Genomic DNA, 57,671 nt, shown 5'->3' on the forward strand with positions numbered 1-57,671 from the left:
GATTTCAAAATCAGACTTATTCGATTTCGAAAAAAAACTGAGTCATCAACAATTAAGACCCGAACTGGCATAGCGCCCTCCAGGGTAGTATTAACAACGCAATGTGATTATCAGGCTGCATAAGTTTTTAGTAGACTAGGAATATCCAGAATAAGGGCAATACGTCCGTCCCCGGTAATAGTTGCACCTGAGAGCCCCGGAGTACCATGCAATGCTGAGCCCAGAGGCTTAATCACGACTTCCTCCTGCCCGACCAGCTGATCCACAACAAAGGCGATCTGCATTGTCCCGATATTAGCGATCACTACATGCCCACTTTCCGGTAAAGGCTCATTTTCAAAACCGTTCATCAGCCAGCGTTTAAGATGAAACAGTGGCATCGCTTTGTCCCGAACAATAATCACTTGCTGATTATCAACAACGTTTATCTGAGTCAGATCGAGATTAAATATCTCATTAACATTAACCAGTGGCAGAGCAAATGCCTGCCCCTCAAGCAGCACCATCAGCGTCGGCATAATAGCCAGCGTCAAGGGGACCTGAATCTCAATCTTAGAGCCTTGGCCCAGGACCGAATCAATTTCAAGTTTGCCATTCAGCTGAGTAATTTTGGTTTTCACCACATCCATACCCACACCGCGGCCTGAAACATCAGATATCTGCTTTTTAGTCGAGAAGCCTGCAGCAAAGATCAGATTAAAACACTCCTGATCAGTCAATCGGGCGGCCGCATCAGGCTCCATCATTTCACGATCTATCGCCAACTGACGTAGCTTTTCCGGATCCATACCGGCGCCATCATCTTCTATTACCAGCAGAATATGGTCACCTTCCTGTTCTGCTGAGAGCAGCACATTACCCTGCCGGGGCTTGCCGTTCCGCTGCCTGACATCTGGCGTTTCGATACCATGATCTATCGCATTTCTAACCAGGTGAATCAAAGGATCAGCCAGGGCTTCAACCAGATTTTTATCCAGATCGGTTTCTTCTCCCTTTAACTCTAAGCGCACCTCTTTATCGAGCTGCCGGGAAAGATCCCGCACCAGACGGGGAAAACGACCAAACACCTTCTTAACCGGTTGCATCCGGGTTTTCATCACTGACATTTGCAGGTCAGCGGTCACCATATCCAGCGCGCCCAGCGCCTTATTCATTTCGCCATCTTCATTATCGGCGCCAAGACGCAGCAGACGATTACGCGCCAACACTAGCTCACCGACCATATTCATAATTTGGTCTAATAAACGTGTATCCACTCGGACATTCGTTTCGGCAACCGCTTTTCGGGATTCTCCTGCAACCTCAGCAGATTTCTTCTGCTTTTTCTCAGGCTTAGCCGTAACCGGAGCCGATTTTACCGCAGTCTCTTTAACCGACTCTGACGGTTTTTTGACTGGCGCTGCAATAACTTCAGCTGAAAAGGCACCTTTCCCCTGAGCCTGAAGATCATCCATTAAATTTTCAAATTCATCGTCGGTGATCAACTCTGAACCCACCAGCATTTCAACTTTCTTCTCATTCAGGGGCGTATTGCCCAACAGACTATCAAACTCCGCATCCGCAACACTGGCTGAAGGCTCTCCCCCGCCTAGCCCTGGAGCACCAGAAGGCCCATGTAACTCATCTAGTAAATCATCAAATTCATCTTCGGTGATAAGATCAGACGTAGTTGAAAGTATCGCTGCAGGCGCAGGTGTAACGACCGTTTCAACCGCAGACTCTGCTAATGACACCGAACTGATTCCTGGCGCACTACTACCATGGAGTTCATCCAGCAGGTCTTCAAATTCATCCTCGGTTATCAAATCACTAACAGGCGTCATCTCGATAGGAGAGTCATTAAGATCAGCGACAAGCAGATCAAACTCAGCACTGACCGAAGCATCGTCAACAGTACTGCAATTGGTAGAAGCAAGTATTGGTTCAGGAACTATAACCGCAGGCTGGGGAGCCGGAGCCTGTCCTGAAGCCATTACATTAAGCGATTGTATAAGCTGAGGATCAGCCACTTCTGGAAAAGCGCCATTTCGTACCGTTTCAAACATTGAATTAACGCTATCAAGTGCCTGAAGCACCAGATCCATCAAACCAGAAGAAACCTGCAGCGCATTATTTCGTAGCTGGTCGAACAAGTTTTCAGCACTATGGCAACAATCGACCATAGGATCGAGCTGCAGAAAACCAGCACCACCTTTTACAGTGTGAAACCCTCTGAAAATAGCGTTCAGCAATTCACGGTCTGAAGGATTCTGTTCAAGGTCAACCAACTGTTCTGATAGCTGTTCCAGAATCTCGCCAGCCTCTACCAGAAAGTCTTCCAGTATCTCCTGATCAACGTTTAAGGACATGCATTTCACCCATTAAAAACCGAGAGTGGATAGAAGGTCATCAACCTCATCCTGATTAGAAGCAACTTGAGTTTGATTTTTGCCTGCTATCTGGGGCCCTTCAGCCTTTACTTCAGAAACAGCAGAGTGCTGTTTTTTCTGTATAGAAGGCTGCCCTATCGCTCCAAGGCTGTTCACCCGGGCCGCCACTTCCATCAAGCCAACCAGTTCAGACTCAATATCCGACACAAGTTGAATAACTCGCTTAATCAACTGACCGGTTATATCCTGATATTCCTGAGCGACCATGATTTTCTTCAGCCGCTCTTTTATTTCACTCAGAGCATCTGAATGATCTTCTGAAAAAGCCACTGCTTTATCATACAGTTGTTCAAGCTCAGGTGAGCCTCGTTTTAACTTGGCGAACTCATCCATCAACAACTGTCTTCTTGCAAAACCCAGTTCAAGTTGTTCAACCAAACGAAGCGACTCATCAACCTCATCAATCGTCGTGTGAGCATTGCTTTCGGTCAATTCAATAACATAAGAAAGACGGTCGCTGGCATCAGAGATGGAGGCGATATGATGTTTTGAATCGAGCAATAACTCCGTAGAACTAACATCATCGGTAAAAGAGATAATAGCGTTGTGAACTGCCCGGGTCAGACACCCCACTTCATGATACAAGGTCTGGTGACGTAACTCATTTAGCTGTTGAATACGCAACATCGCTGTTGACATATCACCTTGCTTTATCAGCTCTACAAGTTGTTCAGCCTGCTCCTGAAGCTGTTTTTCAAAATAACCACTACCCTGAGAAACATCGTAATCAGCCATCTAAGCCTCCTAGCCCTGCAGGCGCTCAAAGATCTTATCGATTTTCTCTTTTAACACGCCAGCGGTGAAAGGCTTAATGATATAGCCATTCACACCAGCCTGCGCGGCCGCAATGATTTGCTCACGCTTGGCTTCGGCAGTAACCATAAGGATAGGAATATGGCGCAATTCAGGATCTGCGCGGACAGTTTTAAGAAGATCAAAGCCGGTCATTTTTGGCATATTCCAATCAGTAACCAAAAAATCAATACTGCCTGACTTCAAAATAGGCAAAGCAGTTACGCCATCATCGGCTTCAACGATATTTGTAAAACCTAAATCACGTAACAGGTTTTTAATAATCCGGCGCATCGTTGAGAAATCATCTACAACCAGAATCTTCATGTCTTTATTCAAGACAACCCCTCCTAACAACATCTATGACGTAGGCGGGATATAAAAACTACATTCCGCTACCTAACGCCAATCTTTTAAACGACTACGCAAACGTAACGCAGCCTGACTATGGATCTGACTTACCCGTGATTCACTAACGCCTAAAATCTGACCTATCTCTTTCAGATTTAACTCTTCATCGTAATAAAGCGACAGCACTAGTTTTTCACGTTCTGGCAATCCCTGAATCTGATTCGCGATCGCCTTAATAAAATCTTTTTGCTCAAACTCTTCTGAGGGATCAGGCTCACTTCCTGCGATAGCCTCACCCGGCCCTTCATCTTGCGGCCCTGTCAGTTTATCGAAACTAAACAACCGACTTTCAGCAGAGTCTTTTAATAATGCATGATATTCAGTGACACTGATATTAAGTTCAGCTGCAATCTCCCCATCTTGGGCATCTCGACCGATGCGTGCCTCAACAGCCTGAACAGCCTCGGAGACCCTACGGGCATTACGATGCACTGAACGTGGTGTCCAGTCACCCCGGCGAACTTCATCAATAATTGAGCCCCGGATACGAATACCCGCATAAGTTTCAAAACTTGCGCCTTTACTTGCATCATATTTTTTGGCAGCTTCGAGCAGGCCAACCATACCGGCCTGAATAAGGTCGTCCAGTACAACGGTATTCGGCAGTCGGGCCAGCAAATGGTGAGCGATACGCTTTACCAACGCACCATGCTGCTCAACTATTTCCTGACTGGATCTGAATTCAAGCTGATTATACATACGGTTTTATTGCTCTCCGGTAATTCAGGCGCCACCGACCAAACGTTCTACGAAAAATTCCAGATGACCACGAGGACTCACCGGCACAGGCCAGGCATCAACTTTTGTCGCCAACTGCTTATATGCTAACGAAGCCTTACTCATAGGAAAGGCTTTTAATACTGCGCGTTGCTTCTGCACCCCTTTTCGCACGGACTCATCATAAGGGATAGCCCCAAGGTATTGAAGGGTGACATCGAGAAACCTGTCAGTCACTGTCAGCAGCTTATTGTACATATTTCGCCCCTCCTGCTCGGAGCGAACCATATTAGCCAACACCCTGAACCGGGTCATCTTATAATCACGATTTAGCAGTTTCATCAGTGCGTAGGCGTCCGTAATCGAAGTTGGCTCATCACAAACCACAACAACGACCTCTTGCGCCGCTTTAACAAAACTGACAACCGCATCGGATATACCCGCTGCGGTATCGATAACCAACACATCCAGATCATCTGCAATTTCACTAAACGCATGTATCAGCTCAGAATGCTCATGCACACTAAGCGAAGTCATCTCCTGCGTTCCTGATGCAGCCGGAACAATCTGAACGTTTTCATCGACATTAATTAGCAGATCTTTCAGACCACAATCACCCGACAACACATCCGAAATATTCCTTTGCGCTTTAACACCCAGCAACACATCAACATTCGCCAACCCCAGATCAGCATCCATCAGTACAACTCTATGCCCCATCTGGCCCAACGCCAGACTCATATTGACCGAGACATTAGTTTTACCAACACCACCTTTACCACCGGTGACCGCAATTACTTTAACTGGCCGGGGGCTATTCATGAACGATTCCTGCCTGTAGACGCCACTCAACTCTCCCAATGCTCATCTTTAGCCAAGCGCTCCTGCTGATGCTCATTAAACACCCGCTTACTGCGGGTCGCTTTTTGTGCAGTAACCACCGCCCGACTGACCAGATCTTTTTTATGCGCTACATCAATATCATCCGGCACTTGCTGCCCATCAGTGACGTAACTAACAGCTAAGCCATTCTCAACTATCAGATCTAACGCCTCACCAATACTGCCGGATTCATCGAGCTTACTTAACACGCAACCACTCAACCCCAGCGGGGCATAAGTTTCATATGCACTTTCAATTACATGACGCTGACTTGAACACGACAGTACTAATAATTTTTTCATTCGCACTGTTACATCATCCAGCATACTCAGCTGCGCCTGAGTATGAGGTTCATGTGCATTCATACCGGCAGTATCAATTAATACCAGTCGTTTGCTTTTCAGTGAGAGTAATACATCTTCAAGGGGATTGTTTTCATCAACTACCCGTACTGGCACATCAAGAATCCGGCCAAAAGTAAGTAGCTGTTCATGAGCAGCAATCCGATAGGAATCGGTCGTCACTAACGCCACGCTTGAACTACCATGTTTAAGCACATACCGGGCAGCCAGTTTACCAATAGTTGTTGTCTTACCAACGCCAGTAGGCCCCACAAAAGCGATCATGCCACCGCGCTCGATAAAATCTTCACCGATAACAGGTATATTGTCGCTAAACCGGGTAAGAGCTGTGCGCCAGGCATCATCCAGCTCATCATTATCATCAACCGTCGCGGAAAGATGCCGGCTAAGCTGTGGACCCAGTCCAATACGCTCCAGCCTGCGCTCCACTTTAATCACCGCCGAATCCGCCTGTTCATGGCGCGGCTTTGGTTTTCTCCGGCGCAGATTGTCCGGCACTACCGGCTCTTCACTCTGGACAGGCCGGGAGCGCCCCTCATCAGAAGTTGAAACGCTTGCCTCAGGCCGGCTTAACACAGATTTTAATGACTCTATCTCAGACTGAAGTGACTGAATAACCTGTTGTTCATCGTCAATCCCTGACTTCACATCTAAACTCGCATCAGCGTTAACAGGGGCTCGGACCGCTTCCTGACGAGAAGGATCGAGCTTAGGCTGAGCCATTCGCTGCGGCTGTTCAAAGCCGCGCATTGCCGAAGAAGGCCGGCTTCTTTGCCGTTGCTTCAGGGTGTCGAGAATATCACTAAGCTCAGCATCATCTTCGCCCATCTGGCGGTTTTTTTGCTTTGGCTCCACCCCGCCTTCCTGAGCTGTAGCAATACGCGCCTGGGCCTTACGCAACTCTTCAGCAAGGTTACTTTTGAGCTTTCCCTGTTTCGGCGTTCTGGATTTTTCAGCCGCCCGCTTACGCTTAAATTCCTGCTGTGCAGCTTCATATTCATGTTCATGGGCGGCAACGACTTCAACACCACCTGCGACACGGTGATTAGACACAATTACAGCGTCGGGACCGATCTCTTCCCTGACCCGCTGCATCGCTTGCCTCATATCCGGAGCAAAAAAGCGTTTAACCTTCATAACCGTTTCTACTTATCCCCAGTTCAGGCATTTGCCTGATTCTGTCCACCCACTGTTGCAATAATCGTCACCCGTTTGTTTTCCGGGATCTCCTGATAGGAAAGCACACTGATTTGATGCTCTCCATAGCGTACAAATTTGGCCAATAACGGTCTGATAGGCGCAGCAACCAATACGATTGATGCTCGACCCGCTATTTCCTGCTGCTGTGCAACACCCGCCAAAGAGGATTGCAGCCGCTCAGCCATTGTCGGTTCTATAACCAACCCTTCACTACCACCGTCGCCCTGCTGAACCGAGCCCAACAGTAACTGTTCCAATTGAGGATCCAGTGTTATAACCGGCAGTTCATCATCAGCCCCGATTATGTTCTGCACAATCATTCTTGATAATGACACCCTTACCGCTGCAGTTAAAGCCAACGGGTCCTGAGTTCGCGCCACCGCCTCAGCCAGGGACTCGGTAATAGTCCTGAAATCCCGGACTGGCACTTGCTCCATCAACAAATTCTGCAGTACTTTCAACAGTGTACTCACAGAAAGCCTATTTGGAATCAGCTCTTCTACCAGTTTGGGGGATGTTTTTGTCAAAAGATCCAATAATTTCTGGACTTCATCATGTCCCAGCAATTCATGGGAGTGGGCCTGCAATATCTGATTCAGATGAGTAGCTACGACTGTACCCGCATCTACAACGGTATAACCCAGGGTTTGCGCCTGTTCTTTCTGGCTCTGCTCAACCCAAACTGCATCCAACCCAAAAGCAGGATCTTTTACCTCAATACCTTTTAGTACACCAAACACCTGACCGGGGTTTATTGCCAATTCCCGATCCGGATAAACCTCAGACTCACCGACCGAAACCCCCATCAGCGTTATACGATAAGCTCCCGGCATAAGATCCAGATTGTCCCGTATATGCACAGAAGGAACCAAAAAGCCCAAATCCTGAGACAACTTCTTACGCACCCCCTTGATTCGACTTAACAGCTGCCCGCCCTGAAGCTTATCCACCATAGGTATAAGGCGATAACCTACTTCAAGGCCGATCATATCAACCGGCATTACATCATCCCAATCCAACTCTTTAACATCCTGATCAGGCTCAGGCTGTTTTGGCTGTTCAGCTTCAACCGCCGCTTTCTGTGCAGCCTCGGCAAGGTTTTTCTGATAAATAAAATATGCACCGACACCCGCAACCGTTGCTAACGAGAGGAATGCCACATGGGGCATACCTGGAATCGATCCCATAATGAACAAAATACCAGCCGCTACCGCAAGCGCTTTCGGTGCGCCAAATAACTGACCAATAATTTGCTGCCCCATATCCTGAGCGGCATTAACCCGGGTCACCATAATTGCAGCGGCAGTGGAAAGCAGCAATGAAGGAATCTGCGCCACCAGACCATCACCGATGGTTAGCAATGAATAATAACGGGCAGCGAGATCAAATGAGAGATCATGCTGCAACATACCAATACCCAGACCACCCAGGATATTAATCACCAATATCAGAATACCCGCAACAGCATCACCGCGTACAAACTTACTGGCACCATCCATAGAGCCGTAAAAATCAGCTTCCTGGGTAACCTCTTTACGACGATCCTTAGCATCCTCCTGGGTAATCAATCCCGCATTAAGGTCAGCATCAATCGCCATCTGCTTACCCGGCATTGCATCCAGTGTAAAGCGAGCACTTACTTCAGATATACGTCCCGCACCTTTGGTAACCACGACAAAGTTAATAATTACCAAAATCAGAAAGACCACCAGACCTACGACATAATTACCACCGATAACTACTTCACCAAAGGCTTCAATAACCTTACCGGCGGCATCCCCTCCCTCATGACCGTAGAGTAGAACGACCCGCGTCGAGGCAACGTTTAATGCCAACCGCATCAGGGTCGCTATAAGCAAAATTGTCGGGAAAACAGCAAAATCCAGCGGCCGCATAGAATAGACACACACCAGCAGGACTACGATAGAAAGCGCGATATTGAAGGTAAAGAGCACGTCCAGAAGAAAGGGTGGCATAGGCAATGTAACCATTGCCAGCACCACCAACAGCAGAAAAGGTATACCTAAATTCCCTTTTCCTACACTGCGAACGTTGTTGTATATTGCCGCTCTGTCCACTCAGATACCACTGTTTGTATACCGGACACTGACACTAAAGCGTCAAAAAAACATCAGGAAATACGGTTAATTAAGTCAATCACAAAATTAGCATTAAATCGGCACCAAAACATCAAAATTTTGACGCTTTATCAACCATAATGAGCTATTAGGGTAAAAATGCAAGAATCCCGCCAAAAGACTATCAGGCAGGATGAAATCAAAGAGCTGTTATCCGAAAGACTGCATTACCTAGTCATCTCGCCTGAACTCAGTAGGGATATCAGGGTTTTCATCAAGCTCTTTGGGGCGTGGCCCCTGACGCTGCTTATGCCGCTGCAACTGGAAGACATAAGCCAGTACTTCAGCGACAGCCTTAAACAACCCGGCAGGAATCTCATCGTCTAACTCAGTGGAATAGTAAATTGCCCGGGCTAAGGCGGGTGACGATAACACGGCTATATCATGCTCAACGGCTATCTCACGAATTTTAAGGGCAACGAAGTCCGCTCCTTTGGCCACCATAATTGGCGCCCCACCACCAGACTGATCATATTTCAACGCGACTGCGTAATGGGTAGGGTTAGTAATAACAACATCAGCATCAGGCACCGCCGACATCATCTGACGCTGTGAAATTTCGCGCTGTAACTGTCTTATACGACCTTTTACTTCAGGCTTACCTTCTGTATTTTTGAATTCATCTTTAACTTCCTGAAGGGTCATTTTCAGTTTTTTTGTATAGTCGTATATCTGAAAAGGTACATCTACCAACACAATCAAAATAAGAGTAGAGCTCATTATCAGAAAAGCCCAGATAACAATCTCTGTCGCATGGGACATAGCAGGTGCTACCGCTTGCGAGCCTAACGAAAACAATGCCTCCTTTGAGGCCATCAGCACAAAAAATGAGAGCGAGCCCACGACAAGAAACTTTGCCAGCGCCTTAAACAGCTCAATCAGCGCTTTAAGCGACACCATCCGCTTAATACCTGCCAAAGGATCGATACGACTAAACTTTGGTGCCATCGACTTAGCACTCAGATTCCAACCACCCAGAGCTATAGGCCCAACAATAGCAGCGACAAGAACAATCATAAAAAAGCCAAGGAAAGCCTGAAGCGCCTCAGATAACGAATACCCCAGATGAGCCAGCATCAACGAAGGATCAACCACTGATTGCCGATCCAGAGCAAAGTTATAGCGCATCATGCCGGCCATTTTATCGGTCACCAGACCACCAAATATCAACGCGGCGCCGCCTGCTGCTAACAACAGTATTGTGGTTGCCAACTCCTTTGAGCGGGCGACATCACCTTTCTCTTTGGCGTCACGCAGACGCTTGGCCGTGGGCTCTTCTGTTTTTTCCTGACCGCTATCCTCAGCCATATTTAGAGCCCTATACCAAGGATCTGATCAATATAGTCTAAAGCGATCGACGTAAAACGCTGATATTGCCCTAAAAAACCTTCGAGGCTGACCCAGGTAATCAACAATCCCATCATCATTGTGAAAGGAAAACCGATAGCAAAGATATTTAACTGTGGCGCAGCCTTAGTCATCACGCCAAAAGCAAAGTTGATAACCAAGAGCGCAGTAACGGCCGGCAGCGCCATGAGTAATGAACTAGAAATCATCCAACTACCCGATTTTGCCATTGCCAGATAACTTGAAACGGGCAACCCACCGTCGGCAACAGGCAATACATAAAAACTACGGGCAAGCACTTCAAAAAGAACCAGGTGACCATTAAAAGCCAAAAACAGCAGCATCACCATGGTCAGATAGAACTGTGAAAGAACTACCACAGAAACACCGTTAGCAGGGTCACTGACCGAGGCGAATCCTAAACCCATCTGAGATGAGATAATCTGCCCCCCCATCACAAAGACCTGAAACAACACCTGCACCACAAAGGCCATCGCAGTACCGATCAAAATCTGCTCAGCGGTCAGAATATAAGTCTGTAACGACATTCCACCTAACACCGGCATCTCAGGCAAAACCGGCAACAAAACAACCGTCATAGCTAATGCTAAGCCCATTCGAATCCGGGCCGGCACTAGCCGGGTACCTATCATAGGTACAACCATAAAAAACGAAGCGATACGAAAGAACGGCAGAAGAAACTGGGCGACCCATTGCTCAATCTGCAGTGTAGAAAGGGCCAGCACAACCTACCCCAGAAAGAGAGGAATATTAGCGAAGATACTATTAAAGTGATCCATTAAGCGCCCCAGTAACCAGGGGCCGGCCCACATAATAGTCAACAGAGTCACCAGTAAGCGTGGCAAAAAGCTTAAAGTCTGTTCATTGATCTGAGTTGCCGCCTGAAAAGTTGACACTATTAAGCCAACCGTCAGCGAAGGCAATACAATCACTGCAACCAGAACAACAATCAGAAACAGCGCTTCACCAAACAGATCCAGAACCATTTCCGGAGTCATTTCGTTCTCCTAAGATACCAAGCTACCAATTTACTTAGCTACTAAGTTACAAAACTACCCGCAAGCGTTCCTATCACCATAGCCCAGCCATCAACTAACACAAACAGCATAATCTTAAATGGTAAAGAGATAATAACCGGCGACAACATCATCATACCCATTGCCATCAGAACGCTGGCAACCACCAGATCTATAACCAGAAACGGAATAAACAACATAAAACCAATTTGAAAAGCGGTCTTAAGCTCACTGGTTACAAAAGCAGGCACTAACACAGTAAAAGGAATATCATCCGGCGTTGCAACCGCTTCAGTCCTGGAGATATTCATGAACAGATTAAGGTCATTCTCCCGGGTTTGAGCCAGCATAAAGCCACGCATAGGCACTGCGGCAGACTGCACCGCCTCAATAGAGGTTATCTCTTCATTAAGATAAGGCTGAATAGCCTGCTCATTTACCTTTTCGAGTATCGGCGACATGATAAACAGAGTCAGAAACAGTGCTAAACCAACCATAATCTGGTTTGAAGGAGTCTGCTGTAATCCTAACGCCTGGCGTAAAATCGCAAAAACAATAATAATGCGGGCAAATGAAGTGGTCATCATCAGAATTGCTGGCAAGAATGTCAGCAACGTCATCAATGCTAAGATCTGAATGGTAACACTGTAATCTGCTGTACCGTCTGCATTGGTGGTCAGAGTGACCGCAGGGATACCCGGGTCAGCGGCTTGCACTAAGCCCGGCAGGACAAATAACAAACCAGTGAGCAGGGACAGTAACAACCGATTCAAACCGTTCACTTCGCCCCCTTATTACTCAACGCTTGCTGCAACTTTGCGGCAAAATCCCCCGCTGCTGCCCCCGACTCAATCAACGGCTGCTCATACTTTTCGATAAGATTAACCCGACCTGGCGCCACACCAAGCAACAACTGCTGCTCTCCCGCCTGCACTAACACCAGTCGTTCCCTGGCAGATAAGGACAACGAAGCAACAACCCGCATAGAATTATGCTGCCCTGGCAGACCGGTAAATCGCTTAAGTGCCCAGGCAAGGAAAAAAATCAGCGCAACAACCAGAATCAATCCGGCCAGCATCTGCATTACAGAGCCACCACTGACAGGATTAACCGGTAACGGTCTGGCAGCTACCGCACCTGAAGCCACAGTAGCAAAGGCTTGTGTACTGGCAAGCCCACTCAGAGCCGCCATACAGTTAAGTTCAAACCGCATCAACGAAGCTTTTCAATACGTTCTTGAGGACTGATCACATCGGTCAGTCGAATACCATAACGATCATTCACAACAACCACTTCACCATGCGCAATCAGGGTACCGTTGACCATCACATCCAGTGGTTCACCAGCGACACGATCCAGCTCTACTACCGAGCCCTGATTCAACTGAAGCAGATTACGAATAGGAATATCCGCCCGACCTACTTCCATAGAAAGCTTTACCGGGATATCCAACACTACATCCAGGCTTGGATTATTCAGGGGTAAGGAGTCATCACGCAGCTCATCAAGATCTACTGACTGCCCCTCAGCACCAGCGACTTCAGACTGAGCCTGTTCAGCCATTGCTGCACCCCAGTCATCCCCGCCCTGCTCCTGACCTTCAATCTCTTCTTCACTCATGAGTTATTACGCTCTTTCAACTTCGTCATTTATTAATCCGGTCGGTAATTTTAACCGCCAGATTTCCTCTGGATGTTCCCAGCTTACAGCTAAATACAGGTACCCGGGCCACCTTTAGCTGCAATGTATCAGAGATGTCTACCGGAATAATATCACCAGCTTCAAGCGACACAACATCCCGAAGTTTCATTTTACGCTCGGCAATCACCAGCTCCAGATCAGTGGGCGCATCAACCACATCCTCCGTCAATGAAGTCAGCCATTGCTCATCAAGCTCTTCTTCTGCCGGCTTATAACCTGAGACCAACATATCCCGAATCGGCTCCAGCATGGAATATGGCATGGTAACATGAAATTCTCCGGTACCTCCCTCCATATCCACCTGAAAGCTACTAACGACCACGACTTCAGAAGGATTGATAACATTAGCCATCGCAGGGTTTACCTCATGCCCACTCACCTCAAACTTAAGCGGCATAACAGGCTCCCAGGAGTCTTCAAGATCAATAAAGAACTGACTGATCACTTTATTAATCAAACGAATCTCGGTAGGAGTAAATTCACGCCCCTCTATTTTAGCGTGCCGCCCGTCACCACCGAAAAAGTTATCCACAAGCTTAAATACCAGCTTGGCATCCATTACCAGCAACGCAGTACCCCGCAAAGGCGTAACCCGTAACAGGTTGATACTGGTAGGCACATACAAGGTATGAATATAATCAGAATATTTCATAATCTGCACGCCACCTACAGAAACGTCGGCATTATTACGCAACAGATTAAACAGCGAGATTCGGGTATGCCGGGCGAAACGCTCGTTAATCATCTCCAGGGTCGGCATCCGGCCACGAACAATACGTTCATGGCTGGCAAGATCATATACCCGGACCTCACCTTCCTCTTCTGCTACCTCTTCCTCAGTCTCTACATCACCATCATCCACACCATGAAGCAGCGCGTCGATTTCATCCTGAGAGAGCAGGTCTTTTACAGTCATATACCCGTTTCCATCACTGCATCACAAAGCCGGTAAAGAGTATTTTCTCAACACCGGGCTTACCAATTTTTGCCTGCATAACTGATTGTATCTCCTGCAACGCAAGATTCTGCATTGCCAGCTTACCTTCGGTTGTTCTCAGGACGCCAAAGGCCTGCCCAGAAAACAGACGGTTAAGCTGAGAGACTATTTTAGGCATATGCTTAGTTAACGCAGCCACAACTGCCTCATCACGACTCTTAGCTTCAACATAGATCTGCATATAGTGAGTGCGACCATCATTACTTGGCACAACAACGGTAAAATAAGGACTACCTTCAAGGGTTCTTATCTTAGTATACAGCGCCTGAGCTGGCTTGGCAGGCCCAGCTTCTACAGCTGCGACCTCTTCATCCGATCCACCTAAAAAGAACATTGCACCAACACCACCAAGAATACCTACCAGAAGCACGGCAGCAACGATGATGATCAGTTTCTTTTTGCCGGATTTTTTTTCGCCTTCCGCGCCTTCTTCAACAACCGCTTCAGTATTTTCTTCAGCCATTTTATGCCTCACTGATAATGCGCCAAAAATAGCGACGCAATGCCATCTTATTTTAACCTGTAGCTAAATATAACATACTGATTCAGCAGCGGAAGCGGCCCTCAACCCATTCCGGGTTATGAACCCGAATCAAGCATAATAATCGACCAGAGCCAGACTATCCTGCTGCATCTTTTCAGAACCCGAAACATCATCCTCTCTATCCGCCGCAGCGTATCCGCCATAACCAGCGCTATCATCTGATTCACCATCAGTCTGTTGCCCCGAACTCTGATCTTCAACGGATGAATCAGCCAGATTCAGGCCTTGCTCTTCGAACATCTCTTTTAAGCGGGGCATACTTTGTTCCAGGGCTTCACGAACACTGCCATGGGGCGTATTAAATACCACACTGACCTGCTCATTCTTAACCTGCAACTTAACCTGCAAAGAGCCTAATTCCGGTGGATCTAACTGAATTTCAGCAAACTGCCCATTCCTTGACGACATCAACATAACCCGGTCATTGACCGCCTGACTCCATGCAGGCATACCCGGTCTTACTCCCTGCGGCATCACCATCTGCACTGGCTCAGACGCCTGCCGTAGAGTTTTCGCAGCAGCAAGGGAGTCAGAAAAACTGGTCAACAAGCTTTCCTGTCGTCCGTCAGCACGCTCTGAAGACAGACTTTGGGCAGCTAACTTTGCCAACGGATCATCAACCGACTGAGGTATCCGCTGACGTGCAGCATCGGTCAAATTCGGATCAGCCGGATTAACGCCCATATTGGCGCCAACACCTGAGAAAGACTGCCCAGGCGTCATAGTCTGTTGCTGTCCTGGCGGATTAACCGCTGCATTAGTCGCCTGATTAATAACCTGACTAGCCGATTCCTGCGCGGCATTACGACTACCGATACCTACCACTGGTTTTTCTAATCCCTCAGACAGGCCCCTGGTCTGTGCATTCCTTTCTACTTCAGACCGCGCTGTAGACTGCATCGCAGATGCAACAGCCGGATCACCCGAAGCAGCAACAATATTTTTCTGTGCAGTTGCCTGCTCAGCTCTCTGTTCAACAGCCTGCTCAACTACCTGTTCAGCGACCCGTTCAGCCAACTGATCAACGGCCTGAGCTGAGCCTATACCATTACTAGCCGCTATTGACACTGAGGGTTCAGCTGTCGCCGAAGCCCCCTGATTAGTTGCATCAGCAGAGATAGCCTTATCAGAAACCTGCCCATTAGCTGAAGCAAGCTGATCCTTTGATAATTCGTCTACAGACTGTACTGCCGCCTGTACTAATCGCTGATCTGAAGACTCTACAGCAGGCCTAGCCCCCTCTTTATCAACAACTCTCTGATCAGATAGCGTCGACTGTAACTGGGCAGCATTATCAATGGACGATCCAGCAACCCGAGGATCAACCATAGTTGTTAAAGACCCACCCCTAGCAGCTAAAGACTCAGCTCTTAAGACTGAAGGGTCTGCAGATTGCTGCGTTCCCCCAGAGATTACTTGTTGAGAAAAAAACCGGCCCTGATTTAACGACGATTCAGATGACTGCAACACCTGCACAGGAACTTGCTGTGCAGCGGGCAACGGTTTATTTAATTCAACACCAGAACCATTCTTAGCATTTGAAAGCTGACGTAAGGCACTATCGACAGCCACTGAAATATCAGCTTTTCTATACCGATCAATTTCCGCAAGCGCATCCTTAGCCCGGCCATCGGTCAGGGAAGCCTGATTATACGCCGCTTGCAGTACCGGATTGACAGCCAACTGTCCTTCAGCCGGTTTATCAATCTGCCCACTAGTTTGCTCACCACCCGACCCTCTGGGCATATCTTCTGAAGTAACAACAGCCTCAGACACTGCCGCACCCTGGCCGGCAGACTCCGTCGCTTTCGCAGCAGGCAAAGATTCACCTGTAGACGGCAATCTCTGACCGCTTTCAGAGGGAACAGTATCGGGTGATGTTTGTTGCTGCTCAGCTTGCTTTATAGACTCAACAAAAGACGGGAACGTGCCAGATTTTGTCGACTTCGTACCTACTTCAGACGCAGCAGCAGTTCCAATATTGAGTAAAGATCCAGCTCCGGCATAAGCCGAAAGGGTTTGATTCATACTGCACTCCCAGGCAGATTTTTATCTACCAGAAATACTGCATAATTAATGCCAATCAAATATCGAATACAACAATTAAATAAATGTGGGCCTGATTAACTGAGAACGCTCATCCAGCTCTTTCTGCTGCTGTTTGTCGGCAACCCGGCTCTCTTCATCTTTTATTTTGTCGACCAGAGAATCAACCGCCTGATGGTGCCCATAAGCCTTCTGCCAGTAGGTTTTAACCTGCTCTAACTGGGCCCGCTCCATAATCAATGCTTTCTTCTGCTGCTCTATCGCTACACGCAACTTTTGCATAAAAGCCTGATGCGTTTGCAACTGCCCCAATGAAACACCCTTAGCACCTGCAGCATAAAACTCATTAGCATAGTCATTATAATAAGACTCTAATTGCTGCAATGTTTGCTCGCCCTGCTGCACTTTCGATTGTGCCTGAGCTAATAACTGATCAGCCTGCTTACGCTTACGCTCAGCCAGGTCAAGCACCACCTGAAGCCTCTTAGAACGCTTCACAACTAAGCCTGATTACCCATCTGAATCTGCTGCTGAGCATTTTTATGCTCCTGCGCAGGCGCCGGCGTTAATACCAGCGCAAGATCAGTCAGGCTTTTCTGAAAAGCATAGGATTCACTGAGGCCCTGCTGTAAAAAAGCATTCATTAATGGCATACGCTCTATAGCAAAGTCCGTTTCCGCATCAGTTCCTCTCACATAAGCCCCGATAGAGATAAGATCACTGTTCTGCTGGAATTTTGAATACAACTGTTTAAAGCCCATCGCAGCCTTAAGGTGATCAGACCCCACCACTTGCGGCATCGCCCGACTGATAGACTGCTCTATATCAATCGCCGGATAATGACCTCGCTCAGCCAAACTCCGGGACAGAACGATATGACCATCAAGAATCGCTCTGGCCGAGTCAGCAATCGGATCTTGCTGATCATCACCTTCAGTCAGAACTGTATAAAATGCTGTAATAGAACCACTCCCCTGAGCACCGTTACCGGCCCGCTCAACCAGCTTGGGCAGCTTGGCAAATACTGAAGGTGGGTAGCCCTTTGTCGCCGGAGGCTCACCCACCGCCAGGGCAATTTCACGCTGCGCCTGAGCAAAGCGGGTTAATGAATCCATTAACAGTAGTACATTTTTACCTTGTTCCCGAAAGTACTCAGCCAAACGAGTGGTCAGCTGCGCAGCTCTCAAACGCATCAGGGGTGATTCATCCGCCGGAGAAGCAACCACCACAGAACGCGCCATCCCTTCGGCGCCAAGACTATGATCAATAAACTCTTTTACTTCCCTGCCTCGCTCACCGATAAGACCGACAATAACAATATCGGCCTCGGTAAAGCGGGTCATCATCCCCAGCAATACACTTTTACCCACACCACTACCGGCAAATAGCCCTAAACGCTGCCCACGCCCGACACTCAGCAGCGAATTGATTGCCCGAATACCTACATCCATCGTCTGATTTATAGGCTGACGACTCAGCGGATTGATACTTTTACCCTGCAGCGACACTGTCGATTTACAACCTAAGGGTCCCAGACTATCTAACGGCTTACCTACGCCATTAATAACCCGACCGAGCAACTCAAAACCGACCTCAACATCACCACCACCCTGCATAGGGCTCACCCTGGCACCAGGCGCCAAGCCCTCCACCAGATCAATCGGCATCAGATAAATTCGATCACCCGAGAAGCCGACCACTTCAGCTTCAACCGGATCACCTTTTTCAGGGTATATAAGACAATAATCACCCATTGAAGCCTTTATACCAACAGCCTCAAGTGTAAGACCAATAAGACGGGTAATTTGCCCGTGGGCAACAGGGGAAGGGATCTGATAGTCCAGACCAGACAAACGTGACAAGCGTTTTTTCAGACGGTCAGTCATGATCATCAGAATCGTGAGAACTCTGCGCCAAAGCCTGCTTGAGTTGATCGGCAGCAGCGGCAAAGCGTCGTTCCACGGTATTATCAATCAGGCCATAGCCACTGGTGACTTTACAGCCACCATGAGCAATAGCGTTATCTTCAACCAAAGACCAGCGCTCATTGAGCTTAAGCAGAGGTTCCAGTGTTGCTAAGTCAGCTGAATTAGCCAGAATTTTAATCTCGCCGCTGGTCTGCGGCAGCAAAGCAACCGCCTCTTCAACCGCTTTAGTGACCACCTCAGTTCGCTCCTGAAGCTCAACCGAGAGCAACGCCTGGCTAAGCTCCAACACCATATCAACAATTAGTCGTTCAACATCGGCATCCAATTGCTTTAATGGGAAATCCAACTGTTGCTGTAGTTCGCTTAACAGCTGAGCTTTTTGATCTATTTCAAGCTGAGCCTTTTCAAGCCCTTCCTTGTGGCCTGCGACACGCCCCTCTTCAAGCCCTTGCTGCAAGCCTTCATCACGCCCCTGTTGCAAGCCTTCCTGGTAGGCATCTTCACGAATTTTTTCCAGCTCTGCCAAGGTCAGCTTAGCACCGGGATACTCATCCCCCAGCAGCTCTTCTTCAGCTTCCTGAACAACAGCTACCGGTTTTTCCTGTAACGCAACAACATGCTTACTTTGCACGATAGGCAAGGTCCAGAGCGCTGCCGCACGCGCATCCTCAGCCCGAATCCTGATAACTGTTTTATCAATCGCTTTCATACTCATCAAAGCATCTCTTCACCGCCGCCGCCCAGCATGATCTCACCCTCATCAGCCAGTCTTCGGGCTACGGTCAGAATCTCTTTCTGAGCGTCCTCTACTTCACTCACACGCACCGGACCTTTAGCTTCAAGATCATCACGCAGCAACTCCGCAGCTCGCTTGGACATATTCTTGAATACTTTTTCCTGCAAGAAAGTATCTGCACCTTTGAGTGCAACGACCAGAACATCAGTATTAATCTCACGCAGGATAACCTGGATACCCCGGTCTTCAACATCCGCCAGATTATCGAAGACAAACATCATTTCAGAAATCTGATCACTGAGGCCTTCATCCACCTCACGAATTTTCTCCATCAGCTCCTGCTCAATACTGCTATCGATGAAGTTCATAATATTCGCTGTCGTCTTCAGGCCACCCAGCGAAGCGGACTGACTACCCGCCCCGGAAAATTGAGACTCGAGAATATCGTTAAGCTCCTGCAGTGCTGAAGGCTGAATCTGATCCAACGAAGTGATCCGCATCATAACCTCTAAACGGACATTTTCATCAAATCGCTGCAGTACATGCGCAGCCTGGTCAGGATCGAGATAGGCCAACACCACCGCCTGAATCTGCGGATGCTCATAACGGATAATATCGGCCACCTGACGGGAATCCATCCACTTCAGACTTTCAAGACCAGAGGTATTCGTCGTAGCCAGAATACGATCAACCAATGATTGCGCTTTTTCATTACCTAACGCCTGGCTTAGCATCTCTTTTATATAGTGATCATTATTAATACCGATACTGGTCTGATCACTGATCGCTTCCATAAAGTCTGACATAACAGACTCAACCGATGACTGGGGTATATTATCCAGATTGCTCATCGCCAGACCCAGCTGCTGCACCTCTTTCTGACCCAGATAACGCAATACTTCAGCCGCATCAGTTTCGCCCAATGAGATAAGCAATACAGCCGCTTTCTGCATTTTGGTGAGTTCTACGCCATTCTCAGCAACCTGATCATTCATTTTCAATCACCCACTGTCGTATTGCCTGAGCCACTTTAGCCGGGTCTTCAGCAATCATGCTGCGAATGGCGTTCAACTGGTACTCATAGGTCTCATTCGGGGTGGGAGCCAATGCATTATCAATACCACTAAAAGTCACCTGATCATCAGACATCCCCCCCATATCCAATGACTCAAGATCGGCAGAAAGGTCGCTCTGATTGCTTGCTGCTGCGGCATCCGCGGCCGTCTTTTCAGCGGCTGCGCCTGCCAGGTTTTTCATAATAGGCCTGATAACTGCGAATACCAGAAGCAGAACGAACAACGCTGCAGCAACCTGCTTACCAATATTCCAGACCCACTCCTGCTTCCAGATCGGAATCTCAATCTCTTCTATCGCTTCAGGTGCTGCAAATGGTGAATTAATTACATTGACACTATCACCACGTACCGCCGAATAACCCACTGCATCTTTAACCAGTATAGTCAGCCGATCCAGCTCATTCTGCTGCCAGGCCGTACGGGTCTTTTCACCCCCATCAGAGCTGGTTGTTGCCAGATCATCTACCACTACCGCTACGGACAAGCGACTTACCCGACCCATCTGATGCTTGGTATAACTGATGGAGCGGTCCAACTCATAATTCCGGGTTGACTGTGAACGGGCATTTTTCGGCCCGCCCTGACGTTCAACAACACCTTCATTCTGTACGTTTAACCCTTCTGCCGTCACTTCCGGTACCGAACTGGCACCCGGCGGCTGATTAGACAATGCCCCCGGCACTCCGGCGGCTTTCGCCTGCCCCGTAGTACTTTCATCCAGCAATTGCTCACTGCGAAGCGCCGGCAGATCAGGGTTATAGATCTCATCCGTCTGTTCTATCGAGGTAAAGTCAATATCTGCAGAGACCTCAGCCCGATACCGACCTATACCAACCACCGGCTGCAATATGCTGTTAACCCGATTAACCAGGGTTTCTTCTATTTTTCGTGTGTATTCAAGCTGCTTAGCTGCCAGCACCACGTCGGTATCCATATCCCGGGTGTTGAGCAAACGTCCTTTCTGGTCGACCACAGTTACATCTTCACTGGCCAACTGCGGAATACTGGAGGCGATCAGATTAGCGATAGCCTGAACCTGAACCGCTTCAAGACGACGCCCCGCTAACAGCTCTAAGAACACAGAAGCTGTCGGCTTACGCTGATCACGAATAAATACCGACTGCTTCGGCAACGCCAGATGAACCCGGGCCTTACGTACCGCCAACATACTGGTAATAGTTCGGGCCAGCTCGCCCTCGAGCCCTCGCCGATACCGGGCATTTTCCATAAACTGACTGGTACCTAAACCCTGCTCTTTATCAAGCAGTTCAAAACCAACCGTGTTATCACCGGTAAAGCCTTCAGCAGCAAGCCGCAAACGCGCCTTATGCAGATGATTATCCGGCACCAAGACATTACGACCCGAGGCATCAAATTTATAAGGAATATTATTAAGCTGAAGCTGCTCGACAATCTGATTAGCATCAGCATAGGAGACATTATTATAAAGAACCCGGTAATCAGGTTCCTGAGACCAGAGCACAACAGCAAAACCGATAGCGATAGTCGCGGCAAGCCCTATCATCAGACCAAGCTGACGCACCAGGCCCAGCCGGTTAAACCCGAAGGTTACCGGACCACCCGTTCCCGCCTGCGCAGTTGCATTTTCCATCTATCTCAGCACCTTGCCGTTGCCGTTAACTTTCTTATATCCGATCAGATCGGCATTTTCATGACATCTTCATATGCACTAACCATACGGTTACGTACCTGAGTCATAGCCTGAAAGGAGACCGAAGCTTTCTCCATGCTAATCATCACCTGATGCAGATCGACACCCTGCACCCCTTTTTCATAAGCCGTTGCCAGGCTTTTTGCTTCAGCCTGTGAGTTATTCACGCCATCTACTGCGTTTTTGAGCAGATCAGCAAAACTATCACCTTTATCATCAGCCACAGGCCTGACTGATTGCGCCTGATTTAACTCTGGTTGCATACCCTGCTGGGCCTGCATTTTCATGTCACGCATCTGCTGTAACACTGAATTTATTTCTGCGCGCTCAACCATAACAACCTCAACACCGGCAATATATTGACATTATAAGATGGATAGAGCACTTAGCAAGCTGCAAAACACCTTATTCGCCAATTTTATGACACCAATTTGTGTCAAAAATTAATCCTCTATAGATACAAAGCAAAAAACGAGCCATAGGCTCGTTTATTTTTTGACGAATTAAGTTAAACCGTCTGCGGCGGCTCACCGTGCTGCAGCCGTACATACATCAACGCAACAGTTATTGCATCGCCCAATGCGGTATGCCGTTCCAGCATCGGAATATCCAGACTCTTTGAAATAGTATCAAAGCGAAGATCTACATCACCACCCACATGGCGCCACTTAATAATATCGTGATACACATGCGACAACTCAATCGCCTTACCCGTTAAACCAAAGCCATAGCGGGGACGCAGGTACTTTTCCAACATACGCACATCATAGTTGACGTAGTAACCAAGAATAGGACGATTACCCACAAACTCCAGCACCTTTTCCAGCGCCTCATCCATATAGATACCGTCAACCAGGTCTGCTGCCCGTATCTTATGTATTTTAATTGAGTCACCGGTCAGGCTTTTAGGCGGCTTGAGTTTGATATCCAGGCGATCACTGGTCATCACTTTACGACCTTTAATCTTTACCGCACCAATCGATAAGATCTCACCCTCTTTAACATTGAGACTGGTCGTTTCACAGTCAAGCGAAACCACTTCGTCACCCTCATAGGGTTCAAACAGATGGGCGTATGGACCATTTTTATGATCCATCCGGTCTTTCATTCTTCTTATTGTTCTTGGAATAATCATATTCCGCATTAACCTCCCAGGTGATACCTGAGTGACAGATGTTTTTTGAAACCTTTGACGATGTGTAAACCATCGCGTAACAGATCTCGCTCCATTTTATCCAAAGAAGACAGCTCAAGGATATTAGGCGTTTGGTCTACACCATCATCCGAGTCATCTATTCTTTTAACCTGCTGACGTAACCGGGTCTGAATAAACAGCGCCAGCGCCTCAGCCAGCTCACTACCATGCTCTTGCTTCATCTGACCCAGCTCAACTAACGCCTCTATCCGCTTAAAGGTATTAGTCTCAAGTATCTTGTATTGCAGCGCCATCGTACGAATACCGTGCACAATAGGAAATATGCCGCCTTTCTTAACATCCAACTCACCCTTCTCTTTCAGGTTACCGAAGAATGTCAGCGGGGTATCAAATTCAAGCGATGCTTTAGCAAAATGAGAGAAGAACACATCATTATTTTGCAGATGGCGTAAAAACCAGTTTCTTGAGGTTTTAAATAACGCATGATTACCTGCCACCGGGTGTGCATCCACCGCAATCGCCAGGTTCATCTGCGCCTCACCCTCACAGCGATATGACCAGTCACTCAACTGCTGCGTCCATTCACCGATAGACTTAACCCAGGCAGGGTTTGAAACCATAATATCGCCCGGACATTTTGGGAAACCAAATGAGATCAGCGTTTCGCTGAATTTCTGCATTGTCTCCTGCATCTCTGGCCAGATCAGACCGTCACGATAGATCAACGCATTATCCTGATCGGTTTTAATTACCTGCTCGCCGCGCCCCTCGCTTCCCATCACCACCAAACACACATGCGGTTGCACATCCGCCGGCACAATCAGATCAAACAGTTTAGCGATCACCCGCCCATTCATCGCGGCAATAAGGTCCATCGCAAACCGGGCTTTAACCCCATGAGTTACCAGCGCTTTTATCAGGTCATTCAAGCCATGCGCGGCCTCATACAAGTCCTCAATGGTTTTTGCCCGTTCGATTCTAAGCCCGATAACATGGGAATGACTGGAGAAGTAACTCAGCACATCGGTCAGCTCTACCACACCGGTCAGCTGATTATCATCCATCACCACTACCCGCTCTATATGCTGTTGCGTCATAGTGATCAGCGCATTAAACAGATAATCATCTGAGGTGGTGGCGATCAAACGGTAACTGGCAATTTCAGCCACATCTGAGTTCAAATCTAACTGATTGATCACTACCGCATCCAGCAGATCGGTACCGGTTACCATACCGTAACGATTGCCTCGCTTAACCAACACGCAATCCGCATGCTTCTCACGCATTAACAATGTCGCTTCGTAAATACTTGTGCCTTCCAACACAATCAAGGGATCGCGAATCAAACCATCCTTAACCTGGGCCAGCATAAACTCAGCCATATCCTGATCACCACCCTCCTGGGCCTGGATCTCAGTCTTAGCCGACAAACTTTGCTGAAAATAATCAGCGAACCGGCTATTTACGGCACACAGGTCCAACAAGGCTTTGGTCGGTAGAATGTGACAAATAGTCTCTTCTTCGGCGATAAAATTATGAATCGCCGTACCTCGTAGCGCAGACCAGGCACCGAAATAATCCTCATTTCTATAATGAACAAACACATGCTCATGCTGCTCGCCATCCGCAGTAGCTACATCACTTTCACCCACCAGCCCCTTGAAGATCACATACACGCCGTCAGGCACATCACCGGCCGCAAGAATAGTTTCTCCCGCCTGATAATAGCCAATATCAAGACTGGCGCGCAGCACCTCCTGCTCACGTTCCTCCAGCAGACTGAAAGGCATATTTTCCATTTTAAAAGACGAAGGCATTGGCACTCTCCCTATGGAACCGAAACAACAAAATTTCTGATTAAAGAGTTATAACACAACCCTTTAGGCTGAAACTCTGACCGAACGAAGCTATTAATGTAAAACTATGCGTCTGAAAAGAAAAAAGGCGCACCAACCGTAGCTGGTGCGCCTCGCGTTTTGCTAGATCTTAATCAGATCTTAGTGCGCGTGAGCTGTACCAGCACCACGTGGTACACGGATATTCTCTACGATTTCCTGAATCTCCGCTGGCGGAGGAGGAGTCATCATAGAAACAACGTATGCCACGATGAAGTTCAGGAGCATACCAACGAAGCCGAAGCCACCGGTGGAGATACCCAGGAACAGATCTTCTTTCGCGCCACCCATAAAGGTGAAGTAGATCATGTAAGCCATGGTAGAACCCAGACCTACAACCATACCTGCGATAGCACCTTCTTTGTTCATGCGCTTGTTGAAGATACCCATAACCAGTACTGGGAACACAGAGGAAGAAGCCAGACCAAAGGCCAGTGCTACCACCTGCGCCACAAATCCTGGCGGATTAATACCGAAGTAACCCGCGATACAGATCGCGACGACAGCCGCTATACGGGCATACATCAACTCCTGTTTCTCAGAGATATTCGGATTAATAATCGTCTTCATCAAGTCATGCGCAATCGCCGTAGAGATTACCAACAGCAGACCTGCTGCAGTCGACAGTGCCGCAGCAACCGCACCGGCCGCAACCAGAGCAATTACCCAGTTTGGCAGCTGAGCGATCTCAGGGTTAGCCAGTACCATGATGTCACGGTCAACATAAACTTCGTTTGCAAACGGAGCACCGTTAACAGCCTTAGGATCTGCATGAGCGTTTGTTACCGCACGCTGACCATGCTCACCACGAGCCTCACCATCAAATGCAGGCTTGCCTTTAGAACCGTTGAACGCAGTACCCGCAGCATACTGAACCTTGCCATCACCGTTGTAGTCATTCCAACCCAACAGACCGGCATTTTCCCAGTTCTTGAACCACTGAGGCATAGTCGCGTATTCAGTACCTGCATTATCAGCACCGTTGATAGTCTGGATCAGGTTAACCCGACCGAAACCAGCAACACCTGGTACAGATGTATACAGGATAGCGATGAAGATCAGCGCCCAACCAGCAGAAGTACGCGCATCTTTTACACGAGGCACAGTGAAGAAACGTACGATTACGTGTGGCAGACCCGCAGTACCAGCCATCAGAGCAGCTGTCAGACAGAAGATATCGATAGTCGATTTCTTACCGGCAGTATATTCAGCGAAGCCGAGATCAACCGATAGCTGATCAAGCGTTGCCAGTACAGACATACCCGATTCCAGCGTTGCACCTAAACCAACCTGTGGCAGGAAGTGCCCGGTAACCTGCATAGACATAAAGAATGCCGGCACCATGAATGCAAGAATCAGTACTACGTACTGTGCAACCTGCGTATAGGTAATACCTTTCATACCACCCAGTACAGCGTAGAAGAATACAATCGCCATACCGATGATTACACCAGTATTGATGTCAACATGCAGGTAACGGGAGAATACGATACCTACACCACGCATCTGACCTGCCACATAAGTGAAGGAGATAACGATGGTACAGATAATCGCAATAAGGCGAGCTGTTTTAGAGTAGTAACGATCACCGACAAAATCAGGAATCGTAAACTTACCAAACTTACGCAGGTAAGGTGCCAACAGCATAGCCAGCAGTACATAACCACCGGTCCAACCCATCAGGTAAGCACTACCATCACGACCGATGAAAGATACCAGACCGGCCAGGGAGATAAAGGAAGCTGCCGACATCCAGTCAGCCGCTGTTGCCATACCGTTAGCCAGCGGAGGTACACCACCACCTGCAACGTAGAACTCTTTTGTAGACCCGGCACGGGCCCAGATCGCTATACCAATATAGAGTGCAAAAGAGCCCCCTATAAAGAGGTAAGTAAGTAAATCAAGACTCATAATATTTCTTCCTCAGTTCGTTATTATTATTCTTGTTATTATTCGTGAACGTCGTATTTTTCGTCCAGCTTGTTCATGCTGGCCGCATAAGCCCAGATTAAGCCTACATAGATGAAGATTGAACCTTGCTGATCAATCCAGAAACCCAATGGGAATCCGAAAAACGGAATAGCATCAAGCTGATCAACCAGCAAGATACCGCACACATATGAAACTACAAACCAGATTGACAGGTATGTAATGATAATGCGCAGGTTTTCAGACCAATAGGCCTGAGCGTTGTCATTGGTAGACATCGGCACCATCCTTATTTTTTGTTATTAGATTAAGTAAAAGTTGTGGACGATTAGAATTTAACAAACTGGCATAGTAAACAAAGCCCCTACTTTGGTCTGATCAGAATTGACCAAAATCAACCAGAATCGCTCCAGCCCTGAGCAGCCGCGCCCTGTAGCGATTCACAAAAACCCGTTACAACTCAACGAGCTAGACAAAGGTATAAGAGCCATAGGGTTCTTAGTGCAAGATCAGGTACACTTGGTTTTCGACTAAAGTAACAACAGGCTGACCCATCATGCTTTCCGGCGGCTCAATCATTCTCATCTCCCTGTCATATGTTGGACTACTATTCGCCATCGCTTACTTTGGTGATCGCAGTGCCAAGGGGCGCTCCTATGCCAGCAATCCGGTTATCTATTCACTATCACTGGCGATCTACTGCTCGTCCTGGACATTTTATGGCGCCGTAGGCCGGGCCTCCGTCAACGGCTGGGAATTTCTGGCAACCTATCTTGGTCCGGTGATCGTATTTATATTCGGCTGGCGCGTCATTGAGAAAATCATCCTGGTCAGTAAACAACAAAACACCACATCGATTGCCGACTTTCTCTCATCCCGTTACGGCAAAAGCCAGGCACTGGCAGTACTGGTTACTGTGATTGCCGTGTTTGGCACCATCCCCTATATAGCGATGCAGCTTAAAGCCGTAGCCATTAGTTATGATGCTATCGCTCCAGGCGCCACCGAAGCATTAAGTAAGGGTAGCGATACCGCCCTGTTTGTTGCCTTGATTATGGCGGTATTCGCTATCCTGTTTGGCACCCGCCACATTGACGCGACCGAACATCATGAAGGCATGGTACTCGCAGTCGCTTTCGAGTCGATCGTCAAATTAACGGCGTTTTTAGCTGTCGGCGTGATGGTAACTTTTCATATGTTTGACGGAGTCGCCGACGTTATTCATAACGTTCGGGATCAGTTATCCAGCCACAAGAACTTCAGCAGCCCGCTGGGCGATAGTTTCATAACCGAGATACTACTGGCCTGTACCGCCGTACTCTGCCTGCCACGCCAGTTCCACGTTACTATTGTGGAGAACACACACGTCGAAAACCTCAAGACCGCCCGGTGGCTGTTCCCCCTGTACATGGTTTTGCTTTCACTCTTTGTACTCCCCATCGCAACCGCAGGTATGACCAGCTTTACACCCGGCACAGTCAATGCTGATACCTTTGTATTGATGCTACCGCTGCAGGCCGGTTTCGATGATCTGGCGACCTTTGCGTTTATCGGCGGATTATCAGCGGCAACCAGTATGGTTATCGTTGCCTCCATAACGCTGGCAACCATGGTTTGTAACGACATCGTCATGCCGCTATTACTGCGCATCTCCTGGTTACAACTATCGAAAAACAAAGACCTGGGCGCCCTGCTTCTCAGAGTCCGACGTATCACCATCATCTGCCTGATGATAATGGCCTATTTCTACTATCGAATTCTGGGCGATCAGAGCAGTCTGGCATCATTTGGCTTACTGGCTTTTGTCGCCGCCGCCCAGTTTATGCCTGGACTTATCGGTGGAGTCTACTGGAAAACAGGCTCACGCCACGGCATTCTTGCCGGCCTGACAGCAGGCTTTTTGATCTGGCTTTATACACTGGTTTTTCCAACACTCTCCGGCGCGGGATTAATGCCCAGCGAGTTTATGGAAACCGGCCTGTTTGGTTATGATTTTCTGCGTCCCACTGCTCTGTTTGGCATCACCGGCATGGACCCCCTGACCCACGGTGCGTTCTGGAGTGTATTAGCAAACAGCATCCTCTATATCCTGATATCCCGTTACAGCCCACAACGACTGGTTGACCGCATTCAGGCCAGTGCTTTTGTCGATGTCTATAACAAAGACCTGTCGGAGCCTTCCCGTGTATTCAGTCATGCAACCGTCGGTGATCTGCAGATCCTGACCGAAAGATTTCTGGGCATAAGCCGCACTCAACACGCTTTTACCGGTTTCGCCCTGAAAGCAGGTATAGATCCACCGCTGTCCGGTGACAAAGCCAGCCCGGAGCTAATCCAGTTTACTGAACGCTTACTGGCTGGCGTTATAGGCGCATCTTCCGCCCGTATCGTTCTGGCTTCTACGTTACGCGGTAAAGATATGCAGATCGGCGATGTCGTAACCATCGTCGATGAAGCATCACAGGCACTGCGCTTCAACCGGTCTTTACTGCAGTCCACCATCGAACATATCACTATGGGCATCAGTGTAGTGGATCAACAAATGCGCCTGGTCGCCTGGAATCGCCGCTATATTGAGATGTTCGACTACCCCGATGGACTTATCTGCGTTGGCCGCCCCATTGGCGATATCTTCCGTTACAACGCCAATAAAGGCGAATACGGCCAGGGAGACGTAGAAGATCAGGTAGGTAAACGCCTGGATATTCTTAAGCAGGGTCAGGCACACTCTTACGAACGTCACAGAATGGACGGCTCGGTTCTTGAAGTACGCGGTAACAAGATGCCTAACGGTGGTTTCGTTAACACCTACATGGATATCACCGAGCATAAACAGGTCCAGCAAGCACTGCGAGAAAGCGAACAAAATGTTCGAAACTATACCGATAATGTCCCGGTACTGATCGCCTTTCTTGATACCAACCGTAACTACCTGTTCGTCAACAAAGCCTACGCCAAAGCCTTCGGGGTGGACCGCCATAATATCGCTGGCACCCCTTGCGTCAATGTACTGTCGAAAGAGGAATACGACAGACGCAGCCCTTATATTCAAAAAGTCCTTCTGGGTGAACGGCAACGCTTCGAAACTGAGATACCCGCTGCAGACGGCACCCTGCGTTATGCAGAGGTAACGTACATCCCGCACACCAATGAGGCAGGCCAACTACTGGGTTACTTTACCTTGTATCAGGATATAACCGAGCGACGCCTGGCCGAACAACTACTGAAAGAAACCAACGAAAACCTTGAACAGCGAGTAAGAGAGCGAACCCATACTCTATCAGTGGTAAACAAAGAACTGCGTAAAGAGAACACTGTTCGTGCCCTGATCGAGGACGAGTTACGTCAGGCAAAATATGATGCAGATGCCGCCAACATAGGCAAAACCCGCTTCCTTGCCGCTGCTAGCCACGACCTGCTGCAACCGCTTAATGCAGCCCGGCTGTTCATCTCTGCACTGGCACAACAGCAGCATACCGGCGAAACCCGTCAGCTCGTCGACAACCTGGATGGTTCACTAAAAGCCGCTGAAGGACTAATCACCACTATTCTGGATATATCCAAACTGGATGCCGGAGCACTGGAGCCTAACCTTAGCCACTTCTCTATCGATACGATGTTCGATAATTTAAGCGCTGAGTTTACCGCCCTGGCCGATGAAAAGAATCTCGAGTTCCGCTTTGTGAAATGCAGCCAGGTAGTCCATTCAGACCAACAACTACTGCGACGAATATTACAAAACTTCCTCTCTAATGCGATCCGTTATACACAGGAAGGTAAGATCCTGCTCGGCTGCCGTCGCCAGGGTAACAACCTGCAGATAGAAGCCTGGGATACCGGTGTAGGTATAGCGGAAGACAAGCTTGGCGAAGTATTCGAAGAGTTCCGTCGCATCGACAACCCTAAACATTCACAGGTTGACGGGCTGGGGCTGGGACTGGCGATCACCGAGCGTATTGCGCGCATGCTCCAGCACACACTCAATGTACGCTCCTGGCCTGGCAAAGGCACGGTATTCAGCGTTAACGTGCCCTTGGGCGATCCAGGCAAAGCCGTTAAGCAACGGCCTGAAAAGCGTGGCTGGATCCGCAGTAAAGGACTGGAAGGGATCAAAGTGCTGGTTATCGATAACGAACCTAAAATCCTTGAGGGCATGTCAGCACTCCTGCAAGGCTGGTCCTGTTCAGTCATGGTTGCAATCTCAGCCAGCGAGGCTCAACAAAAAATTATCGACCAGGAGTTCATGCCAGATATCATCCTCGCAGATTATCATCTGGATGAAACCCGCACCGGCATTATGGCGTTACAGGAGCTGGGCAAACTCTGGCACCACCCAGTACCCGCTATAGTAATTACCGCAGACAGAACTGATGCGGTAAAAGAGGAGATTGCCGCCACTGATGCGGTGCTACTACACAAACCGATAAAGCCTGCTGCACTAAGGGCGACTATCAGCAAAGTAATAGGCACGGGAAAAATCTCATCGTAAAACACTGGATCAATCAGACCTCGGCCGAATACGGTTTTTTGCTGAAACTCATACCACTACTGCTGGCCAATCTATTGCTCAGTACTGCCAGCAGTGCAACAGATACGGATAAAGGCGGCGATGACTGGCAACAAGTCGCACCGCCAAGTTATCCACTAGAGCGCAAATGGGTATCCAGCAATGAATACCCCTGGCGCGCAATTGGCAGAATCAATCTGGCGGGGCGAGGTCACTGCACTGGTACCTTGATCAGCGAAAACAAGGTGCTGACTTCGGCTCACTGCTTATGGAACAAAAGCACTAACAGATGGTTTCCAGCCCAATACATCACCTTTGTTGCAGGTTCTGAGAAAGAAAGTTATCAGGCTTACGCCAACGCAACCTCCTACCAGGTTGCGGACCAATTTTTCCCAGACAGGTTAAGCGATCCCGAATCTATTAAACACGACTGGGCTTTGCTAGAGCTGGCCAAGCCGCTTGGCAAACAACTAGGCTATCTGCCGCTGGCAGACAGCACTCAAATCATCGCCAACAAAGCACTCATTCAAACCGGCTACCGAGCAGACAGGGCGTTTGTACTTACCGTAGAAAAAAACTGCTGGATTGCTAAAACCTACGATAACCTGAAAGTAGCTCAAACCAGCTGCCACACTATCAGCGGCGATTCAGGTGGCCCTGCGTTGATACGAAACCAGGACAACTGGTTTCTGATCGGTATCCATCGCGGCAGAACAGCCAACAACAAAAGCCTGATCGTCACCAGCGAAAGCTTTCGTAAAAATATCACCGGCCAATAATCAAAAAACCGCCCAGAGGCGGTCTTATGTTTTTTGCTTTTGCTGCGATCCAGCTATTAAACAGTGCGCTGAGTTCTCAGCCCAATTCAGTTTTAGGCGGCTCAACACCGAGTCGCTGTGCCTGAATAACGGCCTGAGTACGACTATGCACACCCAGCTTCCGCAGGATAGCTGTCACGTGAGCTTTGATGGTAGCTTCAGAGACATTCAACTCATAGGCGATCTGCTTATTCAGCAGGCCTTCCGTCAACATCGTCAGCACCCGAAACTGCTGTGGCGTCAAAGATGCCAGATCATTAGCAAACTTCTGATCTTCTTCGGTCACATCATCAAGACTGTCAGCAATCTCTTGCGGCAACCACTCTTCACCCTCAAGCACAGCACTAATTGCATCTGCAATTACATCAAGCGGTGAGGATTTTGGAATAAAGCCAGACGCGCCGTAATCAAGCGCACGCTTCATAACATAAGGCTCTTCACTACCCGAAACCACCACCACGGGTATGCCTGGATTTTGCCCTCGCAGGAACACCAGACCAGTAAAACCATTAGTACCCGGCATATGCAAGTCGAGCAATACCAGGTCAGCATCAGAATGGTTATCCACCGCAGCCTGAACAGCCTCAAGGGAATCTGATTCTACGATTTCTACACCGGGAACAGCCTGTGTCACAGCTTGCTTAAGAGCCGCCCGAAACAACGGATGATCATCCGCAATGATTATCTTCTGCGCCAGTTGCATTCAGTTAATCTCCCTCACTACCCGTTTTCAAAACCTGAAAACGTGCAGAAAAATACACGTATAAGGTGCAAAACAGAGCGTTCGCACCCAATTATCTTAACACCACTTTGAATGCAAAACTCCCCCCCGATAAAAAAACCGGGAGGGAGTCTCAATATTGTAGCCCGAATTTTGCCCGGACAGACAATTACTTACGATTCATTCGGTTGTCAATCAGATCATCAACAACGGATGGATCTGCCAGGGTCGATGTATCACCCAGTGCATCAAAATCATCCTCTGCGATCTTACGCAGAATTCGGCGCATGATCTTACCAGAACGTGTCTTAGGCATACCTGGCGCAAACTGAATCAGGTCCGGAGAAGCGATTGGACCGATCTCTGAACGTACATGCAGTCGCAGCTCTTTCAACAGTTCATCGGACTGCTCATAGCCAGACTGCAGCGTCACGTACACATAGATTCCCTGACCCTTAACTTCATGGGGATAACCCACTACAGCCGCTTCTGCAACGGCTGGATGAGCTACCAGAGCAGATTCAACCTCAGCCGTACCCATACGGTGGCCGGATACGTTGATAACATCATCGACACGACCGGTGATCCAGTAGTAATCGTCTTCGTCACGACGGGCACCATCACCGGTGGTGTACACACCTTTATAGGTGGAGAAGTAAGTCTGGATAAAGCGTTCGTGATCGCCCCAGATAGAACGGCTCTGACCAGGCCATGAATCTTTCAGTACCAGGTTACCGTCAACCGCACCTTCCAACTCGTTACCTTCAGCATCCAGCAATGCCGGCTGTACACCAAAGAACGGACGCGAAGCCGATCCAGGCTTAGCGGCAGTCGCACCCGGCAGAGGCAGAATCATCATGCCGCCAGTCTCGGTTTGCCACCAGGTATCAACGATAGGACAACGGTTCTGACCGATAATACGGTAGTACCACTCCCACGCTTCAGGGTTGATCGGCTCACCTACAGAACCCAGGATACGGAGTGAGGACAGATCGGAATCGCCCAGTACATCTTCACCTTGCTGCATCAGCGCACGGATCGCCGTTGGTGCGGTGTAGAACTGATTAACTTTATGCTTTTCAATCACACGACCGAAACGGCTGTTATCAGGGTAGCTTGGCACACCTTCAAACATCAGCGACGTCGCACCATTAGCCAAAGGACCATAAACGATATAGCTGTGGCCTGTTACCCAACCCACGTCCGCAGTACACCAGTAGATATCACCATCTTTGTAATCAAAGGCGTATTCGTGAGTCATGGCTGCATACACCATGTAACCACCGGTAGTATGCTTCAAACCTTTTGGTGCACCGGTAGAACCTGAGGTATACAGAATAAACATCGGCGCTTCGGCTTCCATCTCTTCTGCCGGGCAGTCTGCAGAAGCATCAGCCACAAGGTCTTCGTACCAAACATCAACGTCATCGTTCCAGGCAACATCCTGATCGACCCGCTTCACAACAATAACGCTACTCACGCAAGCTTTCGCTGCACCATTTTCCAGCGCTTTATCAACGTTGGCTTTAAGCGGTACCGACTTACCGGCACGCAGTGAATAGTTAGAAGTTACAACAACCTTAGAGTTAGCACCTTCAATACGGGCAGCCAGTGCTTCAGGAGAGAAACCACCGAATACAATAGAGTGCACCGCACCGATACGGGTACAGGCCAGCATGGCTACTGCCGCTTCAGGGATCATCGGCATATACAGGGTAACCACATCACCCTTCTCAACGCCCTGAGCTTTCAGTGCATTGGAAAACTTACATACGCGCTCATGCAGATCGCGATAGGTAATATTTTCAGAATCACTTGGATCATCACCTTCCCAGATAATCGCAACCTGATCGCCGCGCTTTTCCAGATGACGATCCAGACAGTTATAAGAAGCATTCAGGGTGCCGTCTTCGAACCAACGGATATCAACATTATGCGGATCAAAAGAGGTGTTCTTTACTTTGGTATATGGCTTAAACCAATCCAGCCGCTTACCTTCTTCACCCCAGAAGGCATCAGGATCATTGATCGACTGATCATACATCGCCTGATATTTTTCGTTATCGATATGCGCAGAAGCAGCCAGCTCTTCGCTAACCGGATATACCTTAGAATCGCTCATTAGAATGCCCTTAGCTTGTTATTTATTCTTTGCAGTAGCCCCAACCTGATTAAAGGTCGCGGCTCCCTATCCCTGCTCATCCGTTATAGTTTTTTTTGCGGTGAGACGAATCAGGTTTTCTGAATTCCTAAGCCGCTGAATACCAGCGCTTACCAATTCATAAAATCAGAGCTAACTTTATACCTAAGTCACTGATTCCTGCTGAATTAGACATTGGTCTATCCGGCACAGGCCATTAGTCGTAGATTGCCATATTCGTTCGACTTATGGTGTAGAAAAGTGACAAAAACACAGATTTAAACACTAAGTTCTGCATCCAGGTCGATACCTGCTTCACGCATTTTAGCCAACTTGTATCTTAACGTTCTGGGACTGATTCCCAGCTTTTCAGACGCTTCTTTTCGACTACCGCCAGTGTCACGCAAGGTATCAACGATCAGCTGAAATTCATGCTGTTTCATATCGCTACCTAACTGCCCGGACTCTTCCGCCACCGGAACCTGTCCGATTCTGCCGGCCACCTCAGAGGTATGCAGACTGCCAGGTTGAATATGCAGGTCTGCAGCACCGATCAACGCGCCCTGCTGTAATATCAGCGCCCTTTGAATGATGTTATCCAGTTCCCGAACATTGCCCGGCCAGCCAAACGATTGTAGTACCTTTTGAGCATCATCGCTCAGAGTGACCGAAGTACGGTTCATCTTTACCGAGTACTTAGCCAACAAACGCTGCGCCAGCGGCACGATATCCGCGGTCCGTTCACGTAGCGGCAACCACTGCAATGGGAACACATTCAGCCGGTAATACAGATCTTCACGAAACTTATTTTCAGCGACATACTCTTCGAGTTTGCGGTTAGTGGTTGCCAGGATCCGCACATCCAGATTTATAATTTTACGACCACCGACCCGTTCGACCTGCTGCTCTTGCAGTACCCGCAATAGTTTTGCCTGCAAGCCAAGATCCATCTCTGATATCTCATCCAGCAAAATAGTACCGCCATTGGCCTGTTCAAACTTACCCGGATTGCTCGTGTAAGCACCAGTAAACGCGCCTTTTTCATGGCCGAACAATGTTGCTTCCAGCATATTTTCAGGTATCGCGGCGCAGTTGATGGCAATAAACGGCTTTTCCGCCCGGGGCGAATGCATATGAATATACTGCGCCAACACCTCTTTACCTGTACCACTTTCACCGGTAATCAGCACCGTAGAGTCGGTCTCGGCTACTCTACGTGCAACCTGAAGTAGCTGTTTACTACTGGACTCTTCAGCAACCGGCTGTAGATTCTCCTCAATTTTAATATGGCTACCGGTGTAACGTTTCACCACTTCTATCAGTGCTTCCGGGGCAAAGGGTTTCATCAGGTAGTCCACCGCACCACTACGGATCGCATCAACCGCTTTGTTCACCTGACCATAAGCAGTAATCAACATAACCGGCAAACAAGGATGGGCCTGCTGAATTTTTTCCAGTAACTGATGACCATCCATCCCCCCCATGTTTACATCGCTTACCACCATATCCACCGGGTATTCAGCCAGCATATCCAGCGCAGCCTCACCCGAATCAGCTTCCAGATATTCAAAGCCAGCCAGTTCAAGGGTATCCACCAGCGCTTCGCGCAGGTCGGCATCGTCTTCCACAACTAATACTTGAATACTCATAGGCTTTCAGGCTCTGTTAGATTAGGAGATAAATCCGGATTATGAAAAGGAATTAGAAAACCTGCCTGGGTTCCTGCACCCGGTTCTGAATGCAACAGGAATTCACCATGATGAGCTTTAGCAACCACTTGTGCGACAGCCAGTCCCAGTCCCGTACCATGCGATTTGGTTGAAAAGAAGGGTTCCATCACTTTGACACAAAGCTCAGCATCCATACCAGGCCCTGAGTCCCGCACTTCGATACCCAGCTTATCGCCTATCTGACGGGCCTCTATAATCAGTTCTGCGCCTTTTCCAGCGGCTTGCAATCCGTTATTAACCAGATTCATTATTGCCCCTAAAAGGGCTTCTTTATTGCACTGTAACTGTTGATTCGGTACATGGTTGATACACTCACAGTCGGCATCCCAACTTACCAATGGCATATCCAGTGCGTCTTCCAACTCTCGGAATAGCTCTGCAACCGTTAGCTTATCCTCCAGTCGGGTTTCACCCCGGGCGAAGATCAGCATATCCCGTACTTGCAGCTCAAGATTTTCCAGTCGCGCTTTAACTTTACCGGCAAACTTTATCCGCTGATCAGGCCGCAGTTCCGGCTTCATCAGATGGCTGGCATACAATAACGCAGCTGACAGGGGTGTACGTACCTGATGTGCCAACGAAGCCATCATCCGCCCCATCTCAGACAACCGTTGAAAGTGCGCTAACCGCCCTTGCAATAAACGGGTTTCAGTCTGGTCAGTGATCATAACCAGCTGACCCGCTTCGTTTTCCAGCGAACGGGTTTGCAGGCTCACCCGACGACCACTCTTAAGCGAAACCTCATGGCCATCATCACTGCGGGGAGCAAAACTACGGTTGATAATGCCCACCCACTTTTCATTCTGTAACGGCTCGCCCAGCAATCCCTGGGAGGCACTGTTGCACAAACTTACTTCACCGCAGCTATCGATTACCAGAATACCCGCAGGTAACAGATTCAGCAGATCATCCAATCGCCCGGTCGTTTGCAGGTGCGCCTGTTCAGCCGCCTGTTTTTCATCTATTGCCAGCTTCAGGCGCTGCTGCAACGCTTCAACCTGTGCTTCAAGCGATGCTATCTTTTCAGCGCTATCCTGTTGTTTCTGATCGGTCATATTACTTCCGCTGAATTCCATATTTACGCATTTTTTCTACCAATGTAGTGCGGCGAATCTGTAACAGGTCTGCAGCACGGGCAACAACGTTAGCGGTCTGATCTAACGCCTGCTCGATTAGGGATCGCTCTATCCCTTCAAGATGCTGTTTAAGATCAAGCCCCTGCATCGGCAACTCGAGTGCCGAAGGCAGTGAAGATGGCAGTGAGCCCGGAGCCGTTGATAAATCAGTACTCTGCGCACCCGAATCGCCCTCTGCAGATGAGCGCTGGTAAAGAGCCGGCTCAGGTTCATCTATATGGCGGAATTTTTCCGGCAGCTCACTCACGCCTATCACCGCATCAGGATAGAGAATGGCGAGACGTTCAATCAGATTAGCCAGTTCACGAATATTGCCGGCCCAGTCGTGCTTTTGTAAGGAAACAATCGCAGAGGGATGAAAACGCAGTTTGCCAAAGCCTTCCAACGCCAGGCGACGGGAAAACTCATCCACCAAAGGTGGCAGATCATCAATTCGCGCCCTTAACGGCGGCATATCAATAGGAAAAACATTAAGACGGTAATAGAGATCTTCCCGGAAGCTGCTTTCAACAATCATCTGCTCCAGATCTTTGTGGGTTGCAGCAATAATGCGAACATCGCACTCAATCGTCTTACTACCACCGACCCGCTCGAAACAACGTTCCTGCAGTACCCGCAAAAGCTTAACCTGCATCGGCAGGGGCATATCACCAATTTCATCGAGAAACAGCGTGCCACCGTTGGCCATTTCAAAACGTCCGGCACGGCTGGATATAGCACCAGTGAAAGCCCCTTTCTCATGGCCAAATAACTCACTCTCAAGCAGTTCTGACGGAATAGCACCACAGTTAACGGGTACAAAAGGCCCAGCAGCTCTTTTGGACGCCCGGTGTAGATTATTGGCAACGATCTCTTTACCGGTGCCACTTTCACCTGTAATCAGCACATTCACATCGCGACCTGCGACCTGACTGATCATCTTACGGACCAACCCCATCGCCTCGCTATGGCCAACCATGCCTTCGAACTGACCAGCCACGGTTTTTGGTGAAAACAGGTCCGGCTGCCCGGCATATTGCAGCTGTAGCTGACGGTAGATCAATGCCCGGTGCAACATGACCGTCAGTTCTTCCAGCGAAGCATCCGGATTCAGTCGGCCTATGATTTTTTCTTGTAGCCTTTGTGACAGTTGATCCAGTTCAGGCCAGGGAGTGACGGCAATGAGCGGTAGTTTGTCATCCAGCTCATCAAACTGCTGCATCAACTTCTCTAAGGAGATAGGCAAGTTACAATGCCCCAGCCAGACGACTGAATTTTGCGTGAGCTCGGGAATGTCTCCCTGCAACCAGGACACATAGTCGACAGTCTGGTGAGGTATAGAGGCAAAACTCAGACGCTGCGATAAACCATCACGTCGAATAGGATCATCATCTATATAAATAAGCTGCAGAGGGTTTCTCATAAACTCGGTCTAATCTGCTTAGAATGTATACGTCAAATTTATGACATCTTTAGAGCAAACACAAGCCAGACCCCGCTGTTTTTTTGACACTCTGCTCGGTGAGAGCCTATTTTTGGGCACAAAAACCTGACTCAGGCACGCCAGGCACTTCAGGAGCGCAGACGAGCCCAGGGTATTAAAAGAGTGATCTTTTTCATAAGACCTGTTTTCTCTGTTTTCTCTGAGTTCTCTGAGCTCTCTGTGTTCTCTGAGCTCTCTGTGCTCTCTGTGTTCTCTGTGTTCTCTGTGTTCTCTGTGTTCTCTGTGTTCTCTGTGTTCTCTGTGGTGAAACAAATACACCCCGCGAAAGACCACAAAAAAACCGGACACAAAGGCCCGGTTTTTTTAATTTTAACTCAGCTTATTCCGCTGACAGCTCCATCTGATCCCAGCCTGTTTTAACTTCCAGCAACAGATTCATCACTTCCTGAACCTGCTCCCCATTATTCTCTCGATTGGCCTGCATAATCGTACGTACCATATAGTCATACAGCGCATCCAGATTTTCAGCCACTTCACCGCCATTTTCCAGATCAAGAAAGTCTTTCAGACCCAGTACGATATCGGAGGCTTTATTCAGTTGCTCTGTACGTACCTCGATCTCACTGCGATCGATAGCCCCTTTTGCTTTTGCCAGCGCCGTCAGTGCACCTTCCAGCAACATAGAGATCAGCTGTTTAGGTGACGCATGCTCTACAGCAGAAGCTAAACCTACTTTCTGGTACTGCTTCAGGGCATTCAGATTTACACTCATTTACTCTCTACTCCACACTTCTGTTTCTTACCGACGATTAAATATTACTAGAGATTCGTTTAATTATTGCTGGCTGTAAATGGTAACCGATCAGCAAGTCCGTCCAGCGAACTTCCTGTTGTCTGCAAACTACTGATAATCCGCTCCATGGCGATATACTGAGCGGTCAAACGATCATTCAACTTTTCCATCTTACGATCTAACTCAGTCTGATCGTCTTCGATACCGGTCAACTGATTATTAATACTGTCTTCCCGAATGCTGATTGTGCCATCGCTGGCCAGAAACTGATCGATCAGTCGGGTCATCTCACCAGCAAAGCCGCGGGAGAAATTAAAGGTAAAGTCACCGGTCGTACCTTCCTGAATACTCAGATTAAGCCCGTAAGGGTCAGAATCCAGCTTTGGCAGCAACACATCACCGGCACCGAAAGCGGCTTCACCATTGATAGTACCCGCCGCATCTACACCGGTGGTTTCTGTCGGGTTATTAAATAAAACATTATCGTCAAACTGCGCACCAACAGCACTAAACTCTACTTTTGAGTCACTGCCATAAACCCGAGACTGCAGTTTAATTTTATCGCCTTCAATCACCACATCAATAAAGTCATTGGAGGCTTTTAAATTCGTGTCATTGTTGATCAGGGACTGTAATTCAGTACGTAGTTCCTCTGCGGTATTAAAGTTACCATCAAGGGTCAGAGTCTCGGTTGTTGTGCCGTTTACAGTAACAGCAAAGGTATAATCACCGGGAGATAACACAGTATCAACAGCAGCAAAATCATCACCGGCTATTACCGAACCTTTAGTCGGCGACGTAGTAATAGTACCGCTATAAGTACCGGGCACTGTATTAACTGCATAACTACCAATACTAACATCAACTCCGGTTACCGAAGCTGAAGTTTGCGGTGCAAAGATCGCTGCGACTTCCGTAAAACGGTCATCCATCGCGCTCTGAAAATCATCTTCAATGATCTCCAATGTGCCATCAAGTGTGGTACGAATGCCGACATTGGTCAGGGCATTAAAGGTATCAACACCGGGAACCGACGATCCGATCATATTACGAATCTGAGTCATCAGCACTTTCGCACTACCATCTCTGGAAAGGTCGCCGGAGGTCAGATTATTCTCTTCATCCCGGGTCACCCCGGTCAGGCTATTCATCGTGTTAAAAAGACTGTTATAGCCTTCTACAAAATCACGAACACTCTGTTCAGCCGTGCCTTTATCTTCAGTAATAGAAAAGGTGATTTTCTCACCGGGACTGGCTTTGTTTAGCGAAAATGAAAGTCCCGGCACAACATCATCAACTTCATTGGTTTCCCTGAATACTGAAAGGCCATTGATCTTTACTTCGGCATCAACGCCTTTTTGGGTCTCTGTCATCAGGTGAGTCGTCGCGTTGAACTGAAAACCGTCCAGGTCAGTATTATCAGCGGTTACCTCTAATGCATTATTTTTACCCGATGCGGAGGACATCATTAACTGATAATTGCCATCCACCAGCAACACCGTTGCCTGCACATCAGACTCTTCCGCATTAATTTTATCGGCAATGCCTTGTAATGAATCATCGGCGCTGATTTCAATCGTTAGCCCGGTCTGATTCTCATTTTCCGCAAAGCTTACAAGATCATCTGGGTTTGCCGGCTCATCGTAAGTCCAGGCACCCAGTTTAATAGTCAGGTTACCGGTCAGACCTGCCGCCGCATCTTTATCGCTGGCGGTATAGGATGATACTAATGAGTGCTGTTGCGCGACCTCTTCTACCTGTACCTGATAGTTACCTACCTGCGCATCGGCAGCCAGAGTATTGGCGGTAATAATAGTGGTATCGGGGATAGAAACTGAGCGGGCCTTAAAAGTATCGCTATTGGACAGCGGTGACAATAAATTCTGAAACTCTGACAGACTGCTTTTTAGCGTGCCATAGGCTGAGATCTGGGTCTCAAGGGTCTCTTTCTTTGAATCAAGGCGTTGCTGCTGCGGGGCTCGCTGCACATCCACCAGCTGTTTTACCAGACTTGTGGTATCGATACCGGAACCACCACCCAGGGCGGATACAATTGAATTATCCATAGCAACACTCCAGCCTTCCCCTAAGCGACTGCATTAACAGACTAGCTATTACACTAAGGGCCGGCAAAATTCTGATCAGGCGCGATCGTTTAAGATCAGCCCCATCAGGCCTTCAATACTCTTTGATAACTTAATGGCTTCTTCAGACGGATACTGACGAATCACCTGCTGGGTCTCCGTATCCATCACCTGCACAACCACTTCATCAATTTCTTTATCTACCGAGAAACTCAGATTACGCTGATCAGAATGCATAAACTCATTCAATCGTTCAACCACGGCTTGCATATCTTCCGCCGTCATCTTCTGAACATCCTGAGCTTTCTGGACCTGTTCCTGCACATTAACCGGTTTCGGTGCGGTAGCCTGATTCTGCTGCGCTGATTGTACCGCAGACTGAGCCGTATTACCGTTAACTGATTCTACAGCCATGATACACCTCCTTAGACGAAATCCCTCATCGGGTGAGGATGAGGGATTTCAGGTTACTGTTGTTAATAATCTCGCTAAGAAATTACTGTAACAGAGACAACACTTGCTGAGGCTGAGCATTCGCTTGCGCCAGCATTGCAGTACCCGCCTGCTGCAGTACCTGGGCCCGTGACAGTGCCGCAGATTCCGCCGCAAAGTCAGCATCCTCGATCTGGGAGCGGGCAGCCGCTACGTTCTCGGATACGTTGGTCAGGTTGTTGATAGTAAAGTCCAGACGGTTACTGATCGCACCCAGGTCACCTCGAGTAGAGCTGATTGTTTCTAGGGCCGCATCGATTACGTCGATTGCCTTTTGTGCACCATTAGCAGTTGAGATATCAATATCAGCAACTGCAGAACCACCAGCTGACGCATTGTTATTCTCTTGGATACCCAGCTTAGCCTCAATAGTTGCGGCTTGCTCATCATCTAACTTTATAGATATCTCTGAACCATCAATTGATGAGAGCTTCAAAGCACCATCAACGGCACCATCAATTGTTTGCTCAAGAGATGCTACGACACCGGTTGCCTCTTTATGGGAATTAATCCATGCAACAATATCGGTCGCTTCATCCGCGGTATCAGCTGCATCATTGTCATAGTTCTTTGCAGAATCATACTTATCTAACGATACACCATTGATCACTACATGACCTGCCTCAATATCAGCACCGCCTGCATCAGCTATCGCTACATAACCTTGAATCACTCCAGCTCCAACCCGTGAATCCACACCAGTAACATCAGCCTGAGTCACATCGTCATAGGTAACGGTTATATTATTTACGCCAGCTTCAGTTGAAAATGAAAGTTGCGCTTCTTGGGTAACAGTACCTACATCAGCAGCTAAGATACCCAAACCACTAACACCCAACGCTGCAGTTCCTGTTGCACCCGGACCACCTGATACATCATCTGATGCGGTAATTATCAATTGAGAAGCTGTATTACTACTAATATTAAGTTTACCGTCATCATTAATACTCGCTGTTACAAGCCCTTGCCCTTGATCATTAATGGCAGAAACAAGCTCATCCATACTGCCAGTATTCTGAATAGTAACCGACTGTACGTTCGTACCTACTTGATCATCAGCAACATCAAGGCCTGAGAATGAGATCTGCAGACCTTCATCTCCCTGAAATATACCATCACCAACAGTATCCGCGGTCCAACTAACTACAGAACCAATTTCAACGCCAGTAATGTTAGTATTCATAGTATCTAAGATATTTTGCAAAGAATCGGTTGCAGCCAGAGCTGTCAAATCACCAACATCCTGCCCATTAACATACATGGCATTACCACCAGCAGCGCCGTCAATTGCTCCCTGAAGATTCGCGAACAACGTACCTGTACCATCGTTCGCTAGATCGCCAACAACATCTGCACCTGCACCATTGCCAAGAGCTTTCGTATCCATTTTCCCTATTTCCAAAGCAATAGTCTCAAAAGCCTCAGAACCTACCTGCAGATCAACCTGACCCAGGGAACCATCCAGAATCTTCTGACCGTTAAAAGAGGTAGTATCAGCGATACGGTCCAGCTCGGTTTTAAGCTGTTTAACCTCGGCATTCAGAGTGGTACGGTTACCAGAATCGTAAGTACCGTTGGCAGACTGGATTGCCAGCTCACGCATACGCTGCAGGATGTTAGTGGACTCGCCCAGGGCACCCTCAGCGGTTTGGATCAGGGAGATACCATCGTTAGCGTTTCTGATAGCCTGGTTCAGACCCCGTACCTGAGATGTCATCTTGTTAGTGATGGACAAGCCTGCTGCATCGTCTGCTGCAGAGTTGATCCGCTTACCACTGGACAGACGCTCCATCGCAGTACTCAGATCGTTTTGTGATGTCATCAGGTTGCGCTGGGCATTCAGAGACATAATGTTTGAGTTAATTACCATAGCCATGAGATGTTCTCCTCATATCAGCTAGCTCTGACCAGCTGCTTTTTTTAATTCTGTCGGCAGTTTTCTTAAGTGAACTGCCATACCTGAAATTTGTATCGACCATCTTTGACTTTGCTTTAGCACATTATTTACGTGCCGCTATCATTTCCCTACAGGTCGTTGCCTTTAGCATCCAATACTGGGCAATTAAGCTATCGACCTCTACAATCTGAACTTTAGGCATCAACCAGGGCGCTCCCATGCTAAAACAGCTATCCGAAGTACTGACACTAACCCAGGCAATGCTGACCGCAGTTAAAGCCCAGCAATGGGAAACTGCTGAGCAGATACAACAAGACAGGGAACAATTACTGACTCAATGCGGCAATATGGAAGCCCCTTCAGACAAAGAAGAAAGCCTTAAAATACATGAAGTTATATTAAGAACAAAAGAACTCGAAGCAACAATGCAACCGATACTTGAGTTAAATAAGCGTGACCTTTTTGATCAGCACAAGACCCGCAACAAGCGACAAAAAATGGTTAGCGCCTATAAAAATAACAGCGGCTAAGAGGGTTAAAACGGGTATTTCTGGCATTACCCATTTTGGGTAAATCAATGACTAAAGCCCCCTAAAGTACTTTTTAAGCCCTATTCTCAAACCACTGTTACTTTTAAAAATCATAAAAAAAGCCGCTACCCATTTTGGGTAACGACTTCGTAAATATCAAATTATAACGCTAAAGCTCCTGTTTTCTTAACGTTTAAATCTGGCGAATATATTCAACCTATATAGCCAAGCTAAATCGCCAGCGAAAAGAATCAGCGTATGTAGTCAAACAAGGACAACTGCGACACCTGGCCAAAAGTTGCCTGGGTTGCCTGCAAAGTCGCCTGTTGCAAACTGAACTTACTTACCACTTCGGCCAGATCAGCATCCACCAGCTCAGAGATCGAGATCTCAGTCAGCAGTTTAAAGTCCAGATTGGCATCCCGAACCTGCTCGGCGCTGCTCATGCGAGAACCCAGCGACGCCTGAGTTTCTACCACCCGATTAGCCACGATTTTAAATTCATCCAAGGCTTTAGCCACACCTTCATTAAGTGCAGTACGGTCGCCGCCTTCTACCGGGGTATTCAAGGTATCAATAAAGGCCTGAGCTGCATCCAGAATATTGCCGGTTTCCGGGGTGACTCTGAAGGTGATCTGATTAGCATTAATCACATCCACAGGTTCATGCAGCTCAAAGGTCATGCCGTGCAGATCGATATCCAGCGGTGTAGTGCTCAGATCACCCGCCGGGATATTGGTAATAGGATTGCCATCCTCATCCAGTACCGGATTACCACCACTATCGGTAATGCTGTACTCAAAGCTATTCGCAACCGGTTCGGTTACGGTGATGGTCAAATCCCCTAGCCCCTGCACCGCATCTTTATAACGTTCCTCTGCTTCAGTACTGGCAAAGGCGGTATTGCGCATAAATGGATCGGTCGCGGCAACATTGGCGTTATAAACAGCCAGGCCTGTTAGCTCAACATTGAGCGACTGTTGTACCGATTCAAACAACTGCTGACCTGAATCATTTGAGGGAATAAAGAGTTCAGAACCCACCTGAATATCACGCTGTCCATCATCCCCCTGATAAAGATACTTGCCATCTACCTGCTGTGGATAAGGCTTAGTCGTACCTTTGCTGCCAGAGAAAATATATTCACCCTCGGCATCCTGGGTATTCATCAGATTGGCCAGATGGTCCATTAACGGCCCCATCTCCTGCGCGATAATCGCCCGATCAGAATTAGTCAGAATAGCGCCACCGGACTGAATCGCCAGTTCGCGCATTCGATCGACGACGCTGTTCACATCACCGAGAATAACTTCTTCCAGCTCTAATCGACGCTCGGTTACATTGATGTTCTCATCGAATTTTTCATACTGCGCCAGCTCACGTTCTAACTTGACGACTCGCGCCGCTGCAACCGGATCATCCGAAGGATTGATCAGTTTTTTGCCGGTGGAGATTTCATCCTGCAAGCGCGCCAGTTTTACCTGCGACTGCTGCATATTATCGATCGATTGCAGATATTGCTGCTGAGTTGAGATTCTCATTATTAAATCTCCTAAATGCTGCTTAACAGACTGTCAAAAATGGTCTGCGATACACGTATTAATTGCGCAGATGCCTGATAAGCCTGTTGATACTGGACCAGCTTCGCGGCTTCCTCATCCAGGTTCACCCCACTGACACTAGCTTTAGCACCAACCGTAGTATCCAGTACCGCTTTATTGGCTTGTACTGCAATACTGGCGGTTGCAGTTCTGGAACCTACCCACTCCACCAAACCGCCATAAATATCCTGATAGGAACCTTCACGGGTAAGGGAGTCATTCTGAAGGCCGGATAGCTCCAATGCGTTACGGTTATCTGAAAAACCATCCAGATTATATTCAAAACGGAATCGGTCACCGGCTTTAGGGGTATTCTCGATACGAACACTAAAGCCTTCCAACTGAATCTCTTCACCAGCGACAAAGGTTTGGTTTGCCAGTGGACCCGCCCCCAGATCCAACACCTGCGGATTGTCCGGCTGACTAATATCATAAAGGGTGTAAGTCAGTGGGTCGGTATTATTAAACACCACATCCACCGGTGGTGTCAGGCTATGGGAATTCGCAAACGCCAGTCCGGTTGGATCGGTCACTGTCGCATAAGCAATACCGGTGCCGTCATTAGTCGTATCTGGTGTTACGCGCACCGGTGAGGCCAGCGCTAGCTTTTCAGCATCAACCATCTTCAACTGAAGGTCGTCGGCACCGGTACGCACCGGAGTGAGCAGAAAGCGATCGCCGGTGGTTAACTGGGTGTCGGTTTCAATCGTAACTTTAATGCCATCAAAGGCAACTGATATCGCTTTCTTATCCGGATCAAAGTAGATCTCGCCCTGATCAACAGCATTGATGCCCTGACTCACAGTAGCACCGGTCTCTGCGGTAAAGTCAGAACTATTGAACATGACCCCATCACTGTTACGGATAATCGAAATATCATTCGGTCCGTTATAAACCAGTTCGTAGTCTGTGGCATGTAGTTGACTGACGTCTTCAATCAATACGGTAGCTGAATTCATACCCGACAGGTTATCGGCATTAGCGGTCACACGATTGAACTGCGCACTGGAAACGTTCACATCATTAAAGATGTTCTCACCCAGATTGTTATTCAGATCCATACCGGACTGATGCTGCTGATTCATGGTTTCAGCAAAAGAGATCGCCAACAGACCCAACTGATCACGCACTTCGTTGATCACTTCATCACGATATTGCAGCAAACCACCGATCTGACCACCAGATACTTCATCGGTCACATCGTTCAGCCGTCCACCGATCATCAGTTTAAGCTCACTCTGATTCGAATAAGCATCACCGGAAACACGCATTAACTGATTTGAGTTGCCACCCACCACCAGCGGCTGACCATTACCGACAAACAGATTTAACTGAGAGTCACTCTGTTCAATAACAGTAATCCCCACTAATTCAGATATATCCTGAATCAACAGATCCCGTTGATCCTGCAACTCATTTGCACCACTGCCCTGAGTGACAGCAACCCGAATCTGCTCATTCAGTCCAGCGACATTGGATGCCAGTACTGACACCTGATCAGCCAGGCTACCCATCAGGGTATCGACCGACTCATCAAGGCGTCGGACGTTGCTATCCAGATCATTAAAGCGTCTAACTAAAGAATCGGTTTCGGCAATAAAGAGCTCACGGCTCGGCATAGACAGAGGCGAATCAACCACGCTCTGCATAGCACCAAAAAAATTATCTAAGGCATTGGAAACACTTGAAGTCCCTGATGCCAACAGATCATCTACCTGGTTTGCCAGGTTGGAGAATGTTTCGGTTTGACTGTAAACAGCCTGATCAGCCCACAACTGTTTAGTCAGAAAAGAATCGGTAATCCGCTGTATGTCATTAACGAACACACCGGTACGATCTTCCAGACTGACCTGATTAACCCGTTGCCGACTATAACCATCGGTATTGGCATTACTGATATTCTGGCCCACAGTGTTCAGCTGAGACTGATTCGTCAGCATTGACTGGGTACCCAGATTCAGAAGATCAAAACTAGACATATAATAACTCCCGGGAATACTCTATCGGCAAATCGGGGAGCGGACAGGTTTCACCTTGTTACTCATCCCGTTAACGGCCAAAAACTAACTTTCTTTAGTATCTGAACTACCATTCAGGCCGGCCAGAACATCCCCATCAAAAATTCTGCTGATCTTATTTGCATATTCAGGATCGGTCGCATAACCCGCCTCCTGCAGTCCGTTAAGGTAACGATACGGATCATTAGCCTGTTCCAGCGCCTGTTGATAACGAGGGCTATTTTGCAGAAACTCGGCGTAATCCCTGAAGCTCTGTTCATAAGTGTCGTACACGCGGAAAGCCGCCTGCTCTTTCTGCGCCACACCATCACGAAACTCAACTGTACCTACCTGAGCCCGATCACCATCCCAGCGACTGTCCGCTTTAATGTTAAACAGGTTATGGCTGCTACCACCGGTCTGCTTCTGAATCAGGTGACGTCCCCAACCGGTTTCCAGTGCCGCCTGTGCTAATAATACCTTTGGGTCAACGCCAAGTTCGCGAGCTACATTTTCGGCCATCGGTAGCAAGGTCTGAACAAACTGTTCAGGAGTAGAAAAACGCGCAGGTAACGATTCCGTCACAACTGTTTCAACCTGATTACTCTCAGCTGGTTTAACCCTGTTTGTGTTAGTAGTAGAAGCGGCCACTGTCCCTTCAGGTGCTTTCACTTCAGACACTTTTGCAACTGATTCCACTTTTGCTGCCGCTTCCGCCGCTAATGCATTTTTGGCATTTTCAATAGCCCGGGTATTAGCCTGAGCCTGCCCCAGAATGGCAGAAGCGGCCATACTCGCTGCACTATCCACCGTACGATTGAGCATGCGTTCGGATTCCGACAACGGCTTTAGTCGTCCGTCTTCACTATCGTTATTTTGCATACGCGGATCAGTATTGCCGCCCAGCTGACGTACCAATACTTCAGCCAGACCCATACCGCCATTCTCAGCCAGCTCTTTTGTCAGCTGAGAATCGGACATTTGCTGGTAAAACTGAACCTGTGAACTGTTGAAATAGCTGTCTTCCGAAAAACTGGCGTTAGCATCACGCATACTTTTCACCAGCATGTTCATAAACAACTGTTCAAACTGTTCTGCCACCGCCTGCAAAGCTGCCGGGTCATTATCCCGCGCCTGCTGGCGCAGCTTATTCATTTCACCCAGTTCGGTGAACAGCTGAGCATGTTGAGTAGGATCAGTTTTCATTTTCAGATTCCGCTTTCAGGATTCACTTTTTTTATCGGTTCAATCAGATAACTATCAGTTCAGCTTTAAGGGCGCCTGCCTGACGCAAGGCTTCCAGTATAGCCATCAGATCGCCTGGTGCAGCACCCACCTGATTCACTGCCTCTACAATATCCTGCAACGATGCGCCAGGTGAGAACTCAAACATATGACCGCTTCCGGCATCCACTTCGATACCTGTACGTGGGGTTATTACCGTTTCTCCACCTGCCAGTGCACCGGGCTGATCTACATTCAGATCTTCAGTAATGGCTACTGTCATACCACCGTGAGTGATCGCTACGGGAGAGACCCTGACATTCTGCCCAATGATGATGGTGCCGGTGCGTGAGTTAATAATCACTTTCGCCACCTCCTGTGCAGGCTGGACATTTAGATTTTCCAGCACCGAAAGAAAAGAAACTCGCTGGTTGGCATCACGAGGTGCCGAAACACGAATAGAAGTGGCATCCATCGCCTGCGCCATGCCCGGCCCAAGCAGGCTATTAATCTGCTCTGCTACGCGACGGGCGGTCGTGAAATCAGGGTGGTTAAGATTCAGTACCAGGCTATCGCCTTTACCAAAAGCATTAGGCACAGTCCGTTCAACTGAAGCACCGCCGGGAATCCGGCCAACACTAGGTACATTAAGTGACAAACGTGAGCCATCGGCTCCCTGAATACCAAAACCGGAGACCACCAGGTTACCCTGGGCTATTGCATAAACCTGACCGTCAGCACCTTTCAAAGGCGCCATAATCAAACTACCGCCGCGCAGGCTTTTAGCATCACCGATGGTTGATACGGTGACATCAATTACCTGACCCGGCTTAGAAAAAGGTGGCAGATCCGCATGCACAGCAACCGCCGCTATATTTTTAGATTTAGGATCAATATTTGGCGGAATAGCCACACCAAAATTGTTCAACATGTTGCGGAAAGTCGCGGAGGTAAAGGATGTTTTGTCGCCGGTACCATCCAGGCCTACTACCAGTCCATAGCCCACCAACTGGTTACTACGCACCCCGGCAACGGTCATCAGATCTTTTAACCGTTCAGCCTGTGCAGTGGTACTCAGAAAAGCGGTCAGCAGGGTTATTATCCAGAAACGTTTCATCATCTTATCTCCGTTTCACTGCTCAGAAAGGCATAATTGCGCTGACAAAGAACTTAGACAACCAGCCCATTGAGTTAGAGTCATGTAGTGCACCGCTACCACTGTACGTAATACGGGCATCCGCCAGTTGAGTCGAAACCACACTATTACTGGTAGAGATATCCTGTGGTCGAATCAGGCCACTGACCCGGATGTATTCATCACCCTGATTCAGGGTCAGCCACTTCTCACCTTTCACCACCATCAAACCGTTTGGCAATACATCATGCACCGTCACGGTAATATTGCCGCTCAGGCTGTTGCTCATATCCGACTTACCTTCACCCTCAAATGCAGTGGTAGAAGTACCTGTACTGGCACTCAGCGGCTTTCCAAAGACCTTAGGCTCAAAGCCAAACACGGTAGGCGAAGCGATTGTCTGGGCATTCTCTTTATCTACACTGGTTTTGTTACTCTTCTTCGAAGAGGTACTTTCCTGCAGCACCACAGTAATAATATCGCCTACCCGATGGGCTCGGCCATCACCGTACAAGCTATTACTAGTCGCAGCATTAAAGATCGAACCGGTCACTTCACGAGGTGCCTGCATCGCTTGCGGACGCACCGGGGCAAAGTGAGGGTTATCCGGCTTAGGCGGAGTACTGACACAACCGCTAAGTAGCAGTGTTGATATCATCAGTGTTAGTAATGTTTTCATGATTCAGTTACCTCTCCGGCCCCGTGCCCTGTTACTTATTCAGTCTTACAAATTCTGCGTTACGTACGACAACATCTGATCAGCGGTCGAGATCACTTTTGAATTCATCTCATAGGCCCGCTGTGTAGTGATCATATTTACCAGCTCTTCAACGGCATTCACGTTGGAGCCTTCCAACATACCCTGACGCAGCTGACCAGTACCTCCCTCTCCCGGATTTGCCAAAGCCGGAGCACCACTTGCCGCAGTTTCAAGAAACAGGTTCTGACCAAACGCCTGCAGACCCTGAGGATTAACAAAATCCGCCAGTTGCAGCTGTCCGATCTGTTGAGGATTCGGATCGCCCTGGACCACAACACTGACAATGCCGTCGACACTAACCGTCATTGACTGCACTTCAGACGGTAAGGTCACACCCGGATCCAGCAAATAGCCTTCTGAAGTCACAATCTCGTTATCTGCACTCAGCTGAAACTGACCGTGACGTGTATAACCGGTATCGCCGTTCGGCAGGGTTACCTGCCAAAAGCCACGACCTGCAATAGCAACGTCAAACGCTTCGCCGGTAGTCTGCAATTCACCTTCCTGAAACAGTTTTTGAGTGCCTGCAACCCGCACACCTGAACCCAACTGAAGGCCTGATGGCAGCTGTGACTCTTCAGCCGACTGAGCACCGGGCTGACGTTGAATCTGATACATCAGATCTTCAAATACCGCACGATCTTTCTTAAAGCCAACCGTCGATACGTTTGCCAGGTTATTAGAAATAACCTTCAGGTTGGTGTCCTGCGCACTCAGACCTGTCTTTGCTACAAAGAGGGCTCCATGCATAACTATTCTCCACCCGCATTAATCATTAACTGTTTTATTACTGTCTTTATACTTATCACTGCTTATTACCGCCCTTTACTGGAGCTGCAATATTCGAGCCGCTGCAGACGAGTTTTCCTCAGCGGTTTTCATCATCTTCACATGCATTTCAAACTGACGAGCCAGATCGATCACCGAAGTTAATTCTGAAATAGAGTTAACGTTACTGGACTCAAGAAAACCGGACTGCAATTTAACGTCATTAGCCGGCAATAACGGCTGATTATTGCCGGTATGCATCAGGCCGTCGGTACTCTTAAACAGCTCACCAGGCTCAGTCTTCACCAGTTTAATCTGGTCAAGAATCGCCAGATCGGCAGCACCTTCCCCTAACGGCTTAATAGTAATAGTGCCATCACCGGCAATATCTAACTTTTCAAAGGGAGGCAGGGTAATCGGAATGCCACCGTTACCCATTACACGGACACCAGATCCGGTAACCAGTTGATTGAACTGATTAACCTGCAGCTCACCCTGACGGGTATAGGCCTCTTCACCGTTAGCATTCATAACGGCTATCCAACCATCACCATCAACAGCAACATCCAGTGAGCGACCGGTCTGCATCAGGGTACCACTGGCGGTATTTGTAGCAGGCCGTTCAGCCATGGCATACACCCGTGACTCATGCCCTTCACCCATTACCCGCATCGCCCGGGCCTGAGCAAAGTCAGCCTTAAAACCTGTAGTGGTCGCATTCGCTAGATTGTTAGCATGGGCCTGTTGAGAACGCATATTCTCACGCGCCCCACTCATTGCCAGATACAACACTTTATCCATCAGATTTCCCCGTTTGCCGCTCTACACCTGAAACGGACATCGCTTGCCGCTTTAAGTGGTTAAATTCACTAACAAGTAAAATGCAATGCTTGTGCCAACCTTTACAGCAGGCATAAAAAAAGGCGACCGAAGTCGCCTTTTTGCTGAATATATTTCTGAATAGTTTGATCAGATCTGAAGAATAGCCTGAGTCACCGTATTCAAGGTTTCCAGGGTCTTGGAGTTTGCCTGGAAATTACGCTGCGCTTCAATAAGCTTTACTAACTGTTCAGACAGATCAACGTTAGACTGTTCCAACGCCGCTGATCGCAAGGTTCCGTTCAAACCGGTACCCGGCGGGTTAACAATCGCCTGACCCGAAGACAGCGACTCAACCCACTGGGTATCACCCGCTGGCTGCAGTCCCGACTGGTTCTCGAAGGTAGCAATTGCCACAATACCCAGCGCCTGATTCTGACCATTACTGAAGCTGGCAATCATCTCGCCGGTAGAACCAAATGAGATGCCGACCAAATCACCCTTTGAATAACCATCCTGAGTGGACTGCTTAACAATAGAGTCCGATGCAAACTGAGTGCTGTTATCAAGGCTAAGATCGATAGTAGTTGCACCATTGGCAGGGTCAGCACCCTCAACGGTAATGCTTGGCACCACTGAACCTGGCGTAACGGTCTGACCGTTTATTTCAGCCAGCGTGCCGTCATTGGGCGAGTACTTAATAAGAATCGCGCCCACTTCCGGCAAGTTCAGGCCGCTACCCGGATCAGGCTGCTTACCTATGGTCAGAATAGTATCCTGATTGAGGTAGGCATACATACGATATGTTCCCTCAAAGCTGTCGTCACCATCAACGGTAGCATCCGGACCAATCACATTCGTTACAGCAGCAGGCGTACCGGCAAAGGCATTGGTACCCGATAGAAACACCAGATCCAGATTATCGTCAGTGACATCACCGGCTTCCGGCTTATAGGTCACCAATAACTGGTTATTGGTTGAGTCATAGGTAATGGAATCCACATTGGGATTTGCATCGATAATCGCAGTACGTTTCGCAATAATTTCGTTAGCCACATCTTCTGCGGTTATATCCGCTGTACTGGCATCAAAAGAGAACTGCACACCGGAAATTTCAAACTCAACGGTCGTCGCACCTGCATAGCCCGGACCAAAGCCCGCCGCAGAAAAATCAAACGTATGCTGCTCAGCTGCGGTAATTTCTGATACCACCTCATTCGTTAGCGCAGCAGTACCATTACTAGCGATCAGATCACCATACTGTGTTGAGTCAGATGAAAAGATAACCGAGACAGTATTTGGCGCCGCGGTGGTATCGGTGGTGACATTAAAGATGCGTGGGTCTGCCGCTTTAAGCTCATCCAGTTTTACTGCACTAATCTGACCTGCGGTAAAATCAGTATCAGCTACAGTCACACCTGAAATAGTGTAATTACCTGCGCCACTCACATCAAAGGTATGAACCTCTTTAACCGGACGCTGCTCAACGAAGTTATATTTGATGGTATTGCTGTTACCCAGACTATCCACCGCTTCCATCGTTGTACTGTAGGTGTAGGAACCCGGCTCATCTTTATTGTACGCAGGTAGCAGTTGCGACGCATCTGCGCGGGAATCTATATTAATCGCCAGCGCCATCTCTTCAGTAGCCTTTGGCGGACTTTCCCGCTCAGTTACCGCCAGATTATCAATCGGTAAACGGTTACCCGCCTCATCCAGTTGATAGCCCTGTAAATACTCACCGGTTTTAGAAACGACAAAACCATCTTTATCCAGCTCAAAAGCGCCGGCCCGGCTATAAGATTTACCACCCTGACCATCATCCAACTGGAAGAAGCCACCGCCATTGATCGCCAGATCAAGGTTGTTATTGGTAAATTCTACGGTACCGCCACTAAAATCCTGTGCGATATCGGTAACCGTAACACCGGAACCCGGTACGTTACTGGAGCCTGCCCCCACCACCGCGGTAGTGTAGATATCGCCAAATTCGGTACGAGAAGCTTTGAAACCCACCGTACTTGAGTTGGCTATGTTGTTACCGGTCACATCAAGATCAGTTGTTGCTGCCTTCAGACCCGTGACTGCAGTATTAAAACCCGCCATGGTGTTCTCCTCGGTTTACCCTATCTGTTTAATATCATCCATTGAAACTGAACCTGCTGCGGTATTAATTTTCATACCTATGCCGTTCTGTCCCAGGGTGACACTATTCACGTTATATGCGATGTAGCTGTTAGCGACCTGATACTTACCGTCCACTTGCGCTTCCGCCACTATGCGGTATTTGCCTTCGGGCCTGTCACCCGCATTCCAGACAAAATTATGATCTCCGGCGGTCTGCGCCCCGATACTGATAGTATCGACCTTGGCACCGCTGGCATCATAAATAGATACCTGAACATCAGGTGAGCTGACCGGCAGATCAATCACACCTTTTACCTCTTTAGACGCATCAACCAATGCCACATCAGTCTTGGTATAGACGGTCTGACCAACCAGTGATGACGCTTGTAATGCCGCCTGACTGGTTAACAGCGAAGCCGCCATATCTTCGACTGAGCTGTTCAACTGACCGATACTTTCCACCGTACTCATGCTGGCAATTTGCTGCATAAACTCCGTTGTATCCGCCGGATTGGTTGGATCCTGGTTCTGCAGCTGAGCAATCATCAGCTGCATGAACATATCACTGTCACTCTCAGTCTTAGAACTTGAGGCAGTGGAGTTTGCCTGGTTCGTCTGATTAATCTGATCAAAGACTGATTGTGTGTTATTGACGTTATTTACACTCATAACATACACCTCAAATCAGGCTGCCTTAGCTGTTGATTACTGGCCAAGGGTTAGCGCCCGCTGCATCATCTGCTTTGCAGTATTCATGATCTCAGCATTAATCTGAAAAGAGCGCGACGCTGAGATCATATCCGCCATCTCTTCTACTACATTCACATTCGGGTAAAACACGTAGCCATTCTCATCCGCCATCGGATGATCCGGGTTATATTCCTGACGCAACGGCGCATCGCTTTCAACGATATCGGCAATATTTACGCCCTGTCCCGCCTGTACTCCAAGCGGCTGACTACCCGGTTGAAAATCATCCTGTGGACGAAGCTCAAACACCGGCTTACGGGCACGGTAAGTTTCACCTTCACTACTACTGACACTTTCAGCATTCGCCATATTACTGGCGGTAGTATTTAAACGAACCGTCTGAGCGCTCATTGCTGAGCCGGCAATATCAAAAACATTACTCAGTGACATGATTATTCACCCTTAATGGCGCTGGTAAGGCCTTTAAATTTCTTATTCAAAAATTGAAAAGACGCCTGATAATCCACCGCATTTTCGGTATATCGGGCCATCTCTTCTTGTAAGTTCACGGTATTTCCATCAACACTGGGCTGATCGGGTATGCGGTACATCATCTCGGCGGCAAAATCTGGATTTACCAGCCCAGAATTATGACCTGCATCGGTACGCGCCATAGATAGTGGCTTATGGTCACCCTGCACACCTTGCAGGATGCTTTCAAAATCCAGATCACGGGCCTTGTAGTTAGGCGTATCACTATTGGCAATATTGTTGGCTAAAATTTCAGCACGCTGAATTCGCAGGCCGACTGCCTGTTCATGAATTCCTAGTGCCTTATCAAAGCTAATTGCCATCGGTTTGCCCCAGTGCTCTTTATCTATGTTCTTTTAACAATACCTAGCCCACAGTACTGCAAAAGCGATACCACTTATAAAAAACCTTTATTTAACAACGATATATAAATTTATTTATTATGGAGCGGCAACCGAAGTCCGCTAAAAAACGGCAAAGCGGCAACGCCTTTGTAGCAAAGCGGCAATAGTAAGCCTTAGGCTTCTACAGATAAGAATTGGAGGGATACAAGGAACCTACGAACAAGTTTTACCCATACCCTACGAGGGATTTTCGTAGGCTACTAAACAAAAAAACGCGCCTGAGCGCGTTTTAAATCTGAACAACAAAGCTATTTAACTATTTAGCCCGGTAAATAATGCCAGGACGGCAGTGAATCATCTCATAAAGGTCGTTCAGATCAGCCACCGATTCCGAGGCGCCCAGTAGCAG

General features: G+C 48.3%; 51 protein-coding genes (2 of these 51 cut by a window edge). 3 read left to right on the forward strand and 48 right to left on the reverse strand.

The window, feature by feature from the left end; all coding sequences use genetic code 11:
- From EHS89_RS10220 to EHS89_RS10350, 27 genes are all read right to left on the reverse strand, one after another.
- Window positions 1-71, reverse strand: partial view of a protein-glutamate methylesterase/protein-glutamine glutaminase gene (locus EHS89_RS10220; RefSeq protein ID WP_124926055.1) — the beginning only. Its footprint begins 1,009 nt before the window's first position; only the first 71 of its 1,080 coding nucleotides appear in the window; its start codon is at window positions 69-71; its stop codon lies beyond the left edge, outside the window.
- Window positions 72-110: 39 nt separating this feature from the next.
- On the reverse strand, window positions 111-2,348 hold the full coding sequence (locus EHS89_RS10225) for a chemotaxis protein CheA (RefSeq protein ID WP_124926056.1): 2,238 nt from the start codon (window positions 2,346-2,348) through the stop codon (window positions 111-113).
- A 12-nt stretch (window positions 2,349-2,360) separates the two neighbouring features.
- Window positions 2,361-3,164, reverse strand: a complete 804-nt coding sequence (locus EHS89_RS10230; RefSeq protein WP_124926057.1) for a protein phosphatase CheZ — start codon at window positions 3,162-3,164, stop codon at window positions 2,361-2,363.
- Between the two features lie 9 nt (window positions 3,165-3,173).
- Complete coding sequence (locus tag EHS89_RS10235; protein ID WP_444541816.1) at window positions 3,174-3,548, reverse strand: chemotaxis response regulator CheY; 375 nt, start codon at window positions 3,546-3,548, stop codon at window positions 3,174-3,176.
- A 72-nt stretch (window positions 3,549-3,620) separates the two neighbouring features.
- Window positions 3,621-4,331, reverse strand: coding sequence for an RNA polymerase sigma factor FliA (locus EHS89_RS10240; protein WP_124926059.1), 711 nt, complete (start codon window positions 4,329-4,331; stop codon window positions 3,621-3,623).
- 24 nt (window positions 4,332-4,355) lie between these two features.
- Window positions 4,356-5,171 carry a MinD/ParA family protein gene (locus tag EHS89_RS10245; protein ID WP_124926060.1) on the reverse strand — a complete coding sequence of 272 codons (816 nt, stop codon included), beginning with the start codon at window positions 5,169-5,171 and terminating at the stop codon, window positions 4,356-4,358.
- Window positions 5,172-5,197: 26 nt separating this feature from the next.
- Entirely contained in the window at window positions 5,198-6,730 is a 1,533-nt protein-coding gene (gene flhF / locus EHS89_RS10250; RefSeq protein ID WP_124926061.1) for a flagellar biosynthesis GTPase FlhF, read from the reverse strand.
- A gap of 23 nt (window positions 6,731-6,753) precedes the next feature.
- The gene (gene flhA, locus EHS89_RS10255) at window positions 6,754-8,871 is read right to left on the reverse strand and encodes a flagellar biosynthesis protein FlhA (protein WP_124926062.1); all 2,118 of its coding nucleotides are present in this window, start codon (window positions 8,869-8,871) and stop codon (window positions 6,754-6,756) included.
- A gap of 231 nt (window positions 8,872-9,102) precedes the next feature.
- Window positions 9,103-10,239, reverse strand: a complete 1,137-nt coding sequence (gene flhB, locus EHS89_RS10260; protein WP_124926063.1) for a flagellar biosynthesis protein FlhB — start codon at window positions 10,237-10,239, stop codon at window positions 9,103-9,105.
- A 2-nt stretch (window positions 10,240-10,241) separates the two neighbouring features.
- A complete protein-coding gene (gene fliR, locus EHS89_RS10265; protein WP_124926064.1) occupies window positions 10,242-11,024 on the reverse strand; it encodes a flagellar biosynthetic protein FliR in 783 nt (260 codons plus the stop codon).
- Between the two features lie 3 nt (window positions 11,025-11,027).
- Window positions 11,028-11,297, reverse strand: a complete 270-nt coding sequence (gene fliQ / locus EHS89_RS10270) for a flagellar biosynthesis protein FliQ (protein ID WP_124926065.1) — start codon at window positions 11,295-11,297, stop codon at window positions 11,028-11,030.
- Between the two features lie 41 nt (window positions 11,298-11,338).
- Window positions 11,339-12,088: a flagellar type III secretion system pore protein FliP gene (gene fliP, locus EHS89_RS10275; RefSeq protein ID WP_211340327.1), complete on the reverse strand. Its 750-nt coding sequence runs from the start codon at window positions 12,086-12,088 to the stop codon at window positions 11,339-11,341.
- 5 nt (window positions 12,089-12,093) lie between these two features.
- Window positions 12,094-12,528: a flagellar biosynthetic protein FliO gene (gene fliO / locus EHS89_RS10280; protein WP_211340320.1), complete on the reverse strand. Its 435-nt coding sequence runs from the start codon at window positions 12,526-12,528 to the stop codon at window positions 12,094-12,096.
- Window positions 12,528-12,935, reverse strand: a complete 408-nt coding sequence (gene fliN / locus EHS89_RS10285; RefSeq protein ID WP_124926066.1) for a flagellar motor switch protein FliN — start codon at window positions 12,933-12,935, stop codon at window positions 12,528-12,530. The genes fliO and fliN overlap by 1 nt, the downstream gene beginning before the upstream one ends.
- 25 nt (window positions 12,936-12,960) lie before the next feature.
- On the reverse strand, window positions 12,961-13,932 hold the full coding sequence (gene fliM, locus EHS89_RS10290) for a flagellar motor switch protein FliM (RefSeq protein WP_124926067.1): 972 nt from the start codon (window positions 13,930-13,932) through the stop codon (window positions 12,961-12,963).
- Window positions 13,933-13,945: 13 nt separating this feature from the next.
- Window positions 13,946-14,476, reverse strand: coding sequence for a flagellar basal body-associated FliL family protein (locus EHS89_RS10295; RefSeq protein WP_124926068.1), 531 nt, complete (start codon window positions 14,474-14,476; stop codon window positions 13,946-13,948).
- Between the two features lie 129 nt (window positions 14,477-14,605).
- Window positions 14,606-16,585: a flagellar hook-length control protein FliK gene (locus EHS89_RS10300; RefSeq protein WP_124926069.1), complete on the reverse strand. Its 1,980-nt coding sequence runs from the start codon at window positions 16,583-16,585 to the stop codon at window positions 14,606-14,608.
- Between the two features lie 75 nt (window positions 16,586-16,660).
- Entirely contained in the window at window positions 16,661-17,101 is a 441-nt protein-coding gene (fliJ, locus tag EHS89_RS10305) for a flagellar export protein FliJ (protein ID WP_124926070.1), read from the reverse strand.
- A gap of 2 nt (window positions 17,102-17,103) precedes the next feature.
- A complete protein-coding gene (fliI, locus tag EHS89_RS10310; RefSeq protein WP_124926071.1) occupies window positions 17,104-18,489 on the reverse strand; it encodes a flagellar protein export ATPase FliI in 1,386 nt (461 codons plus the stop codon).
- Window positions 18,482-19,246: a flagellar assembly protein FliH gene (locus tag EHS89_RS10315; RefSeq protein WP_124926072.1), complete on the reverse strand. Its 765-nt coding sequence runs from the start codon at window positions 19,244-19,246 to the stop codon at window positions 18,482-18,484. Before EHS89_RS10315 ends, fliI begins: the two co-directional genes overlap by 8 nt.
- Window positions 19,246-20,262, reverse strand: a complete 1,017-nt coding sequence (fliG, locus tag EHS89_RS10320) for a flagellar motor switch protein FliG (protein WP_124926073.1) — start codon at window positions 20,260-20,262, stop codon at window positions 19,246-19,248. The genes EHS89_RS10315 and fliG overlap by 1 nt, the downstream gene beginning before the upstream one ends.
- On the reverse strand, window positions 20,255-21,955 hold the full coding sequence (gene fliF / locus EHS89_RS10325; protein WP_124926074.1) for a flagellar basal-body MS-ring/collar protein FliF: 1,701 nt from the start codon (window positions 21,953-21,955) through the stop codon (window positions 20,255-20,257). Before fliF ends, fliG begins: the two co-directional genes overlap by 8 nt.
- 44 nt (window positions 21,956-21,999) lie before the next feature.
- The gene (gene fliE, locus EHS89_RS10330) at window positions 22,000-22,350 is read right to left on the reverse strand and encodes a flagellar hook-basal body complex protein FliE (RefSeq protein WP_124926075.1); all 351 of its coding nucleotides are present in this window, start codon (window positions 22,348-22,350) and stop codon (window positions 22,000-22,002) included.
- Between the two features lie 173 nt (window positions 22,351-22,523).
- Window positions 22,524-23,150: a 3'-5' exonuclease gene (locus EHS89_RS10335; RefSeq protein WP_124926076.1), complete on the reverse strand. Its 627-nt coding sequence runs from the start codon at window positions 23,148-23,150 to the stop codon at window positions 22,524-22,526.
- 8 nt (window positions 23,151-23,158) lie between these two features.
- The gene (locus EHS89_RS10340) at window positions 23,159-24,988 is read right to left on the reverse strand and encodes a DUF294 nucleotidyltransferase-like domain-containing protein (protein ID WP_124926077.1); all 1,830 of its coding nucleotides are present in this window, start codon (window positions 24,986-24,988) and stop codon (window positions 23,159-23,161) included.
- A gap of 180 nt (window positions 24,989-25,168) precedes the next feature.
- Window positions 25,169-26,977 (reverse strand): sodium:solute symporter family protein, encoded by a 1,809-nt coding sequence (locus EHS89_RS10345; RefSeq protein ID WP_124926078.1) that lies wholly within the window; start codon window positions 26,975-26,977, stop codon window positions 25,169-25,171.
- Between the two features lie 38 nt (window positions 26,978-27,015).
- Window positions 27,016-27,273 (reverse strand): DUF4212 domain-containing protein, encoded by a 258-nt coding sequence (locus EHS89_RS10350; protein WP_124926079.1) that lies wholly within the window; start codon window positions 27,271-27,273, stop codon window positions 27,016-27,018.
- A gap of 278 nt (window positions 27,274-27,551) precedes the next feature.
- On the opposite strand from EHS89_RS10350, the gene EHS89_RS10355 reads away from it, so the two are divergent.
- Complete coding sequence (locus EHS89_RS10355) at window positions 27,552-31,484, forward strand: hybrid sensor histidine kinase/response regulator (RefSeq protein ID WP_124926080.1); 3,933 nt, start codon at window positions 27,552-27,554, stop codon at window positions 31,482-31,484.
- Window positions 31,485-31,522: 38 nt separating this feature from the next.
- Window positions 31,523-32,281 carry a trypsin-like serine peptidase gene (locus EHS89_RS10360; RefSeq protein ID WP_170167473.1) on the forward strand — a complete coding sequence of 253 codons (759 nt, stop codon included), beginning with the start codon at window positions 31,523-31,525 and terminating at the stop codon, window positions 32,279-32,281.
- Window positions 32,282-32,357: 76 nt separating this feature from the next.
- Here the strand turns inward: EHS89_RS10360 and EHS89_RS10365 are convergent, their stop codons facing one another.
- The 9 genes from EHS89_RS10365 to EHS89_RS10410 all read right to left on the reverse strand — a co-directional run bounded on the left by EHS89_RS10365 (window position 32,358) and on the right by EHS89_RS10410 (window position 44,715).
- Entirely contained in the window at window positions 32,358-33,023 is a 666-nt protein-coding gene (locus tag EHS89_RS10365; RefSeq protein WP_124926082.1) for a LuxR C-terminal-related transcriptional regulator, read from the reverse strand.
- Window positions 33,024-33,210: 187 nt separating this feature from the next.
- Window positions 33,211-35,163 carry an acetate--CoA ligase gene (gene acs, locus EHS89_RS10370; RefSeq protein WP_124926083.1) on the reverse strand — a complete coding sequence of 651 codons (1,953 nt, stop codon included), beginning with the start codon at window positions 35,161-35,163 and terminating at the stop codon, window positions 33,211-33,213.
- 296 nt (window positions 35,164-35,459) lie between these two features.
- Complete coding sequence (locus tag EHS89_RS10375; protein WP_124926084.1) at window positions 35,460-36,830, reverse strand: sigma-54-dependent transcriptional regulator; 1,371 nt, start codon at window positions 36,828-36,830, stop codon at window positions 35,460-35,462.
- On the reverse strand, window positions 36,827-37,966 hold the full coding sequence (locus tag EHS89_RS10380) for a sensor histidine kinase (RefSeq protein ID WP_229753677.1): 1,140 nt from the start codon (window positions 37,964-37,966) through the stop codon (window positions 36,827-36,829). Before EHS89_RS10380 ends, EHS89_RS10375 begins: the two co-directional genes overlap by 4 nt.
- 1 nt (window position 37,967) lies before the next feature.
- A complete protein-coding gene (locus EHS89_RS10385) occupies window positions 37,968-39,449 on the reverse strand; it encodes a sigma-54 interaction domain-containing protein (RefSeq protein WP_124926086.1) in 1,482 nt (493 codons plus the stop codon).
- 400 nt (window positions 39,450-39,849) lie between these two features.
- Window positions 39,850-40,242 (reverse strand): flagellar export chaperone FliS, encoded by a 393-nt coding sequence (fliS, locus tag EHS89_RS10395; RefSeq protein WP_124926087.1) that lies wholly within the window; start codon window positions 40,240-40,242, stop codon window positions 39,850-39,852.
- Between the two features lie 59 nt (window positions 40,243-40,301).
- Window positions 40,302-42,329 (reverse strand): flagellar filament capping protein FliD, encoded by a 2,028-nt coding sequence (fliD, locus tag EHS89_RS10400; protein WP_124926088.1) that lies wholly within the window; start codon window positions 42,327-42,329, stop codon window positions 40,302-40,304.
- Between the two features lie 75 nt (window positions 42,330-42,404).
- On the reverse strand, window positions 42,405-42,761 hold the full coding sequence (locus EHS89_RS10405) for a flagellar protein FlaG (RefSeq protein WP_124926089.1): 357 nt from the start codon (window positions 42,759-42,761) through the stop codon (window positions 42,405-42,407).
- Between the two features lie 82 nt (window positions 42,762-42,843).
- A complete protein-coding gene (locus EHS89_RS10410; protein WP_124926090.1) occupies window positions 42,844-44,715 on the reverse strand; it encodes a flagellin N-terminal helical domain-containing protein in 1,872 nt (623 codons plus the stop codon).
- Between the two features lie 239 nt (window positions 44,716-44,954).
- On the opposite strand from EHS89_RS10410, the gene fliT reads away from it, so the two are divergent.
- A complete protein-coding gene (gene fliT, locus EHS89_RS10415) occupies window positions 44,955-45,266 on the forward strand; it encodes a flagellar protein FliT (RefSeq protein ID WP_124926091.1) in 312 nt (103 codons plus the stop codon).
- A 251-nt stretch (window positions 45,267-45,517) separates the two neighbouring features.
- Here fliT and flgL read toward each other — a convergent pair whose 3' ends face one another.
- The 12 genes from flgL to EHS89_RS10475 form a co-directional block, all read right to left on the reverse strand.
- Window positions 45,518-46,807: a flagellar hook-associated protein FlgL gene (flgL, locus tag EHS89_RS10420; RefSeq protein WP_124926092.1), complete on the reverse strand. Its 1,290-nt coding sequence runs from the start codon at window positions 46,805-46,807 to the stop codon at window positions 45,518-45,520.
- A gap of 11 nt (window positions 46,808-46,818) precedes the next feature.
- Window positions 46,819-48,846 (reverse strand): flagellar hook-associated protein FlgK, encoded by a 2,028-nt coding sequence (gene flgK, locus EHS89_RS10425; RefSeq protein WP_124926093.1) that lies wholly within the window; start codon window positions 48,844-48,846, stop codon window positions 46,819-46,821.
- 84 nt (window positions 48,847-48,930) lie between these two features.
- On the reverse strand, window positions 48,931-50,070 hold the full coding sequence (gene flgJ / locus EHS89_RS10430; protein WP_124926094.1) for a flagellar assembly peptidoglycan hydrolase FlgJ: 1,140 nt from the start codon (window positions 50,068-50,070) through the stop codon (window positions 48,931-48,933).
- 43 nt (window positions 50,071-50,113) lie between these two features.
- Window positions 50,114-51,208, reverse strand: a complete 1,095-nt coding sequence (locus EHS89_RS10435; RefSeq protein ID WP_124926095.1) for a flagellar basal body P-ring protein FlgI — start codon at window positions 51,206-51,208, stop codon at window positions 50,114-50,116.
- Window positions 51,209-51,227: 19 nt separating this feature from the next.
- Window positions 51,228-51,902, reverse strand: a complete 675-nt coding sequence (gene flgH / locus EHS89_RS10440) for a flagellar basal body L-ring protein FlgH (RefSeq protein ID WP_124926096.1) — start codon at window positions 51,900-51,902, stop codon at window positions 51,228-51,230.
- A 45-nt stretch (window positions 51,903-51,947) separates the two neighbouring features.
- Complete coding sequence (gene flgG, locus EHS89_RS10445) at window positions 51,948-52,733, reverse strand: flagellar basal-body rod protein FlgG (RefSeq protein WP_124926097.1); 786 nt, start codon at window positions 52,731-52,733, stop codon at window positions 51,948-51,950.
- Window positions 52,734-52,808: 75 nt separating this feature from the next.
- Window positions 52,809-53,552, reverse strand: a complete 744-nt coding sequence (locus EHS89_RS10450; RefSeq protein ID WP_124926098.1) for a flagellar basal body rod protein FlgF — start codon at window positions 53,550-53,552, stop codon at window positions 52,809-52,811.
- Window positions 53,553-53,720: 168 nt separating this feature from the next.
- Window positions 53,721-55,676, reverse strand: coding sequence for a flagellar hook protein FlgE (locus EHS89_RS10455; RefSeq protein ID WP_124926099.1), 1,956 nt, complete (start codon window positions 55,674-55,676; stop codon window positions 53,721-53,723).
- A gap of 15 nt (window positions 55,677-55,691) precedes the next feature.
- Window positions 55,692-56,366: a flagellar hook assembly protein FlgD gene (locus tag EHS89_RS10460; protein WP_124926100.1), complete on the reverse strand. Its 675-nt coding sequence runs from the start codon at window positions 56,364-56,366 to the stop codon at window positions 55,692-55,694.
- A gap of 36 nt (window positions 56,367-56,402) precedes the next feature.
- A complete protein-coding gene (gene flgC, locus EHS89_RS10465; protein ID WP_124926101.1) occupies window positions 56,403-56,837 on the reverse strand; it encodes a flagellar basal body rod protein FlgC in 435 nt (144 codons plus the stop codon).
- Between the two features lie 2 nt (window positions 56,838-56,839).
- Window positions 56,840-57,241 (reverse strand): flagellar basal body rod protein FlgB, encoded by a 402-nt coding sequence (gene flgB, locus EHS89_RS10470; RefSeq protein ID WP_124926102.1) that lies wholly within the window; start codon window positions 57,239-57,241, stop codon window positions 56,840-56,842.
- 337 nt (window positions 57,242-57,578) lie between these two features.
- Window positions 57,579-57,671, reverse strand: partial view of a CheR family methyltransferase gene (locus EHS89_RS10475; RefSeq protein ID WP_338080778.1) — the 3' end only. The gene runs 804 nt beyond the window's last position; the window shows 93 of its 897 coding nt (coding positions 805-897); its start codon lies off the right edge, out of view — the gene reads right to left on this strand; the stop codon is at window positions 57,579-57,581.

This window comes from Amphritea balenae, assembly GCF_003858655.1.
GTDB classification, from domain to species: Bacteria; Pseudomonadota; Gammaproteobacteria; order Pseudomonadales; family Balneatricaceae; genus Amphritea; species Amphritea balenae.

Coding starts and splice junctions, on each gene's coding strand:
- EHS89_RS10335 (WP_124926076.1), bottom strand. CDS start 23,150: ATGATTATTCCAAGAACAATAAGAAGAATGAAAGACCGGATGGATCAT.
- fliS (WP_124926087.1), bottom strand. CDS start 40,242: ATGAGTGTAAATCTGAATGCCCTGAAGCAGTACCAGAAAGTAGGTTTA.
- EHS89_RS10240 (WP_124926059.1), bottom strand. CDS start 4,331: ATGTATAATCAGCTTGAATTCAGATCCAGTCAGGAAATAGTTGAGCAG.
- acs (WP_124926083.1), bottom strand. CDS start 35,163: ATGAGCGATTCTAAGGTATATCCGGTTAGCGAAGAGCTGGCTGCTTCT.
- fliO (WP_211340320.1), bottom strand. CDS start 12,528: ATGCGGTTTGAACTTAACTGTATGGCGGCTCTGAGTGGGCTTGCCAGT.
- EHS89_RS10450 (WP_124926098.1), bottom strand. CDS start 53,552: ATGGATAAAGTGTTGTATCTGGCAATGAGTGGGGCGCGTGAGAATATG.
- fliF (WP_124926074.1), bottom strand. CDS start 21,955: ATGGAAAATGCAACTGCGCAGGCGGGAACGGGTGGTCCGGTAACCTTC.
- EHS89_RS10245 (WP_124926060.1), bottom strand. CDS start 5,171: ATGAATAGCCCCCGGCCAGTTAAAGTAATTGCGGTCACCGGTGGTAAA.
- EHS89_RS10455 (WP_124926099.1), bottom strand. CDS start 55,676: ATGGCGGGTTTTAATACTGCAGTCACGGGTCTGAAGGCAGCAACAACT.
- flgJ (WP_124926094.1), bottom strand. CDS start 50,070: ATGAAAACTGATCCTACTCAACATGCTCAGCTGTTCACCGAACTGGGT.
- flgH (WP_124926096.1), bottom strand. CDS start 51,902: ATGAAAACATTACTAACACTGATGATATCAACACTGCTACTTAGCGGT.
- EHS89_RS10355 (WP_124926080.1), top strand. CDS start 27,552: ATGCTTTCCGGCGGCTCAATCATTCTCATCTCCCTGTCATATGTTGGA.
- EHS89_RS10385 (WP_124926086.1), bottom strand. CDS start 39,449: ATGAGAAACCCTCTGCAGCTTATTTATATAGATGATGATCCTATTCGA.
- EHS89_RS10410 (WP_124926090.1), bottom strand. CDS start 44,715: ATGGCTATGGTAATTAACTCAAACATTATGTCTCTGAATGCCCAGCGC.
- EHS89_RS10365 (WP_124926082.1), bottom strand. CDS start 33,023: ATGCAACTGGCGCAGAAGATAATCATTGCGGATGATCATCCGTTGTTT.
- EHS89_RS10345 (WP_124926078.1), bottom strand. CDS start 26,977: ATGAGTCTTGATTTACTTACTTACCTCTTTATAGGGGGCTCTTTTGCA.
- EHS89_RS10315 (WP_124926072.1), bottom strand. CDS start 19,246: ATGAGTATGAAAGCGATTGATAAAACAGTTATCAGGATTCGGGCTGAG.
- fliD (WP_124926088.1), bottom strand. CDS start 42,329: ATGGATAATTCAATTGTATCCGCCCTGGGTGGTGGTTCCGGTATCGAT.
- flhB (WP_124926063.1), bottom strand. CDS start 10,239: ATGGCTGAGGATAGCGGTCAGGAAAAAACAGAAGAGCCCACGGCCAAG.
- flhF (WP_124926061.1), bottom strand. CDS start 6,730: ATGAAGGTTAAACGCTTTTTTGCTCCGGATATGAGGCAAGCGATGCAG.
- EHS89_RS10380 (WP_229753677.1), bottom strand. CDS start 37,966: ATGACCGATCAGAAACAACAGGATAGCGCTGAAAAGATAGCATCGCTT.
- EHS89_RS10460 (WP_124926100.1), bottom strand. CDS start 56,366: ATGAGTGTAAATAACGTCAATAACACACAATCAGTCTTTGATCAGATT.
- flgK (WP_124926093.1), bottom strand. CDS start 48,846: ATGTCTAGTTTTGATCTTCTGAATCTGGGTACCCAGTCAATGCTGACG.
- fliN (WP_124926066.1), bottom strand. CDS start 12,935: ATGAGTGAAGAAGAGATTGAAGGTCAGGAGCAGGGCGGGGATGACTGG.
- flgB (WP_124926102.1), bottom strand. CDS start 57,241: ATGGCAATTAGCTTTGATAAGGCACTAGGAATTCATGAACAGGCAGTC.
- EHS89_RS10225 (WP_124926056.1), bottom strand. CDS start 2,348: ATGTCCTTAAACGTTGATCAGGAGATACTGGAAGACTTTCTGGTAGAG.
- flgC (WP_124926101.1), bottom strand. CDS start 56,837: ATGTCACTGAGTAATGTTTTTGATATTGCCGGCTCAGCAATGAGCGCT.
- EHS89_RS10375 (WP_124926084.1), bottom strand. CDS start 36,830: ATGAGTATTCAAGTATTAGTTGTGGAAGACGATGCCGACCTGCGCGAA.
- EHS89_RS10235 (WP_444541816.1), bottom strand. CDS start 3,548: ATGAAGATTCTGGTTGTAGATGATTTCTCAACGATGCGCCGGATTATT.
- EHS89_RS10295 (WP_124926068.1), bottom strand. CDS start 14,476: ATGGCTGAAGAAAATACTGAAGCGGTTGTTGAAGAAGGCGCGGAAGGC.
- EHS89_RS10350 (WP_124926079.1), bottom strand. CDS start 27,273: ATGTCTACCAATGACAACGCTCAGGCCTATTGGTCTGAAAACCTGCGC.
- flgG (WP_124926097.1), bottom strand. CDS start 52,733: ATGCATGGAGCCCTCTTTGTAGCAAAGACAGGTCTGAGTGCGCAGGAC.
- fliG (WP_124926073.1), bottom strand. CDS start 20,262: ATGAATGATCAGGTTGCTGAGAATGGCGTAGAACTCACCAAAATGCAG.
- EHS89_RS10300 (WP_124926069.1), bottom strand. CDS start 16,585: ATGAATCAAACCCTTTCGGCTTATGCCGGAGCTGGATCTTTACTCAAT.
- EHS89_RS10435 (WP_124926095.1), bottom strand. CDS start 51,208: ATGATGAAACGTTTCTGGATAATAACCCTGCTGACCGCTTTTCTGAGT.
- EHS89_RS10340 (WP_124926077.1), bottom strand. CDS start 24,988: ATGCCTTCGTCTTTTAAAATGGAAAATATGCCTTTCAGTCTGCTGGAG.
- EHS89_RS10230 (WP_124926057.1), bottom strand. CDS start 3,164: ATGGCTGATTACGATGTTTCTCAGGGTAGTGGTTATTTTGAAAAACAG.
- EHS89_RS10405 (WP_124926089.1), bottom strand. CDS start 42,761: ATGGCTGTAGAATCAGTTAACGGTAATACGGCTCAGTCTGCGGTACAA.
- fliE (WP_124926075.1), bottom strand. CDS start 22,350: ATGGTTGAGCGCGCAGAAATAAATTCAGTGTTACAGCAGATGCGTGAC.
- fliM (WP_124926067.1), bottom strand. CDS start 13,932: ATGACTGTAAAAGACCTGCTCTCTCAGGATGAAATCGACGCGCTGCTT.
- fliT (WP_124926091.1), top strand. CDS start 44,955: ATGCTAAAACAGCTATCCGAAGTACTGACACTAACCCAGGCAATGCTG.
- flgL (WP_124926092.1), bottom strand. CDS start 46,807: ATGAGAATCTCAACTCAGCAGCAATATCTGCAATCGATCGATAATATG.
- fliQ (WP_124926065.1), bottom strand. CDS start 11,297: ATGACTCCGGAAATGGTTCTGGATCTGTTTGGTGAAGCGCTGTTTCTG.
- fliI (WP_124926071.1), bottom strand. CDS start 18,489: ATGACTGACCGTCTGAAAAAACGCTTGTCACGTTTGTCTGGTCTGGAC.